Raw genomic sequence first — 55435 nt, forward strand, 5'->3', positions numbered from 1 at the left:
CCGATGAAGACCGGGATCTGAAGGATCATCGGAAGGCAGCTGCCGAGCGGGTTGACGCCGTGCTCGCGCTGGAGCTTCTGCATCTCCTGCGCCTGGCGCTGCCGGTCGTTCGCGTACTTCTTCTGAATCTTCTTCATTTCCGGCGCGAAGTCTTGCATCTTCTTCATCGACCGGACCTGGTTCACGAACGGCTTGAACATGATGCCGCGGACGGTGAACGTCAGGAAGATAATGCCGAGGATCCACGAGATCGCGGTCGCTTCGCCGAAGACGAACCCGAAGACCTTGTGCCAACACCACAAGATGAAGGACACGGGGTAGTAGATGAAATCGAGCACTGAGCTACTCCTCGATCGGTGTTTCAGGCGTGCGGTGCCGCCACGAGAACTTCTCGGGCACCGGGTCACGGCCGGGCGGGGTCCACGGGCCGCAGCGAAGCAGCCGGCGCAGCGCGAGGTAGGAGCCCTTGGCCGCGCCGTGGCGGGTCAGGGCTTCGACTGCGTACGCGCTGCAGCTCGGGTAGAACCGGCAGGCCGGAGGAAGAAAGGGCGAAATCGCCTTGCGGTAGAACCGCACGGGGAGGAGCAGCACCCACGCGACCGGTCCCGGCCGGGGCGGCGACTCGTCCTCGGGTACTTCGGTGGTGCTGTGCTCGGAGGTGGCGTCCATGGCCGTTTACACCGCTGATCCGTGGTCGGGTGCCGAGTCCTGCTGACGCGGCTGCCGGGGAGCATCGCCCCCGGCCGGGCGGCCGGACGGCGCGAGGCCGAGCCGGCGCAGTGCGGCGTCGAGATCGGCGCCAAGCTCCGCGCTCGACGCGGAAGCCGCCGGAGGCAATGCCCGTACCACCAACGAAGTGCCCGCGGGCAGTGTTCCGAGACGCGCGGAAACGAGGTGCCGCAACCGCCGGGTCACCCGGTGGCGCACCACCGAGTTGCCGACGGCCTTGCTCACCACAAAACCCGCCCTGGCCGCGAACGAGGCGGCCACGGACGGGTCCGTGGTCAACGCATGGACGACGAGGCGGCGCCTGCCGGCTCGGGATCCCCGGCGGAGGACGACCCGGAAGTCCTCGCTCCGCCGCAGACGTGCGCCAGCGGGCAGCACGACGCGGCCTCGCGGAGCCGGATCAGGCGGACAGCTCGGCGCGGCCCTTGCGACGGCGTGCCGCGAGGATCGCGCGACCCGCACGGGTCCGCATGCGGAGGCGGAAACCGTGGGTCTTCGCGCGACGACGGTTGTTCGGCTGGAAGGTGCGCTTGCCCTTGCTCACTGCTTCTCCTGTGTCTCGGCCGTCGGGCGACGGCGGATTCCCCGGCGCCCGGCGTGTCGTGCGGGTCGCACGGAAGTTCGTGCTGTCTCCTACCACCGGGTGGCCTCGTCACGACGAGCGACGACATACGTAGGCACGCGAAACGCACCCGTCGCATACGGGAGACCTTACGAGGGTACGCACCCCGGTCGTGAACGCCGCAGGCGCCCCTCCGCCACCCTCGGCGACCGACCGGCGAGACTGCCTCCCGGCACCGCGCGGCACCGAATGGCAACACGCCGTACACCGTGAAATGCTTGCGCAGCACCACGCCTTGTGGCATCGAGCAGGGCTTGTTAGCGTGCCTCTCTCGGCCTCCGGCCAGGAACGATGCGGCCTCGCCGGCGCCGGGGGGTGTGGAGGCGCCCGGGGAGTACGCCGAGCCCGCAGGGGGCGTGGCTGCGGACGGCCGTACATTAGTGCACAGCTGTGGACAACTTTGTGGATATCGCTGTGCCGTCGCGCGGGTGAGTCCGGACCGCGTGCTCGAGGCGAGCTTTCCAGGACGTGCTCGGGGTGGTCCGAGGCGTGCGCGCCGACGAGGGAGGGGAGTCAGACCGGTGTCGGAGCACCAGCACAATCTGGGCGTCATCTGGGAGCAGGTGGTGCGGGAGCTGTCCGACGGCACCCTCTCCCCGCAGCAACGAGCCTGGATGCGGGTGACCCGGCCGATCGGCCTCCTCGACGGCACCGCGCTGCTCGCCGCGCCGAGCGACTTCGCGAAGGAAGCCATCGAACGCGCGCTGCGCACCTCGATCACCGAAGCGCTGTCCCGGCGGCTCGGCCGTCCGGTGTCGCTCGCGGTGAAGGTCGACAGCACGGAGCCGGTCGCGCCCGCCCCCCGCTATGCGGCGTCACCCGCCCGGGTGGAAAACGATGTCCCGCGCCCGGAGCCGGTGGCTCCCGCGGCCCCGCACACGGAGAACGGCCAGGCCGACCACGCGCGGCCGAAGCCGAAACCCAAGCCGATGCCGCCGCCGCGACGGCCCCAGGTCGAAGCGGCCGGTCTGCCTCCGGCGCGCGTCGACCCGCCGCCGCCCCCGCCGCAGCAGCAGCCGTTGCCACCGGTCCACCCCGGCTTGGACGACGTCGAGGACCCGGACGAAGAAGTCGACGAAGAGGGCGAAGCGTTGGCCACTGCCAATGAGATCTGGCCCCGGTTCGCCGGACAGCCGATCGCGGGGCAGCCGTACACCGCGCCCGCGCAGCCGCAGACGTCCAAGACGAAGCTGAACGAGAAGTACAACTTCGACACCTTCGTCATCGGCGCGTCCAACCGCTTCGCGCACGCAGCCGCGGTCGCCGTGGCCGAGGCCCCCGCCCGCGCGTACAACCCGCTGTTCATCTGGGGTGAGTCCGGGCTCGGCAAGACGCACCTGCTGCACGCGGTCGGGCACTACGCGCAACGGCTGTTCCCCGGCATGCGCGTGCGGTACGTCTCCACCGAAGAGTTCACGAACGACTTCATCAACTCGCTGCGCGACGACCGCAAGGTCGCCTTCCAGCGGCGCTACCGCGACGTCGACATCCTGCTGGTGGACGACATCCAGTTCCTGGAGGGCAAGGAAGGCACCCAGGAGGAGTTCTTCCACACCTTCAACACGCTGCACAACCAGAACAAGCAGATCGTGGTCAGCTCCGACCGGCCGCCCAAACGGCTGGAAACCCTGGAGGACCGGCTGCGGACGCGGTTCGAATGGGGCCTGATCACCGACATCCAGCCGCCTGAGCTGGAGACCCGGATCGCGATCCTCCGGAAGAAGGCGGCGCAGGACCGGCTCGCGGTGCCCGGCGACGTGCTGGAGTTCATCGCGTCGCGGGTCGAGGCGAACATCCGCGAACTGGAGGGCGCGCTGATCCGCGTCACCGCGTTCGCGTCGCTCAACCAGCAGCCGGTGGAAGTCGGGCTCGCCGAGATCGTGCTGCGCGATTTGATCCCGGATTCGCACACGCCGGAGATCACCGCGCCGACCATCATGGGCGTCACGGCCGAGTTCTTCGACGTGACGCTCGACGAGCTGTGCGGCCCCGGCAAGACGAAGGCGCTCGCCACGGCCCGCCAGATCGCCATGTACCTCTGCCGCGAGCTGACCGAGATGTCGCTGCCGAAGATCGGGCAGACGTTCGGCGGCCGCGACCACACGACCGTCATGCACGCGGACAAGAAGATCCGCAAGGAGATGGCCGAGCGCCGGCGGATTTACGACCAGGTGCAAGAGCTGACCTCGCGAATCAAGCAGCGCGCGCGTCAGTAGCCGACTGCTGCTTTTGGACACTCGCTTGTAGACAGTCCAGTTTCGACGCTTAAGGGCACCACGGACTCCCGTGGTGCCCTTTTGTTGCCCTGACTGGCTTCTCGCGCGTACGCAGCTGAAGCGTGCGTACGGATCACCGTGCAGGCGAAGCATGCGTACGCATCCACAGACGTCCACAGCCTGTGTACAGAGAATTTCTCAAACTCATTGATACACAAGGGGTTTTCCCCAGGGTGTGGGCAGTTTGCCCACAGTGCCAACAGATCTCAGAGCTGCGGCGACCCCGATTTGATCCACATCCCGCCCACACCGAATCCACAGGTTGTCCCCAGGGTTGTCCACGCGGATTCCCCAGGTTGCCCACAGGTCATCCACAGCTGTGGTTCGTCACTCACCAGGGCGATCCCGGCCGCTTCGGCTGCCCCCAGAGCCTGGGTACAACTCGGCCCCAACCTGGGGACAACCCTGGGGACAACTGGGCCCGACTGTGGATGAATCGTGGACGGCCCGAAACCATCCACGGATCGGCCGAACCATCCACCGATCCGCCACCAGGGCTGCCCACAGGCCGCCGCACGCTACGACCAGCGGCAACGAGCGCTGTCCACACAATCCACAGCCCCTATTACTGCTACTGGTTTTTCATCTCTTCTAAGAAAGAACAGAACAAAAACAGGCGGAGGACGAAACTGGGGACAACCCGAGATTCGTGTCGTCTTGTCGACAAAGTGAAGGGGAGGCCGAGGTGACGGCACCCCCGGCGACGGCCTAACGTGGATGTCTGCAGCTGGTCCGTTCCCAGGCGGGGCGGACCGGACCGGCGGGGACCCGGTCGCGCGCGGTGCTCACGACTGGTGCCCGGCGACCCCTTCACGAGCCGAGGGGCTCGGCTGTCGAAAGGAAGCGCGCATGAAGATCCGCGTCGAGCGCGACGGGCTCGCCGACGCCGTCGCGTGGGTGGCCAGAAGCCTCCCTCCCGGCCTCCGGTGCCGGTACTGGGCGGGGTCCTCCTCGACGCGGGCGCGGACGGAGAGTCCGACGCGCTCACGGTCTCCGGCTTCGACTACGAGGTCTCGGCCACGGTCGGCGTGCCCGCGACCATCGCCGACGGCGGGCGGCTGCTGGTCTCCGGCAGGCTCCTGGCCGACATCACCAAGGCGCTGCCCGCGCAGCCGGTGGAGATCTCCGTCGACGGCGCCCGCGCCACCATCACGTGCGGCAGTGCCCGGTTCAGCCTCCCGACGATGCCGGTCGAGGACTATCCGCAGCTGCCGTCCCAGCCCGCGCACGCGGGCGAACTCACCGGCGACGTCTTCGGCCAGGCGGTCACCCAGGTCGCCACCGCGGCCGGCAAGGACGACACGCTCCCCATGCTCACCGGCATGCGGCTGGAGATCTCCGGCGAGACGCTCACCCTCGTCGCCACCGACCGGTTCCGGCTCGCCATGCGCGAGTTCACCTGGAAGCCGGCCGAGGGCCTGTCCGACGCCGCGGTGCTCGTCCCGGCGCGCACGCTCGCCGAGGCCGCCAAGACGCTCGGCGGCGCGGGCACCACCGTGCAGCTCGCGCTCGCTTCCGGCGACGGCCTGCTCGGTCTGTCCGGGGCCGGTCGCTACACGACCACCCGGCTGCTCGACGCCGAGTTCCCGCCGTACCGCCAGCTGCTGCCCGCGAACCACACCTCGCGCGCGGTCATCGAGGTCAGCGCGCTCACCGAGTCGATCAAGCGCGTGTCGCTGGTCGCCGAGCGCGGCACCCAGGTGCGGCTCGAGTTCGGCGACGGCTCCCTGCGGCTGTCCGCCGGCGGCGACGACGAGGGCAGCGCCGAAGAGGAACTGCAGGTCGACTACGAGGGCGAACCGGTCACCATCGCGTTCAACCCCGGCTACCTCGTCGACGGGCTCGGCGCGCTGCACAGCGACCGGGCCGAGCTGACCTTCACCACGCCCAACCGGCCGGCGCTGATCAAGCCCGCCGACGCCGAGGGCAACGTCGTCCCCGGATATCTCTACCTGCTCATGCCGGTCCGGCTGCCGGGCTGAGCTCCGCGCGTCCAACCGAGGAAAACCGATCCAATCCAAAGGGGATCTCATGGTTCAGCTGGGTCTCGTCGGCCTGGGCAAGATGGGCTTCAACATGCGCGAGCGGCTGCGTGCCGCCGGGCACGAGGTGGTCGGCTACGACCGCAACCAGGACGTCAGCGACTCGGCCTCGCTCGAGGACCTGGTGAGCAAGCTGACCGGTCCGCGGATCGTGTGGATCATGGTCCCGGCCGGCGAGCCGACCCGGCAGACCGTCACCGAACTCGGGCAGCTGCTGTCCGAGGGCGACCTGGTGATCGACGGCGGGAACTCGAAGTTCACCGACGACAAGCTGAACGCTGAACTGCTCGCCTCGCACGGCGTCGGCTACCTCGACTGCGGCGTCTCCGGCGGCGTGTGGGGCAAGGACAACGGCTACGGCCTGATGGTCGGCGGTGCGGCGTCGGACGTCCAGCGCGCGATGCCGATCTTCGACGCGCTGCGTCCGGAGGGCCCGCGCGAGGAAGGCTTCTCGCACGCGGGCTCGGTCGGCGCCGGGCACTACGCGAAGATGATCCACAACGGCATCGAGTACGGCATCATGCAGGCCTACGCCGAGGGCTTCGAGCTGCTCGAAGCGGCGAAGACGGTCGACGACGTGCCCGCCGTGATCAAGGGCTGGCAGCGCGGCACCGTCGTGCGCTCCTGGCTGCTCGACCTGCTGGTGCGCGCGCTGGACGAGGACCCGGAGCTGGACGACCTCGAGGGCTACGTCGAGGACTCCGGCGAGGGCCGCTGGACGCTGGAGGAAGCGGTCAACAACGCGGTCCCGGCTCCGGTGCTGTCGGCCGCGCTGTTCGCCCGGTTCTCCTCGCGGCAGAAGGATTCCGCCGCGATGCGTGCGGTCGCGGCGCTGCGCAACCAGTTCGGCGGCCACGCTGTGAAGAAGGCCGGGAGCTAGCCTCCCGCGCGGTCCCCGCTCGTGTATCTGCGACATCTCCAGGTCACCGACTTCCGGTCCTGGCCGCAAGCCGACCTCGCCCTCGAACCGGGGCCGGTCGTGCTGGTCGGCCAGAACGGCCGGGGGAAGACGAACCTGCTCGAAGCGATCGGCTACGTGGCGACCCTCAGCTCGCACCGGGTCGCCACGGACCTGCCGCTCATCCGGCACGGCTGCGAGCGCGCGCTCGTCCGGGTCGCGGTCGTCAACGACGATCGCGAGCTGACGGTCGAACTCGAAATCACGCCGGGCCGCGCCAACCGTGCCCGGGTAAACCGCGGCGCGGTCGGCAAGCCGCGGGACGTACTGGGCATTCTGCGTACGGTGCTGTTCTCTCCGGAGGACCTCGCGCTCGTGCGCGGAGACCCGAGTGAGCGCCGTCGGTTCATGGACGAGCTGCTAGTGCTTCGCGCTCCGCGGTTCGCTGGCGTGCGCTCGGATTACGAGAAAGTGCTGAAGCAGCGCAACGCACTTCTCAAGACCGCAGGCAAACGCCGTACTGGTCGCGAAGACCCGTACGCACTGTCGACGCTCGATGTGTGGGACGACCATCTCTCGGTGGCTGGCGCGCAGTTGCTGGCCGCACGGTTGAACCTCATCGCCGACCTCGCGCCGTACACGGCTGACGCTTATATGGGAGTCGCGCCTGACTCTCGTCCGGCGAAGATCGCGTACAAGTCTTCGCTCGGCGAAGCGCTTCCGCCGTCTTATGGCGTGCCTGGCGGCGAGCGTGCGGAGACAGAGGTACTACGCGACCTTTTGCTGAAGGCGTTGGCCGACACGCGGCGGCAAGAGCTGGAGCGAGGCATCAGTCTCGTCGGCCCGCATCGGGACGAGCTGGAGCTGATCCTCGGCGAAGCGCCGGCGAAGGGGTACGCGAGCCACGGCGAGTCGTGGTCGTTCGCGCTGGCTCTTCGGCTCGGAAGTTACGAACTTCTGCGTGCCGAAGCGGGCGAACCGGTGCTTTTGCTGGACGATGTGTTCGCCGAACTCGACCGTAAGCGCCGGGCCCGGCTGGCCGAGGTCTCCGCGAGCGCCGAGCAGGTGCTCATCACCGCGGCGGTGGCCGAGGACGTGCCCGCGGAGCTGGCCGGTGCCAGGTTCACGGTGGCCGACGGGGAGGTGAACCGTGCCTGAACAGCCACAACAACCACGCGGGGTGACCGGGGTCACGCAGTTTGCCCACCGATCTGGGGACAAACCTGTGGACAGTGTGGATAAACCCGGAGCCGCGTTATCGCCGCGCGTGACGAACCGGCCGGATGGCGGTCTTGACACCTCGAAAGCGGGAGACGCTTCCGGGAATCCCGCGCGTGGCGCGACGGAGCGTGACAGTTCCACTGGGCCGAACGAGACGGGCGCTGGGGATGCTCCGAGCGGCCGCGACCTCGCGCACGCCGCGCTCGAAGCGGCGAAGGCGAAGGCCCGCGAACGCGGTGCCCCGCCGAACCTCCGCCGCGGCCGGATCACCGGGGGCGGCGGGCAGAATCGGGCACGTCGCCGCTGGTCAGGGCCGGGTGCCGACCCGCGCGACCCGCAGCCGCTCGGCAGGCTCGTGTCGCGGCTGATCTCCGACAGCGGCTGGCAGGACACGATGACCAACGCGCGCGTGTTCGGGCAGTGGGCCCGGCTCGTGGGCGAGGACGTCGCCGAACACGCCCAGCCGGTGGCGCTGAAAGACGGCGAGCTGACCGTCCGCGCGAGTTCCACCGCGTGGGCTACACAGCTGCGGTTGCTGCAGGGGAAATTGCTCGCGAAGATCGCCGCGGGCGTCGGGAACGGCGTCGTGAAGCGGATGCGGATCCAGGGTCCGACCGCTCCGAGCTGGCGGAAAGGACCGCGGCACGTCCCCGGCCGCGGGCCGCGTGACACGTACGGCTGACGGGGGTTGCGGTCGGCCGGGTCATTGCCCCGAGAACCGGGTCGCGCCGGTTCGGATACGACCTGACTCGCCTGAGGGTGATTTCGTGCCTCTGCGACAGACTGAGAGGTGTCCTTGCCGCATGTGAGCGCGCGCGGGCAAGTACACTGTTGTAGTAGCGGGCGTCCGCTCGGGCGAGACGAGGAGAAACAACGCCGGTGACCGAGAACAAAAGCGAGTACAACGCGTCGTCCATCACCGTGCTCGAAGGCCTCGAAGCGGTTCGCAAGCGCCCCGGCATGTACATCGGTTCCACCGGTGAGCGCGGTCTCCACCACCTGGTCCAGGAGGTGGTGGACAACTCCGTGGACGAGGCGATGGCGGGGTACGCCACCAAGGTCGAGGTTACTCTCCTCGCCGACGGCGGGGTACGGGTAGTCGACGACGGCCGCGGCATCCCGGTCGACATGCACCCGAAGGAGAAGAAGCCGACCCTCGAGGTCGTGCTCACCATCCTGCACGCGGGCGGCAAGTTCGACAGCGACTCCTACGCGGTGTCCGGCGGTCTGCACGGCGTCGGCGTCTCGGTGGTGAACGCGCTGTCGACGAAGCTGCTCGCCGAGATCAAGGTGAACGGCCGCAGCTGGCGCCAGGAGTACACGAACCAGGTCCCCGGTCCGCTCGAGGACCTCGGCCCGGCCACCGACACCGGCACCACGATCACGTTCTGGGCCGACGGCAGCATCTTCGAGACCACCACCTACAACTTCGAGACCATCTCGCGCCGGCTGCAGGAGATGGCGTTCCTCAACAAGGGCCTCACCCTGTCGCTGCGCGACGAGCGCGTCGCCGACGAGGAGACCGAAGAGGACGCCGCGGGCAAGCAGGCGCGGGTCAAGGAAGTCGTCTACTGCTACCCGGGCGGGCTCGAGGACTTCGTCAAGCACATCAACGGCAGCAAGGACCCGATCCACGAGAGCGTCATCTCCTTCGACGCCAAGGGCTCCGGCCTCGAGGTCGAGGTCGCGATGCAGTGGAACACCGGGTTCACGCCGTCGGTGTACACCTTCGCCAACACGATCAACACGCACGAGGGCGGCACGCACGAAGAGGGCTTCCGCGCCGCGCTCACCCGCGTGGTCAACGCGTACGCGCGCGACAAGAAGCTGCTCAAGGAGAAGGACGCGAACCTGACCGGCGACGACGTGCGCGAGGGGCTCGCCGCGATCGTGTCGATCAAGCTGTCCGAACCGCAGTTCGAGGGCCAGACGAAGACCAAGCTGGGCAACAGCGAGGCCAAGACGTTCGTGCAGCAGCAGTCGAACGAATGGCTCGGCGACTGGTTCGAGCGCAACCCGAGCGAAGCCAAGACGATCATCAACAAGTCGATCTCGTCGGCGCAGGCCCGGCTCGCCGCCCGCAAGGCGCGCGATCTGGTGCGGCGCAAGGGCGCGCTGGAGATCGGCGGGCTTCCCGGCAAGCTCAAGGACTGCCGTTCGAACGACCCCGGCGAGTGCGAGCTGTACATCGTGGAGGGCGATTCGGCGGGCGGTTCGGCCAAGGAAGGCCGCGACTCGATGTACCAGGCGATCCTGCCGATCCGCGGCAAGATCATCAACGTCGAGAAGGCCCGCATCGACCGAGTCCTCAAGAACACCGAGGTCCAGTCGCTGATCACCGCGCTCGGCACCGGGATCCACGACGATTTCGACATCTCGAAGCTGCGGTATCACAAGATCGTGCTGATGGCCGACGCCGACGTCGACGGCCAGCACATCACCACGCTGCTGCTCACCCTGCTGTTCCGGTTCATGACGCCGCTGATCGAGCACGGCCACGTGTTCCTGTCGCGGCCGCCGCTGTACAAGATCAAGTGGCCGCGGTCGGAGCCGGAGTACGCGTACTCGGACAAGGAACGCGACGCGGTCATCCAGGCCGGCGTCGAGGCGGGCCGCCGTCTTCCGAAGGACGACGCGATCCAGCGGTACAAGGGTCTCGGCGAGATGAACGCCGAGGAGCTGTGGGAGACCACGATGGACCCGGCGAACCGGCTGCTCGGGCAGGTCACCCTCGACGACGCGGCACAGGCCGACGAGCTGTTCTCCGTGCTGATGGGCGAGGACGTGGAAGCCCGCCGTTCGTTCATCACGCGCAACGCCAAGGACGTGCGCTTCCTGGACGTGTAGGCGTCCCCTGCTAATCCGCTTCCCCAGGACTGCTCACTGAGAAGGACCTCATGACGGAAACCTTGCCGCCGGAACACGACCGGATCGAACCGGTCGACATCCAGCACGAGATGCAGCGCTCCTACATCGACTACGCGATGAGCGTCATCGTGTCGCGCGCGCTGCCGGACGTGCGCGACGGCCTCAAGCCGGTCGCCCGCCGGATCCTGTACTCGATGTTCGACTCCGGGTTCCGCCCGGACCGCGGGTACAACAAGTGCTCCCGCGTCGTCGGCGACGTCATGGGCAACTACCACCCGCACGGCGACTCGGCGATCTACGACGCGCTCGTCCGGCTCGCCCAGCCGTGGTCGCTGCGGTACCCGCTGATCGACGGACAGGGCAACTTCGGTTCGGCGGGCAACGACCCGGCCGCCGCCATGCGGTACACCGAGTCGCGCCTCGCGCCGCTGGCGATGCAGATGCTGGCGGACATCGAAGAAGAGACCGTCGACTTTTCCGACAACTACGACGGTCGCACGCAGGAACCGGACGTGCTGCCGTCGCGGTTCCCGAACCTGCTGGTCAACGGCGGTTCCGGGATCGCGGTCGGGATGGCGACGAACATCCCGCCGCACAACCTGCGCGAGGTGTCCGACGGCGTCGTGTGGGCGCTGGAGAACCCCGACGCGACCGACGACGAGCTGCTCGCCGCGCTGCTGGTGCGGATCAAGGGGCCGGACTTCCCGACCAAGGCGATGATCCTGGGCACCTCCGGCATCGAGGACGCCTACCGCACCGGTCGCGGGTCGATCCGGATGCGCGCGGTCGTCGAGGTCGAGGAGGACGCGAAGGGCCGCACCATCCTGGTCGTGTCCGAGCTGCCGTACCAGGTCAACCCGGACAACCTGGTCGAGAACATCGCGCACCTGGTCCGCGACGGGAAGATCACCGGGATCTCCGACATCGCCGACGAGTCCAACAGCCGCTCGGGCATGCGGATCGTCGTCACGATCAAGCGCGACGCGGTGGCGAAGGTGGTGCTGAACAACCTGTTCAAGCACACCCAGCTGCAGCAGAACTTCGGCGTCAACATGCTGGCGCTGGTCGACGGCGTGCCGCGCACGCTGCGGATCGACCAGATCATCCGGCACTACGTGAAGCACCAGGTCGACGTCATCGTGCGGCGCACCCGGTTCCGGCTGCGCAAGGCCGAGGAACGGGCCCACATCCTGCGCGGCCTGGTCAAGGCGCTCGACATGCTGGACGAGGTCATCGCCTTGATCCGGCGGTCGCCCTCGGCGGACGAGGCCCGGCCGGGCCTGATGGAACTGCTCGAGATCGACGAGATCCAGGCGACCGCGATCCTGGACATGCAGCTGCGCCGGCTGGCCGCCCTGGAGCGGCAGCGGATCATCGACACCCTGGCCGAGATCGAGCTGGAGATCGCCGACCTCAAGGACATCCTCGCGAAGCCCGAGCGGCAGCGCGCGATCATCCGCGACGAGCTGATGGAGATCGTCGACAAGTACGGCGACGACCGGCGCACCCAGATCATCCCGTTCGACGGCGACGTGTCGGTCGAGGATCTGATCGCGCAGGAAGACGTCGTCGTCACCATCACCCGCACGGGCTACGCCAAGCGGACGAAAACCGATCTGTACCGGTCGCAGAAACGCGGCGGCAAGGGCGTGCAGGGCGCGACGCTGAAACAGGACGACATCGTCCAGCACTTCTTCGTGTGCTCCACGCACGACTGGATCCTGTTCTTCACGAACAAGGGCCGGGTATACCGGGCGAAGGCCTACGACCTGCCCGAGGCCAACCGCAACGCGCGCGGCCAGCACGTGGCGAACCTGCTCGCGTTCCAGCCGGACGAGCAGATCGCCCAGGTCATCGAGATCCCGAACTACGAGGTCGCGCCGTATCTGGTGCTCGCCACGCAGCGCGGTCTGGTGAAGAAGACGAAGCTCACCGACTTCGATTCCAACCGCGCGGGCGGGCTCATCGCGATCAACCTGCGCGAGGGCGACGAGCTGATGGGCGCGGTGCTGGCCGCGGCCGAGGACGACCTGCTGCTGGTGTCCGCGGGCGGCCAGTCGATCCGCTTCCACGCCACCGACGAGGCGCTGCGCCCGATGGGCCGCCCGACCTCGGGCGTGCTGGGCATGCGGTTCAACGAGGGTGACGAACTGCTCGGCATCAGCGTGGTCAAACCGGACAAGTTCCTGCTGGTCGCCACGGACGGCGCGTATGCGAAGCGGACGCCGATCGAGGACTATCCGGTACAGGGCCGCGGCGGCAAGGGCGTGCTCACCATTCAGCACGACAGCAAACGTGGCAGGCTGGTGGGGGCACTCATCGTCGACGAGGACGACGAGCTGTTCGCCATCACGTCCAGCGGCGGGGTCATCCGCACGCCGGCGCGGGACGTGCGCAAGGCGGGCAGGCAGACCAAGGGCGTTCGGCTGATGAACCTGGGTGACGGAACCACTCTTCTCGCGGTCGCACGCAACGCGGACGAGGGTTCGGACGTCGCCAATGGTGGCGAGGACTCCGCCGACTCCGTCGACGAGGTTTCGGAGGTCGCGGAGACGGTTACCGAGGAAGAGACCGGTGCTTCGCCAGAGGAGCCCACAGCAGAAGACGGCACGGCGCCGGAGCAGTGATCGGCGCCCCACGCACGGGTAAGGACTGACTCAACGTGGCACCATCCGACAAGGCCGACGACGCGTCGGCCAACCCGCCCTGGCAGCGCACCGCCAAGGACGGCGGCGGCGACTCCGATGCCATGGCCACGGCGCGGATCGCGACCGAGGACGTGCCCACCGCGGCTCCGGAACAGGCGCCTGCCGAGAACGACTACCCGGTGACCGGCACGGCGGCGCCCCGTCTCTTCGGAGGCGAGGCACCGCCCGCGGCCGAGGTGCCGCCCGCCGGTCGCACCCGGCCGACGCCGAGCGCGCTGCGCCGTCCCGGCCGGGGCCCTCGCCGGGCCAGCCTGCAGATCAAGCGGTTCGACCCGTGGTCGGTGCTGAAGCTGGCACTGGTGCTCGGGGTCGCGATGTTCTTCGTGTGGCTGGTCGCGGTCGGCGTGCTGTACACCGTGCTCGACGGCATGGGCGTGTGGGACAAGCTGAACGGCACGTACTCGTCCCTGGTCGGCGGCGAGGGCGCGAACGCGTCCGCGGAACCGCTGATCAGCGCCGGTCGCGTGTTCGGCATCGCGGCCATTCTCGGGGCGATCAACATCGTGCTGGTGTCCGCGCTGGCCACGGTGAGCGCGTTCATTTACAACGTGTCGGCGGACCTCGCGGGCGGGCTGGAAGTCACGCTGTCCGAACGGGAGTAACCCGGTTGCGGGGGCGGATGAGGGGTCCGGTAGAGTACTCCTCGTTCGACGGGCCCATAGCTCAGGCGGTTAGAGCGCTTCGCTGATAACGAAGAGGTCCCAGGTTCAAGTCCTGGTGGGCCCACATTTCCGGAAGGCCGGTTCGCAGATACTGCGGACCGGCCTTCCGGTATTTCGGATGACTGACCGGTGGTGCGGTCGCCAGAATCAACCGCATGCAAACCCCGGGGGAGATCCGGCACCACCTGAACCGCGGCGCGGTCGCCGCGCGGCGGGATGACGAGGCTGGCCTGGCCGAGACGGCGGACTGGCTTGCCTCAGCGACTGCGCGCGAGATGCTGCGGATCGACTACTACTCCCGTCAGTTCCGCTTCGAGGAACCGGCGTTGGGTCAGGCGAAGGACTGGTGGCTGACGGACGCCGTGCCGGTTGTCGCGGCGTTGGCTTCGATGCACCAGGACGGGCACCTGCGGGAGCGGGCGGTTCGTGAGTTGTGCGGCATGGCGGGCGCGGTGAGCGATCGGGCGTTGGCGGTTCGGGTCAGCGACCACGTCCCGGTCATCCGCGAGCTGGCTGAGCGAGAGGTGTTGCGGCGTACGGCGTTGGAGCAGGCTCAGCAGATTGTGCCGTTGCTGCAGCGGATCGTCGGGCGCGGCTGGGGCTCCGAGGTTTTCGCGCGTTATCTGCGGGTGCTGGTCGAGGCGCACGACGAGGCGTCGGTGTGGGCGTGCTTGCGTGATTCCGAAGATCTGGAAGTGCGGCGGAGTGCGTTCCGGCGCGGCTTCGAGTCTGGGTTGCTTGGCGTGGCGGATGCGGTCCGGTTGCTGCCTCGGGAACGGGACCAGGTTGTTCGGCGGCAGTTGATCCGGGTGATCGCCGAGGGGGCGACGCCGGAGGTGATTGTCGAGGCGTTGCTACGCGGGCGGTCCGCGGAGAGTCGGGTGCTGGGGTTGGTGAAGCTGACCGCGGCGCAGCTCGATCCGGTTGACGTGGAACGGCTTTTGGTCGACCGGTCGGTGCTGGTGCGCGCGTGGGCTCGGCGGCGCTGGCAGGAAATGGGGCGGGATCCGGTCGTGGTTTATGCCGCGGTCGCGCGTTCCGCCGCCGGGTCGGTGGTGCGGGCTCGCGCGTACGTCGGGCTCGCGGAGACCGGGGCTCAGCTTGACCGGGCGGAGATCGTTGAGCTTGCGCAGGGTGCGGACTTGCCGTTGAAGAAGATCGGGTTGTCGTTGCTTCGCGGCAAGGCTCTCGCTTCGGAGACTTCGTTTTTGTTGAGGGAAATGACGTGCGATGACTCGCGGGTGGCTCGCTTGGCGGGGGAAGTGCTCAGCAGCAGTCCGCAGCTGTGGTCGGTGGCGGATTTGGCTGTGCTGAAGGATTCCGCGGATCCGGTACTGCAGCGCCGGGGATGGTGGCTGCACCGCAGTCTCGGCGGATGGGAGCAGGTGATTGCCGATCTGGAGTTGCCGGAGGCTTGGGACCGACTGGTGCTGCCGATGTATGTCCTGCCGACGGACGCGCAGTGGCACCGGATCTCGGACTTGCTCGGCACACTTTCCCTTGGCAGCCACCAGGTTTCGGAGATCGAGTTCGCTGCTGGGCGTTCGGTATGAGTGTCGTCGAGCTGGGCGAGGGTTGGGACAGCGTCGCAACGCTGGTCGACGGGCGATGGGTCGAGCGGCGGCCTAAACGGGACGAGGTGCGCGCGTGGTTGCTGCGGGAGACGCGGGTGTTGCCGTGGCTGGCCCCGCAGCTGCCGTTAACGGTGCCGATTCCGTTGGTGTGGCGGGAAAATCCGTTGGTGGTGCGGCATGAAGTGGTGCCGGGCGAGCCGGGCGAACTGACCTCTGTGGACGGTCGGGTGCTCGGTCGGTTCCTCCGCGCGTTGCACGGCGTGGACGCGGCTAAGGCGCGTGAACTCGGTGCCGAGCCAGAGGTCCTGGAGCTGGATGCCGTCCCGCCGTTGCTCGGCCCGCTCGCGGATCGTGGCCGGGCGTTGCTGGCGGAAGTCCGGGATTATCCAGCGGACACCGTGATCCATGCCGATCTCGGGCCGGAGCACCTGCTCAAGGAGGACGGCCGGCTGAGCGGGGTGATCGACTGGACCGACGTGTCGATCGGCGATCCGGCGCGGGACCTGGCGTGGCTGCTGTTCTGGACCTCGGCGGAGTGTGTCGCGGCGTTCTCGGCGGAGTACGAGGTCACGCCGGAACTGCGTCGCCGGGCGTGGGCGTGGAACCAGCTGGGCCCGTGGTACGAGGTGACGTACGGACTGGAGAACGACCGGCCTGACCTGGTCGAATCCGGTCTCGCGGGCACCCGCGCCCGGCTGGCGGAGACGAGTCAGCCCTGCCGGGAAGAGAAGGACCGGCAGGGCTGAGTGTTACGTGGCCGCGGTGGCCATGCGGTTCAACGGACCGAGCACTCCGGATATTCCCCCGGTGTTCCACGTGGAACGGAACCGGCGGACCGGCCGTGCGGCGGGTCCGGTAGCATCGTGGGGTAGCGCAAGCACTCAGAAGGGGGCTTCAGGTGAAGAAGCTGTTGGCACTCGCGGTCGTCGCGGGCGGCGTCCTGTTCGTCGTCAAGCGGAACAAGGCGGCCAAGGCCGAGGCCGACCTGTGGCGGGAAGCCACCACGCCTGCCGCCCCGTCGGCGAACGGCAGCGCGCCGGCCAAGGCCGCGGACGCGTCGCGCAACTGACGCACACTTAGCGGACCTCGGTCCGCACCGGGCCTGTAGCTCAATTGGTAGAGCACCGCCTTTGCAAGGCGGGGGTCAGGGGTTCGATTCCCCTCAGGTCCACCCAGCAAGAGACGTGACAAAAGGCCAGGTCAGCGGCTTACCGCTGGGCCTGGCCTTCGTCGTCTCAGGCGGCTGTTTTCCCGCCCGTGCCCCCTTCGTGTCCCCTCCGCTTGGAACGGCCCGTTTGACACGCCTGGAACGGCGTACCAAGCTGGTTGGTACGCCGTTCCAGATCGCGTATCGAGTCGGGGGCAATCATCATGACGACACCAGCGACGATCGTTGGGGCAAGACCGGGCGGCTTGACCCGCTCCATCGACGGGCACAGGCTGGGCTGGGTCCCGGCGTGGGGCCAGGCCGTTTCGGACCACCGCGGCGAGGATGACGAGCCTGGCTTCGACGACGTCACCGTGCGGATGACCGTGCCCGCCAGCATCGGCGGCAGTCACATCCGCGTGGAACTCAGCAACCGCTACGCAGACGGCCCCGTCCGCATCGGACGTGCCGCGATCGGCGTCGGCGACCGCTTCGTCGAGGCCGCCTTCAACGGGCAGTCCACGATCGAGATTCCGGCCGGCGGGTCCCGGTGGACCGACCCGGTCGAGCTGACCGTCGGACACGCCGACGATGTCCTCGTCGACCTCTATCTGCCCGAGCCCACGCCCTACGCGACGGCCGGCGGGTTTCGCTTCGACCGTTCCCTGCCCGGAGACTTCGCCGGAGCGCATCCGTCGGCGCCGAAGCCCGTCGAGGCCTCCCGCGAGACGGATTGGTCGCTGCCTGCCGGCGGCCCGTTCCTGCGCACCGTCGAGGTCGCCGGAGCCGAGCCGCGCGCTGTCATCGTGGCCTTCGGCGCGTCCAGCACCGCGATGGGTTGGCCGCAATACGCCGCCGGGCTCCTGCCCGCCAGCTCCCGCATCGCGATCGTCAATCGCGGCATCCCCGGCAACCGCGTTCGCCTCGACGCCCCAGCCAAGACCCCGTCCTGGGGCCTGGCCGGATTGACTCGGTTCGACGACGACGTGCTCGGCACCGCGGGTGCCACGCATCTCGTTATCGCCTACAACAGCAACGACTGGGGCTTGCCCGGGCACGTCACCTCGATCGAGGAGATGCCCACCCTCGACCAGCTCATCGACGGCTACCAGCAACTCATCCGCCGCGCCGAAGCGGCCGGGATCACCGTGGCACTCGCCACGGTCACCCCGCTCGGCCCGGAGCTGCGTGGCGACGCGGCTCGCGAGGAACTCCGGCAAGAACTGAACGAGTGGATTCGGTCCTCGGAGCACACCTGTTTGGACTTCGACGCGGCGATCAGCTCGCCGACCGATCCGAGCCGTCTTCAGCCCGAATACGCTGCCCCCGACGACACCCACCCCAGCATCAACGGCTCCAAGCGCCTGGCCCAGGCCATGATCGACGCCCTTGCCCAACTGCTCTCCTGACGCGCGACGGGAGGACACGATCGTGCCGCTGAGCCAGCTGCCTTGACTTCATCTTCCCTTGAAGTTTCACCCTTCGAGAGTCAGCACTGATCTCGAAGGGACACCGAATGACTGTCAACCAGGTGGTGCGGCCTGATTTCGCACGCACGGACGTCGGCGCGGTACTGGTCGCCGAGACGACCGACGGAGCGGCGGAGGTGCTTGCTCGGCTGGAAAAAGAGCCGTGGCCCGCGGGGCTGATCTCGTTCAACGCGTTGGCCAGTACCGACGCGTCGCTGGTCTACACCCAGTGGGCGGAGGGTGCGGCCGACCCTGAGCTGGTGCGTCGGGTTTCTGGCGGCGAGCCGGTTGAGTATCGGTTGTACCGCAGCGGAATGCGGGAGAATTCGGCGATTCCGGGGTGCGTTGTGGTGGTGAGTGTCGAGTTCGACGGTGCCGACGCGCAGCGGCAGCGGCGGTGGGTGGACACCGTGTTCGGGGCGTTGGCCAGCGAGGACAAGCCGGTTCCGGGCGGGATATCCGGGCACTTCCATGTCAGCACCGACGGGACGCGGGTGCTCAACTACGCGGAGTGGGTCGACGAGCAATCGCATCGCGACGCGTTGGCGCGGTCTGGCCAAGGGACGGTCGGGGTGTCTGCCGAGTGGCGGAAGGTGCAGGAATTTCCGGGCGTGCGGGGCAGCGGGTTCCGGCGGTACCGGATGGTGCGCAGTCTTTCGCCGGAACCGGCCTGACAGTTTAGATTCCTTGCGGGGCGAAGGCGGCGGGGTCGGGCGCTGCGAGGGTGCCGAGTTGGATGCGGGCGGCGAGTTCGTCTCGGACGCCCCAGTGTTCGGCGAGCAAAGGGCCTTCGGTGCGGTAAATGTGCGTGGTGATCATCCGGTAGGGCTTGCCTTCGGCGCCCTCGCCGTGAATCGCGTCGACTCCGATTCCGGTTGCTGTTGCGCGGATAACGACGCGGTCGTCGGTGTCGAAGATGTCTTCGATGGTGTATCTGACGTGCAGCACGTGGTGCACGAAGGTGAGGATCTGCCGGTAGCCGGCGGGACCGGGCGGCAGCGGGAACGGCGATCCGTGGTCGACGAAATCCTCGGTGACCAGGGTGTCCAGGACGGCCAGCTCTCCGGTGTTGATCGCGTCGAAGACGGCCAGGGCGGCGGTGCGTGCGGGGTTGTTCACGGCTAGGCTCCTCTCGGGAGTTCACTGGAAGCCAAATCCAGTGGAATGAGAATCTAACGGATTGGGAGGGCTGTGGCAAGGCAGTACAGCGCCCCGCAGCGGGAGGAGAAGGCGCAGGCCACGCGCGCGCACATCGTGCGGACGGCGCGTGGCCTGCTGCTCGGCGGCGGAGGCTATGCCGGAATGACGATCACCGGGCTGGCTAAAGCGGCCGGGGTCAGCCCGCAGACGGTGTACAACTCCGTCGGCGGGAAGGCCGAGGTCATCAAGGCGGTGTACGACGTCATGCTCGCCGGCGACGAGGAACAGACGCCGATGAGCGAGCGTCCCGAGTTCCGGCGGGTGGCCGACGCGGCGGACGTGCCGTCTTACGCGGCCGCGTATGCCGCCTGGAGCAGGACGATCTATGACCGGGTCGGGCCGTTGCTCGGGGTGCTGGTCGCGCACGGTCCCGGCGGCGACCCGGTGCTGGAGGCGTTCGTGGCGACCATCGACACCGAACGCCGGAACGGGAACACGCACAGCCTGCGCGGTATCGCCGAACGCGGGCACCTGGCGTCGCGGGATTTCGACGAAGCGGTCGATGCGGTCTGGACCCTGACCGCGCCCGAGGCGTACGACCGGCTTGTCCAGCGTTGCGGTTGGACGCCAGCGGCTTATGAACGGTGGCTGGCCAGCCAGTTAGCCGCGGCGTTGTCGGGCTAGCGGTCGTATTCGGGCGGAGCCAACGGAATGGGGTTCGGGTTGAGCCGGACCCACGTGACGGCGAGTTCGGACAGCCGATCCAGTTCGTCGTCACCGTTGCCGGAGCGGATGCGCTTGGCGAGGAGTTGCGCTTCCGGAAGCTCGGGCAGCGGGGTGCCGGACGCGAAGTAGCCGGGGAGCGCGTCGGTCATCGTGCGGAAGGTGCGATCCCAGTTGACGCTGCCGTTGTCGAGGATCTCGCGAGCGATCTTTCCGGACAGGCGGATCACTTCTCCCTGCACGGTTTCCGCCGCGCCCGAGGACGGTACGAGCAGTTCCCACAGCTGTCCGTGCTGCTTCTGCCAGGGGCCGTCGGGAACCGCGATCGGGGAGGTGCCGTCGTGCATCAGCCGCCGCGGGACCGGTTCGGCGTCGAACAATTGATACAGCTTGCGCAGTCCGGCGTCGGCCTCGTCGAGGTAGTCGGGGTTGAAGTTCGTGCGGTGGAACTCGAAGCTGGCGCCGATCCGGCGTACCTGTTCTCGCGCCTCGTCGGGCACGGCCGCGCCGGCGTCGAGGAGAAGGGCGGCAGTTTCGGCCATCCCGGCGATTCCGATGTTCGTGGTCTCCCGGAGTCCGCACAGCAACGGAGTTTCGCCGTCGCTCGTGGCGTGGACGTTCGCGCCGTTTTCGATCAGTACTCGCACAGTCGTCGGCTGCTGATTGCTGGCCGCGCCGTGCAGCGGGGTGCCGCCGTGGCGGCGCGGTCGTTCGAGGTCAGCGCCGAGGGAAAGCAGCAGCGGGATCTGTGCGGCGTCGCCTCTCGCAGCTCGTGTCCACAGTGGAGTCTCGCCGTACTCGTCGGCGGCGTCCACGTCTAGGCCTTGGCCGGCTAGCCAGACGATGAGGTCGTCCGGGCAGTCGAGGTAGCCGATTGCCGTGTGCTTGCTGTAGCCACCGCGCGCGTCCAGTTCCGTGCGTTGGAAGACGGCTTGGAGTTCGGCGAGCGAGGCGGACGTCAGCATCTCGTCGAAGTTCTTCGGCAGCGTCTTTCGCTTGCGCATCGCGGGTTTCTCCTCGGCCTGGCATCCGGCGAAGCCAGCTTAGGGCAGTTCGGAGCGCAGACGGTGCTGTAGTTCGATGAGCGTCTGCCGGGCCAGGTCGAGACGTTCCAGGTCCAGGCCGTCGGTCGTGCGCAGGGCCAGATCGTCGTATGCCGCTTGCATTCGGTGCAGGGCGGTGAGGCCGGTCGGGGTGGCTTCGAGCAGTTTGGCGCGTTGGTGCGCGGGGTTCGGGCGGTAGCGGGCCAGGTCGTCGTCGACGAGGAGGTCGGCGACGCGTTGGACGCTTTGCCTCGTGTGTCCCAGCTGGGAGGCGATGGCGGCGACCGGGGCGGGTTCCGCTTCGACCGCGGCCAGCACCTGGTACCGCGCGACGCTCAATCCGGTGGGGCGGGCGATGCCGTTGCCGACTGCCTCCAGGACGTCGGAGAGCCGGATGACCTCGTCCATGAGGTCGTTGTAGGCGTCGCAGGCCTTCTTGACAGCATGCTGTCGTATCGCTAGCTTGTCGGACATGACAGCATGCTGTCATTCACGGCCGGGTAGGGCAACAGCATCGAGAGGACAATCTGGCGCGAATTGGCATAGGACTTCCGAATCAAGTGCGCGACGTCGACCCCTCGGTCGTGCCGCGGTGGGCGGCTCGGGCGGAGGAAGCGGAGTTTTCCACGCTGGCGACGATCGGCCGGTACGCGTATCCGGGGGTGAGCGACACGGTTTCGCTGGCGGCCGCGGCTGGGGCGACGTCGCGGATCGGGCTGCTCAGTGGCGTTTTGCTCGCGCCGACCTGGCCGGCGGCGTTGCTGGCCAAGGAAATCGCGAGCATCGACGGGGTTTCCGGGCATCGCCTGACGTTCGGGGTTGGGGCGGGGCTCCGGGAGGAAGAGTTCACCGTGCCGGGGCTGGGGGCGCGTGGGCGTGGGGCGCGGTTTGACGCTGACCTGGAGGTTTACCGCGAAGTGTGGAGCGGTAAGCCGGTTGGGGAGAACGCGGCCGTACCGGCTGGGGCTCGGCAGGTGCCGATGTTGTTTGGCGGCTACACCGACCGGGCCTTGCAGCGGATGGTGCGTTGGGGGACGGGCTATATCGCCGGTTCGGGGTCGGTGGCGGCTACTGCGCCTCGGTTTGAAGCGGCGAAGCGTGCTTGGCGGGACGGTGGCCGGTCCGGGGAGCCGCGGCTGGTTTCGTTGGCTTACTTCGTGTTGGGCGATGTTGACGCTGGGCTGGCGAATGTGCGGGACTTCTATCGGCTGGCTCCGAAGGAGGTCGCGGACAATGTGGTGCCGTGCGTGTCTCCGGAGATGGTGCGGAGGTCGGTTGCGGAATTTGCTGAGCTGGGGGCGGATGAGCTGGTTTTCGTGCCGGTTACTGATGATGTGGATGAGGTTGCCCGGCTGGCCGAGGTCATCTGAGCTGGGGGATTATCGGGGACATCACCGATGCCGCTCAGGGTCGAGCGGCTCCATGCTGAGAGCATGAGACTGCGCGTAATAGCGATCATCGCGGCGATGCTGGTAGTGGTTGGGGCGGGGACAGCGCAGGCGGCACCGCGATTGGCGTTGCCGGAACCCGCTGGCGTCAGTCCGATCGGGACCGCCACCTTTCACTTCACCGACACCTCCCGTGCGGATCCGTGGGTTCCTTCGCAGCGGCGGGAAATGATGGTCACGCTGTGGTACCCGGCGCAGTTTCCCGGACGACGGGCAACGCAGTACCTCACGCAGCGGGAATCGGAACTGATGGTGGCGGAGCTGGGGGATCCGGCGATGCCTCGGGACCTGCTGACCAAGGTCCGGCTCCATTCCACTGTGGACGCCTGGCCGCAGTACCGGCGGATGCCGTTGGTCGTGCTCTCGCCCGGGTTCACGTTGCCGCGCGCGACGTTGTCGTCGCTGGCGGAGGAGCTGGCCAGCCGCGGGTACGTCGTGGCGGGGATCGGGCACAACTACGAGTCGACTGCGACGACCTTCCCGGACGGACATACGACGGAATGCGTGGCGTGTCAGATCCAGGACTGGGAAAAACTCGTCAAAGCCCGCGCGGCGGACGTGTCGTTCGTGCTTGATCGGCTCGTCGGGCGGCATCCGGTGTGGGGCGGTGGACGGCTGATCGACGAGCGGCGGATCGCGATGATCGGGCATTCGATCGGCGGGGCCGCCACGCCGCCGGCGATGCTGGCTGACCGGCGGATTCGCGCGGGGGCGGCGCTGGACGGCAAGTACTACCTGCCGGTGACTGGACTGGACCGGCCGTTTCTGCAGTTCGGGGTGGCCGAGCACGCGCCGGGCGGGACGCTGGACCCGTCATGGGACGAGGCGTGGCGCGGGATGACCGGGTGGAAGCGGTGGCTCACCGTCGAGGGCGGTGAGCACAGCATGTTCACCGATCAGCTGCTGCTGTGCCAGCAGGCCGGAATTCAGATTCCGGGGCTTCGGATCGATCCGTTGCGGGGGATCCGGGTCAGCGAGGCGTACCTGACCGCGTTCCTGGACCAGAACCTGCGCGAGATGCATCAGAAGCTGCTGGACGGGCCGTCTCCGCGGTACCCCGAAGTGCGGTTTTGGGGCTGAGACCTGCCCGTCGAGAAGTCGATGGGAATTTCTTCGCAACCCCCTCCGGCACCGTGCGTCTCTATAGGCAAAGGGAAAGCCAAGTGCGGGTCAGGGGAGAATTGAAATGCTCATGAAGACTGTCAAATTGGCCACCGTCGGAGCGGCGCTGGGTGCGGTCGCGCTGCTTTCCGCGTGCTCTGGACAGAATTCAGCCGCACCGGCGAGCAACCAGTCCGCTCCGGTGAACGTCGCGGCGAAGAGCCAGGTCCAGCAGCCGGAAGCGCCGGTGAAAAAGGGTGGCAGCGGTGGTGTCGGGGGCGGTTCGGAGGACGTTAATTGCAGTGAGCACGGCGGTACTGTCGGGCCGCGCAAGGTTTCTTTGATTGCCGATGCGACTAAGGCCGGTACGGTTGGCTGCACCGAAGCGTTCAACGTTATTACCGAATACTTCGACAATATCGACAAGGCCGTCGGGGTCAACTACATGATGACCGTCCAGGGCTGGCAGTGCCTGACCGACACCGGTGCGGAGGGCACGCACGAGGTCCGGTGCGAGAAGGACGGGCTCAAGATGCACACCACCCCGCCCAAGGACGAGAACACTCCGAGCCCGCAGGAGCAGGGCACGGGCTACAACGGCGCCCCGATCGACAACCCGGATCGGCAGGAGCAGGGCACCGGCTACCACGGTGTGCCGGTCGACCCGCCGGCCGCGCAGGACCAGGGCACTGGGTACCACGGCGCGCCGATCGACAACCCGGACCAGAACTAACTCAGCCCAGGCCACACCACGTGGCCGCGGTCGACGATGGGGGTGCCGTCGATCGCCAGGGTGCCGCCGCCACCGGGGGCGGTCGAGCGGAGATCCTTGACGATGTCCCAGTGCAGCGAGGATTGGTTCACCCCGCCGCATTCCGGATACGCCCGGCCCAGCGCGAGATGCACGGTGCCGAGGATCTTCTCGTCGATGAACAGGTCGCCGGTCCACTGCCGGACCGCGGAACTCACGCCGATGCCCAGTTCACCGACCCGGTGCGAACCTTCGTCGGTGTCGATGAGGGCGCGGGCGACGTCCGCGCCTCGGGTGGCCCGGACGTCCACGACCTGGCCCGCGGCGAATTCCAGTCGCAGATCTTCGAAGACCTGACCGGCGAAAATCGCGGTGCCGGCAAAAGTGATGTGGCCATCGACCTGGTTGTCTACCGGGGCGGTGGCCACTTCGCCGTCGGGGAGGTTCGCGTCTCCGGCGAAGAGGACGCCGCGGCGGCCGGCGATGCCCAGGGTCAGGTCGGTGTCGGCGGAGGTGATGGTGACTTCCGCACCGTCGGTGAGGGCGTCGGCGACGGGTTGCCAGAGTTTGCGGTTCGCGTCCCAGTCGTCCAGGGCACCGGCGAAGAACTCGTTGAGCAGGGTTTCCGCCGGGACGTTGATCCGGGCGGCCCAGTCCGGGGTCGGGATGCGTACCACTGCCCAGCGGGTGCCTTGCCAACGCAGGGTCGATACAACGCCTTTGGCGGTACGCAAGGCGGCCAGCCGTTGCGGCAAGTCCACAATGGACGAAGTGTCGGCTTCCGGCCACAGCATGGCGCGCAGCGAAACGTGCACAGTGGACCATTCCATCGCGGCGCGCTCGACCGGCGCGGGGGCGGCGAGCTGGTCCAGATCGTACGCGGCTAGTGCGTCGGCTTCGGCGAATTCGCTGGTGTAGACGGTTTGCACGGCCGCGCCGCGCTGGGTGACCGCCTGGATCAGCGCGTGCGCACCGGGCAATGCCGCGGCGTCGTTGACGAAAATGCTCACCCGCGAATCGGCCGTCACTTCCAGCCGGGTCGCGATGTGGTCGGCTAGCTGTGCCCAGCGCTGGTCGGTCATGACTCCCTCAGTTCGATCAGGCCGGCCAGGATCGGCCGGGTGGCCCGGTAGAACTCGTCGAACAGTTCGCGTTGCCGGGCGTACAGCGCGGTGTACTCGGTGCGGGGCACGAGCGTTGCGGTCGGGGTGACCCACTGGTCGAGGTCGCGCGGATTCAGCACCGCGCGGGCGGCGAGCATCGCGTCGCCGTAGGCCGCGCCGGGGCCGGACACGATTTCCTGTGGGTAGCCGCTGATGTCGGTGACCGCTTGGGCCCACACGCGGTTCTTCGTCCCGCCGCCGACCGCTCGGATGCGTTGTGGTGGAAGGCCTTCCGCGTCGAACGAACGCAGGGCAGCGGCGGCGCTGTGGGCGATCGATTCCACTACCGCCCTGGCCAGGTCGCCGCGGTTGTGGTCCAGGGACAGGCCGAGGAAAGCGCCGCGCGCGCCCGCGTCGTACAGCGGGGTTCGTTCGCCGCTCAGGTACGGCAGGGCCAGCAGGCCGCGTGCGCCAGGCGGGGATTTCGCGGCCAGGCCGGCGAGTTCGCCGAACACCTCGTCGCTGCCGCCCGCGTCGGGGGCCAGTAGGTCGGCGTACCAGCGGGTGAAGCTGCCGGCGGTCGCGGTTCCGGCGGCGAGCAGGTAGGTGTCGCGGAACAGGAACGGGGCGGGCCACAGGTCAGGCGAGTTGTGCGGTGCGTCGAGCACTTCGATGAGGAAATGCGACGAGCCGTACATCAGCATCATGTCGCGGTGCGAGGTCACGCCCGCGCTGAGTGCTTCGGCGGCCGCGTCGGGTGCGCCGACCAGCACCGGAGTGCCGGCGCGGAGACCGGTTTCGGCTGCTGCCGACGCGGTGATCTCCCCGGCGACGTCGGATGACCAGCCCAGTTCGGGCAGTTGCTCGATCCGCAGCGTGCCCGGGTTTCCGTCGAGGTTCCACGTGTGGGTGCGCTGGTCGTAGAACGGGTGGTAGTACGCGCCGGTGGCGTAGTCGATGATCCATCGGTCGGTGAGCCGTCCGGTGACGAACGTCTGGCAGGTCACGAATTTCGCGGCGCGGGCGAAGACGGCTGGCTCGTGCTGTTCGATCCAGTTGACCTTCGGACCCGCTGATTGCGACGTGAGCGCGGTACCGCTGCGCAGCACCTCGACCGGGCCCAGCGCGGCGTTGAGCTGGGCGATCTGCTCCTCGGCCCGCGCGTCGACGCCGTACAGGATCGCGCCGCGCAACGGGTTTCCGTCGGCGTCGATCGGCAGGACGCACGGGCCGATCCCGCTCACCGCGACCGCGGCAATGTCCATTGCGGACAGTCCGCTTTCGGTGAGCAGGGCAGCGGTGACCGCGACGAAGCCTTGCCACCACACGGTTTCCGGGTCGTGCTCCAGGAAGCCCGGCGCGGGTACGGTGACCCGGTGCGGCCGCCGGTGCTGCGCGACGATGTGCCCGTCCGCGCGTACCAGCACGCCTTTCGCCTCATAGGTGCCGATGTCCACCCCGAGCACGACAGTCATCGTTTTTCCTTACAGGGTCTTGCGGAAGTCGCGCACTGCACCGACGAGTTCGCGCACGCGGTCGACGCTCGCACGGTTCTCGAAGACGCCGTCCTCCTTGAAGTAGGTGCCCACGACCGCGCCGTCGGCGATGGCCAGCTGGTCCGCGGCGTTGTGCGCCTTCACGCCGGTGTTCACGAAAACCGGCACCGAACCGGCCGCGTCCTTGACGATTTTCAGCGACTGGGTGTCGGTCGGCGCGCCCGCGGTGAGGCCGGAAACGCAGATCCCGTCCGGCAGCGTCGCGAACACCGTGCTCGCGGTGATGGACGCGAGGCTCCGCTCGGCGAGGTACGCCGCCGATTCCGGCACGATGTTGAACAGCAGCTTCACGCCGTCCGCACCGATCCGGTGCCGGTGCCGGGCGACCTCGCCGATGTTGGTGTTCCACAGTCCGAAGTCGCTGGCGTAGACGCCGGTGAAAATTTCTCTCACCCACTGCGCGCCGGTGGCGACCGCGAGGTCGATCGAGGCGCGGCCGTCCCACAGCACGTTTACCCCGTAGGGCACGGAAATCTCGGGCAGCAGCTCGGTGATGACGCGGGCCATCGAGATCGCGGTGATCGGCTCGGTCTGGGTGAGGTACGGGAGGCTGAACTCGTTGGAGATCATCACGCCGTCGACGCCGCCGGTCTGCAGCGCGTCCAGTTCGGCCTTCGCGCGGTCCACGATCGCGGAGATGCCCGCTTTGCTGTCGTACCCGGGATCGCCCGGCAGCGCGGACAGGTGCAGCATCGCGATAATCGGTTTGGGCGCGGCGAAGACGTCGTCAAGCCAGGTGGTCATGCGAGAGTGCTCTTTCTTGTCGGTGCCGGAACGGCGATCCGCGCTGATCGCTGAGGTCAGGACTTGGCTTTCGGGCTGGCCACGGTGACCACCTCGATGCCGCTCTGCGCGGCGGCGGCGACCACCGGATGGTCCGGCTCCCCGTCGGTCACCAGGATTTCCGCCGCGTCGAGCGGGGCGATGTTGACCAGGTGGGAGCGGTCGAGCTTGGTGTGATCGGCTACCACGATCAGCCGGTCGGCGGCGGCGATCGCGGCGCGCTTCACGGCGCTTTCATCGCGGTGGTAATCGGTGAAACCGCGGGTGACGGCCACGCCGGCGACGCCCATGACGAACGTGTCGCAGTTGTACCGGGCGAACCATTCGACGGTGTCGGTGCCGATGAGGCTCAGCTCGCCGGGCCGGACCAGGCCGCCGGCGAGCAGCACCGTGGTGTCCGGTTCGCTGGCGAGTTCGACCGCGACCAGGACGCTCGGGGTCAGCACGGTGAGCCCGAGACCCGAGCCTTTGAGCGCCCTGGCGACCGCGAGCGCGGTGCTGCCGCTGTCGAGAATCACCGTTTCCCGTGCGCGCAGGCGGCCGACCACGGCTTCGGCGATGTGCTGTTTACCCGCGGCTTCGTGGTCCGCGCGGGACTCGAACGACGGTTCGGCGAACTTGCCGATCGCGATCGCGCCGCCGATCACCTTGCGCACCGAACCCGCGGCGGCGAGCACGTCGATGTCGCGGCGGATCGTCATCTCGGAGACGTCGAACTCGTCGGCGAGATCGGCGAACGTGATCTCGCCGTGAGCCACTACGCACTCGCGGATCAGTCGCTGCCGCTCGCTGACATCGCCCGCCATGGGACCTCTCTCCTCGCCGCTGTCGGGATGATGTTGTGACTTTATCACACAAATTCTCAAAAAGTTCAGGTCTTGTGTGATAGTTTCGCAAAAGCGTAGCCTCCACTGTGATCGCATCACAGACAGAGGAGTTGCTCATGAGGCTGGACGGCAAAGTCGCCGTGATCACCGGCGCCGCGAGCGGACAGGGCGCCGCGGCCGCGCGCCGGTTCGCCGAGGAGGGCGCGGCGGTCGCGCTGCTGGACTGGAACGCTGACCAGGGCAAAGCCGTGGCCGCCGAACTGACCGAGGCTGGCCGGCGCGCCGTCTTCCACCAGCTCGACATCTCCGACGAACCCGCGGTCGCGGAAACCATCGCCGCGGTGCGCACCGAGTTCGGCGCGATCGACGTGTTATTCAATAACGCCGGGATCGGCTACTCGTCCAACGACACCTACACCATGACGACGGTGCTGGACACGCCCCCGGCGCACTGGCGCAAGATCCTCGAGATCAACCTCGACGGCGCGGCCAACGTGACCAGGCACGTCCTGCCGATCATGATCGAGGGCGGCGGCGGTTCGGTCATCAACAACGCGTCGATCAACGGCATCGTCGGCATGCCCGGTGCGGACGCCTACACCGCGTCCAAGGGCGGGCTCGTCGCGCTGACCAGGGTGTGGGCGGTGGATTACGGCCGCAAAGGCGTGCGGGTCAACTGCATTTGCCCGGGTTCGATCCGCACTCCGATGATGGCCGACGCGATCAAGAGCGCCGAGGACGAGGAGCATTTCTCGAACAACCTGCTCGGCCGGATGGGCACCTCCGAGGAGATCGCCAACATCGCCCTGTTCTTCGCGTCCGACGAGTCGAGCTACCTGACCGGCGTCATCCTGCCGGCCGACGGTGGCTGGACCGCGCAGTAGACGCCCGCACAGAACGGCTATCTCCCATGGTCAACACCGTCCCCGAAGCGCCGCCGCGAGACCTGCTGTCCCGGATCGGGATCCCGAAGAAGATTTCCTGGGGTTTCGTCGGCATTTTCCTGTTCATGGTCGGCATCGGTCTCGAACTGAGCTGGCTGAGCCCGTACCTCGTGGATCGGGGCGTCGACGTCAGCGTTGTCGCCGCCGTGTTCTCCACTTACGGGGTCACGGTTTCGATCGCGTCCTGGCTGTCCGGGGTGTTCTTCGAGATCGTCGGCGCGAAACGCACCATGTTGATCGCGTTCCTGCTGTTCACTGCCGGTACCACGCTGTTCGTGCTGGTCGGCGTGCAGCAGCAAGCGGTGTGGGCGCTGTTCGCCGGTTACGCGATCAAGGGTTTCAGCTATCCGCTGTTCTCGTATTCGTTCCTGGTCTGGATCGCCTACCGCGCCGAACGCAACCGGATGAGCGCGGCGTACGGCTGGTTCTGGTTCGCCTTTTCCGGCGGAATGAGCGTGGTCGGCGCGTATGGTTCGGATCTGCTGATCAAAGCGATGGGCGAGATTCCGGTGCTGTGGTGCACCATCGTGTGGGCGGCGCTCGGCACGTTCGCGATCGTGGTGCTGAACCGGGATGACATCAAACCGGATCGAGCCGGGCATCGGTGGCGGGAACTGGCGTCGCTGTTCACCATCGTGCGCACGGAACCGCGGCTGTTGCTGGTGCTCGGGATTCGCATCGTGAACACGTTGCCGCAGTTCGGGTTGCCGGTTTTCGTCCCGCTTTACCTGCAGCAGTTTGGGTACAGCACGTCGGAATGGCTCAGCATCTGGGGGACGATCTGGCTGTCCAACATCGTGTTCAACCTGCTGTCCGGGCATCTCGGCGACCGGATGGGCTGGAAACGGACGATTGCCTACTTCGGCGGCTTCGGCGGTGCGGTGTCGGTGCTGGCGTTTTTCTATGCGCCGCAGGTGTTTGGGCATAATTACTGGGCGTTGCTGATCGTGGGATTGCTGCTCGGGATGTGCATCGCCGGGTACGTGCCGCTGGACGCGATCGTGGCGAACATCGTGAAGTCCAACAAGGGGGCGGCCTTGTCCATCCTCAACCTCGGGGCCGGACTGTCCACTTTGGCCGGTCCGTTGCTTGTGGCGTTGTTCGCGCATCTCATCGGGTATGTGGGGGTGGCGTGGATTATGGGGCTGCTCTATGTGGCGGTGGGGTGCACGGTTTGGTACGTGACGCCTCGGAAGGCGGTGGGATAGGCGGATCGGGCCAGGACAGCGCCGAGTCACAGCACCGAAGACAGCCCCTCCGTCAACACCCGATAAGCCGCCTCCGCCCGGGCAACCGCCTCCGGGTACGTCTCGTCAGCGCTTCGCCCAGACCGGATCTCCCGGGCGTTGTGAAACCCCAGGATCCGCTGCGCCCCGAAAATCTGCGCCGCCACCAGTCGCGCCGTGAACTCGTCCGCGACTCCGCACGATGACTGCAGCTCCTCGACCAGTTCCTGCTCCTTCTCCAACAGGTACGTCGCCAGCCGGGCCAGCAGCGCCGGTGTCGAGTACAGCAGGGTGTGGCTGGTGATCGCGTCTGGTGAGTCGTTCAGGCCGGTCAGCGGGTCGCGGTCGGCCAGCCGGGCCAGGAACGACCGTTCCAGCGCGGACAGCGGAGACTCTCCCTTCGCTCGGGCGCGGACGATTTCCGCTGGGCCGTTCTCGTCGGCGAACTGGTGGATGACCAGGTCTTCCTTGGTCGGGAAGTACGCGAACAGCGTCGGCTTCGAGACCTCTGCCTCGGCCGCGATGTCGGCTACCGAGACCCCGTCGAAGCCCGACTCCCGGAACAGGCGCAGCGCCGCCGAGGCGATCGCTTCCCTCGTGCGGCGGCGTTTGCGCTCGCGCAGTCCTGACACGGGCGTCAGCCTAGCCGGGAACCGAACCCGGATAAAAATTTGACTGAGTTGTATATTTAACCTAGTCAAGAAACAGGGGGCGGGAGTGGAACCAGAGATCCGGGCGGAGCGCGAGTATCTCCAGGCCTGTCACGCGGAACTGGAGCGCATGCGGGAGGAGATCAGCACCGCGATCGCGACGGGGATGGGCGAGGGCGACGCGTTCGACGACAAGTACTTCAATCACGTCCTCAGGCAGTTTCGCACCGAGATCGCCGAGGAGCTAGCGGATATCGACGACGCGCCGCTCTTCTTCGGCCGTCTCGACTATCCGCCGGGCGAGGTCTACGAAGCCGCGCGCGGGACGCATACCCGGCCGCCGGAGCATGACCTCGTTTACCTGGGGCGCCGAGGAATCCGGGACGACGACGGCGAACCTCTGGTGATCGATTGGCGGGCGCCGCTCGCGAGGGCGTTTTACGAGGCTGATCACGACCATCCGATGGGCGTGCGGGTCCGGCGCCGCTACGGCTTCGATCAGGCCGGGGTGCTCAGCGCGTACGAGGACGAACCGCTCGATCGGCCCGGTTCTTCGGCGAATCGGCTGCTCACGGCGGAGATCGAGCGGCCGCGGCAGGGGCCGATGCGGGACATCGTCGCCACCATTCAACCGGACCAGATGCGGCTGGTTCGCGCGCCGGTCGACCGGACGCTGTGCATTCAGGGGGCACCGGGCACCGGGAAGACCGCGGTCGGGCTGCATCGGCTGGCGTATCTGCTGTACACCGAGCGGGTCCGGCTGCAGAAGGCCGGCGGGGTCGCGGTGATCGGGCCGAACCGGTCGTTTCTCTCCTACATCGCGGGCGTGCTTCCGGCGCTCGGTGAGGTCGCGGTTTCCCAAGCCACGATTGACGAACTGACCGGCGCGGGGCTCCCGGCCGAGCGCGTCGACGATCCGCGAACCGCGCGGATCAAGGGCGACGTCCGGATGGCGGAGGTCGTCCGGCGGCATCTGTGGGCGCGGATCCGGCCGGTCGACCGGACGCTCGAGGTCAAGTACCAGCACCGGACCTGGCGGCTGTATCCGGAGGACATCGCCGAGGAACTCGCCGAAATCCTCAGCCGCGGCGCGGACTACAGCGCTGGTCGCGAACTGCTGGCCCAGCGGCTCGCACATCGGATTCTCCGGGAAATGGAACGGTCCGGCGGCACGAGCGCGACTCTGCACCAGCTCCGCCGCAACGCCGCGATCACCAAGGCGGTCCGCGACATGTGGCCGCCGGTCGAGCCAGCGCGGCTGATTTACGACCTGCTCACCGACAAGAACTGTCTCGCGGAGGCGGCGGACGGAATTCTGACTGCGGAGGAGCAGGAAGCTCTACTGCGTCCGCGGCCGCGCAGTCGTAAGGCGATGACCTGGTCAACGCTCGATCTGGCGTTGGTGGACGAGGTCGCGGCGCTGGTCGAGCGTCCGCCGAAGCTGGGGCACGTCGTGGTGGACGAGGCGCAGGATCTCAGTCCGATGCACTTGCGGGCGATCGCGCGCAGGCTGGCGGGGGCGTGCACGGTCCTCGGGGATGTCGCGCAGGCGACCAGTCCGTCCGCGGTCCGCGATTGGGGCGCGGTGCTGACTCATCTCGAACGATCCAACGGGCGGATCGAGGAACTCACGCACGGCTACCGCGTTCCGGCGGAGGTACTCGACTTCGCCGCTCGGCTGCTCCCGCACATCGCGCCTGACCTGCGTAGTCCCACGTCATTCCGGCATTCCGCGGATGCCTTGCACCGCACCGAAACCGCTCCGGGAGAGACGGTCGCCGCCGCGGTTACGGCCTGCGCGACCGCGCTCAAGGAGGAGGGGTCGATCGGGTTGCTGGCGGCGGACGACGACATCCCGGAGCTGCACCGAGCCCTCACCGAACACGGGCTCGACCACGTGGTGCTGGGCACCGACGGAACGGCCCGGATCACGCTGGCACCGGTGAGTTTGGCGAAGGGCCTGGAGTACGACACCGTCCTGGTGGTCGAGCCGGCGCGGATTGTGGCGGCGGAAGAGCGTGGGCTGCAACGGTTGTACGTCGCGCTCACCCGCGCGGTCAGCACGTTGCACGTCCTGCACGCGGATCCGCTGCCGGAGCCGTTGCTGCCTCAGACCGCGACGGTCTGACGCCGCGTCGCGTAGCACTGCCAGCCGAGGAAACCCAGCGCCAGCAGCAAATAACTGTTGCCGATCACGTGCTCGACGGGTCCCCAGGTCAGCTCCAGGTACCCGTTCTTCGGCAGCCACGAGTGCGGCGCGATTACGAAGATCGCGGCCACGGCGGCCAACCCGGCGACCGCGATCCGGGTGTGCGCCCGGGCGGCGAACAGCACGAGCGCGGGCACGATCCACACCCAGTGGTGCGACCAGGAAATCGGCGAACACACCAGCACCGCCGCGGTGTTGAGCAGAAACGCCATCGGCGGGTCGGCGCGCAACATCGCGGGCACAGTTAGCGCCAGCGCGGCCAAGGTCAGCACCGCGACCAGGATCAGCGTCGGCGTGTCCGGAATCCCGAATCGGTGCACCGCGCCCTGGATGGTCTGGTTCGTCGCGAAGATCGACCCGCTCATCCCGGACGCGCCGGTCAGCCCCCCGCCGAACCAGTACTTCATCGACGCTTCCGGTGCGATCACGAACCCGGCCGCACCGGCGAGCACGAAGGTGACCACCGTGGTCACCGCCGCGCGGAAGTCCTTTTTCAGTAGGAAGAACAGCAGGAATCCGGCCGGGGTGATCTTCATGGCGGCGGCGAGGCCGAGCAGGACCCCGCGCGGCAGGCGCGTCCGGGGGCCGAGGCAGTCGATCACCACGAGCGCCATCAGCAGCAGGTTGATCTGCCCGAACCACAACGTTTCCCGGACCGGTTCGAAGGCCAGCGAACCGGCGCCGACCAGCAGTGCGGCCAGCAAGGCGGTCCGTCGCTGAGCGCGCGGCCGGACCACGACGTAGACCGTTCCGCAGAGCGCGGTCAGCGAGATGGCGAGCATCAGCATCGCGCCCAGCGGCAACGGCAGCGCGGCGAAGATCAGGAACACGACGGCCGCGAACGGCGGGTAGATGAAGGGCAGGATCAGCCCGGCGCGAGTCGGCGGGAGCGGGCCGTAGACGTCCTCGCCCTGGGCCAGCGCCCGCGCGCCGGACCGGTAGATCTCCAGGTCGAGCGGCCACATCGTGCAGACGAGCCACAGAATGGTCGCTGCCACCGCCACCGCGGCGATGACCAGCGCGAACACCGTCCGCCGACGGGTGCCGGCGTCGTCTAGCCACCGGCGCAGCACGAGAGCGGGGGCCGGATGGAAGTCACTCCGCGATCATGCCGGGGGAGTCACCCGTTCGCGCAGTGGGGGCGGGACCAGGCGACTTCGTCGACCGCGAGCCACGGCGCGTTCGCGGCGGCCGCGGGCGTGATTCCGGCGAAGGCTTTGACCTCGTGGTGCAGGTGCGCCTGGTCGGCATACCCGCTCTCCGCGGCCACCGAAGCCGGGCTCTCACCAGCCGCGAGCCGATGCACCGCGTGGTCGAACCGGACCAGTTGCGCCGCGCGTTTCGGGCTGAGCCCGAGCTGGCCGCGGAACCGGGACCACAGCCGCTTCCGGCTCCAGCCGGTCTCGTCGGCCAGCTGGTCGATCCGCACCTGACCGCGGCGCGCGTCCATCCGTCGCCAAGCGAAGGCGACTTCCGGATCGACCGTGCGCCCGGCCTCGTACTGCTTGCCCAGCGTGGCTTCTACCAGCGCGAACCGGTCGTTCCATGAGCTGAGCGCGCGCAGCCGGTCAGACAGCCCGGTAGGCCAGACGTCCTCGAGCGGGACGATCTCGCCGGTCAGATCCGTCCCGAGCACCGCGTGCGCGACCTCGGGCGAGAGCCGGATCTGCACGCATTCGACGTCTTGTCCGCGCACGCGCATCCCCTGCGGCGCGAGCCCGGCGACGACGCTGCCGCGCGCCACGCCGTTGACGAGCAGCCGCTCGCGGAGATTGACGAACAGCGTGACCGCCGGGTACGGGACGACCGTCAGGTCGATCTGATCAATGGTGTCGCCAACGAATCCGGCCATCTGCACGCCCGGCAGCCGGATCGGCCGGGACGGCACGGCGATGCCCCACACCGCTGCCCCGTCGCGAGCCCACTCGGCTGGTCGCATGCCGCCAGCGTAGCCAAATCCGGCGGCGCGACATTTCTTCAATACCGGCGACCCCCGTCCCGACCAGGCTGAACGGGTACCGGAAAGGGGATCCGTGATGATCAATTCCGCAGGAGAACTCGCCGCCGCGATCCGCGCGAAGGAGGTGAGCCCGGTCGAGGTCGCCGACTGCTACCTCGACCGCATCGCCGCGCTGGACCCGAAGTTCAACGCCTTCTGCTTCCGCGCCGACGACGAGGTCCGCGCGGCCGCGAGAGCCGCCGAGGACGCCGTGGTGCGGTGTGCGCCGGAGGAGCTGCCGCCGTTCCACGGGGTTCCGCTGCCGATCAAGGACCTCGTCAACGTCGGAGGCTGGCCGACCACGTACGGCTCGCTGGCCACCGACCGCGCTCCGCAGCCGAAGTCGGACCCGATCGTGCGGCGGTTCACCGACGCGGGCTTCCTCCCGCTCGGCAAGACCACGACCTCGGAGTTCGGCGCGGTGCCTTTCACCGAAAGCGAGGCGCAGGGCATCTCGCGCAATCCGTGGGACCCGGATCGCACGCCCGGCGGTTCGTCGAGCGGCGCGGGGATCGCCGTCATCGCCGGAATGGCTCCGGTCGCGCACGCGGAGGACGGCGGCGGATCGATCCGGATCCCGGCGTCGTGCACCGGGCTCGTCGGGCTGAAGCCGACCCGCGGCCTGGTCACGAACGCCGTGGTGGAGGTCGAAGGCTTCGCGACCAGCGGCGTCGTCAGCCGGACTCTGGCCGACACCGCCGCGGTACTGGACGTTCTCACGAAGCACGACCCGGGCGCGTGGTGGTCGCAGCCGACGCCTACGCGGCCGCTCGCCGAAGCACTGGACACAAAACCACCGGCTGGCCTGCGGATCGGCGTGCTCACGACCTCGCTGATCGACGGGATCGAAGTCGACCCGGCTTGTCTGACCGCGGTCGACAAAACCCTTCGCGCGCTGGAAGAAGCCGGACACCAGATCGTCGACAAACCGCTGCCGATGCCGACGTCGGAGGAACTGATCTCGACGTTCATAAAGGTCTGGAACGTCGCCAGCGCCGGCGTCCCGGTGGTCGACCCGGACCGCATCGAACCGCACAACCGGGCACAGCGCGAAGCCGCGAGGAACGTCGATTCCTGGACTTACGCGCAGAGCGTGCACCAGACCCAGGTCCTGTCCCGCCGCATTGTCGAAGCCTTCACCGACACCTTCGACCTGCTGGTCACGCCGACCATGGCGTGCCTCCCGCCGAAGGTCGGCGCGTGGCGGGCCAGCGGAAACCCGGTGACCGCCGCGTACCCGATGGGCGTCTTCACGTCGCTGTTCAACGTGACCGGCCAGCCGGCGATCTCCCTCCCGCTGCACCACGACCAGGCCAGCGGCTTGCCGGTCGGCGTCCAGCTGGTGGCCGCGCCGTGGCGGGAAGACCTGCTGCTGCAGATCTCCCGCACCCTGGAACAGGCACACCCCTGGACAGACCGGCGGCCGCCCCTGGACTAGCCGACGTAGGCGGCCAGGTGCTTCCCGGTGAGCGTCCGCTTCTTCTTCACCAGCTCGGCGGGCGTCCCCTCGAAGACCACCTGGCCGCCGTCGTGGCCGGCCCCTGGCCCGAGGTCGATGATCCAGTCGGCGTGCGCCATCACGGCCTGGTGGTGCTCGATGACGATCACCGACTTGCCCGATTCGACCAGGTGGTCCAGCAGCCCGAGCAGCTGTTCCACGTCGGCGAGGTGCAGGCCGGTGGTCGGCTCGTCGAGGATGTACACGCCGCCGCCTCCGCCCATGTGCGTCGCCAGCTTCAGCCGCTGCCGCTCGCCGCCGGACAGCGTGGTCAGCGGCTGGCCGAGGGTCAGGTAGCCGAGCCCGACCTGTTCCATCCGCTCGAGAATCCGGTGCGCGGCCGGGGTTTTCGCGTCGCCTTCGGCGAAGAAGGCGGTGGCCTGTGCGACCGACATCGCGAGCACCTCGCTGATGTCGCGTCCGCCGAAGCGGTACTCCAGCACCGAGGTGTCGAACCGCTTGCCCTCGCAGACCTCGCAGGTGGTGGCCACCCCGGCCATCATCCCGAGGTCGGTGTAGATGACGCCGTTGCCGTTGCAGTTCGGGCACGCGCCCTCGGAGTTGGCGCTGAACAGCGCGGGCTTCACGTTGTTGGCCTTGGCGAAGGCCTTGCGGATCGGTTCGAGCAGCCCGGTGTAGGTCGCCGGGTTGCTCCGCCGCGAACCGCGAATCGGGGTCTGGTCCACCGACACGACATCGTCGGACTCCCGGATCGACCCGTGGATCAGCGAGCTTTTGCCCGATCCGGCGACGCCGGTGATCACGCACAGCACGCCGAGCGGGATGTCGACGTCCACGTCCTGCAGGTTGTGCGTGTTCGCGCCGCGGATTTCCAGCACGCCCGTGCGCTCCCGCACCGACGGTTTGAGCGCGGTGCGGTCGTCCAGATGCTTGCCGGTCAACGTCTTGCTCGCGCGCAGACCGTCCACAGTGCCCTCGAAACACACCGTGCCGCCGTTCGTGCCCGCGCCCGGCCCGAGGTCGACCACGTGGTCGGCGATCGCGATCGCCTCCGGCTTGTGCTCCACCACGAGCACGGTGTTTCCCTTGTCCCGCAACCGGAGCAGCAGGTCGTTCATCCGCTGGATGTCGTGCGGGTGCAGGCCGATGGTCGGCTCGTCGAAGACATATGTGACGTCGGTGAGCGACGATCCGAGATGCCGGACCATCTTCACCCGCTGCGCCTCGCCGCCGGAAAGCGTGCCGGCGGGCCGGTCGAGCGACAGGTAGCCGAGCCCGATCTCCACGAACGATTCGAGCGTCTCGTGCAGCGACTTGAGCAACGGCGCGACCGACGGATCGGACAGCTTCCCGACCCATTCGGCGAGGTCGCTGATCTGCATCGCGCACACGTCGGCGATGCTCATCCCGTCGATCTTGGACGACCGGGCCAGCTCGCTCAGCCGCGTCCCGTCGCACTCCGGGCAGGTCGCGAAGGTGACCGCCCGGTCCACGAACGCGCGGATGTGCGGCTGCATCGCCTCGACGTCCTTGGACAGATACGACTTCTGGATCCTCGGCACCAGACCCTCGTAGGTCATGTTGATGCCTTCGACCTTCATCCGCGTGGGTTCCTTGTACAGGAAGTCCTGCAGTTCGCGCTTCGTGTACTTGCGGATCGGCTTGTCCGGGTCGATCAGGCCGGACCCGGTGTAGAGCCGGTAATTCCAGCCGCCCGGGGTGTAGCCGGGGATGGTCAGCGCGCCCTCGGCGAGCGACTTCGAATCGTCGTACAGCTGGGTAAGGTCGATGTCGTTGATCGAACCGCGGCCCTCGCAGCGCGGGCACATGCCGCCGGTGACGCTGAAACTGCGCCGTTCCTTCATCTCCTTCCCCGCGCGCCGCACGGTGACCGCGCCCGCGCCGCTGATCGAGGCGACGTTGAACGAGAACGCCTGCGACGACCCGATGTGCGGCGTCCCGAGCCTGCTGAACAGGATCCGCAGCATCGCGTTGGCGTCGGTGGCGGTGCCGACCGTCGAACGCGGATCGGCTCCCATCCGCTGCTGGTCGACGATGATCGCGGTGGTCAGCCCGTCGAGCACGTCGACCTCGGGCCGGGCCAGCGTCGGCATGAAGCCCTGTACGAAACTGCTGTAGGTCTCGTTGATCAGCCGCTGCGATTCGGCCGCGATCGTGCTGAACACCAGCGAGCTTTTGCCTGAACCGGACACCCCGGTGAACACCGTCAGCCGGCGCTTCGGGAGTTCGACGCTCACGTCCTTGAGGTTGTTCACCCGAGCGCCTTGGACGCGGATCAGGTCGTGGCTGTCCGCGGCGTGCTCCGGCGCGGGTTTCCCCTTGGCCTTGGTCATCGTCTCTCCCTGTTTCTTTCCCCGGGGGTCCGGTCTCTTCAGTTCGCTTGCTGGATGCGGATCAGGTTGCCCGCCGGGTCGCGGAACGAGCAGTCCCGGACGCCGTAGGGCTGGTCGGTCGGTTCCTGCACGACCTCGGCGTCGCTCGCCTGCAACCGGTTGAAGGTCGCGTCGACGTCCTTGGTGGCCAGGTTCAGCGCGGCGTAGGTGCCCTTGGCCATCATTTCGGTGATCATCCGGCGTTCGTCGTCGGTGAGGCCGGGGAACGCGGCGACCGGCTGCAGCACGACGGAAGTGTCCGGCTGTCCGGGCGGTCCGACGGTAATCCAGGCCATGTCCCCGTACTTGACGTTGTTGCGCACCTCGAAGCCGAGGACGTCGCGGTAGAAGGTCAGCGTCGCTTCCGGATCGGTGTGCGGGAGGAAGCTCGCGTGAATCGTCATGTCCATGCCGGTCACACTATGTGCGCGCCGAGCGGGGTGCTTCTCGATTCCTGATCGGTCGGGTGACCTGTTTCGCGACGCACGGCGCCATGCCCTCGGTCGCTCCGGTCTCCTCCTGGCGGTAAACGCTTGGCGGCTTCCCGACCAGCTCAGTGAAGCGTGTGCTGAAGGTGCCCAGCGACGAGAACCCGACCTCGAAACACACCTCGGTGACGCTCAGATCGCCCCTGCGCAGCAACGCCATCGCGCGTTCGATGCGACGGGTCATCAAGTACGAGTACGGCGACTCTCCGTAAGCGGCGCGGAACTGCCGGCTGAGGTGCCCGGCGGAGATGTTGACGCTTCGCGCGAGCGCCTCGACGTCCAGGGGCCGGGCGTACTCGCGGTCGATCCGGTCGCGCACCCGGCGCAACCGTGCGAGATCGGCCAATCGCTGCGCGTCGTCCGGTTTGCTGGTCACTCCCGAATCGTGCCACGGCGATCGCTTTCGCCCCAGTAATCCGCTCTTTCGGGCCGGTGGCCGATTCGTTCAAGACCGCCGCGCCGCGTCCGTGCGACGGTGTCGAGGTGACTGTGAAACTGGAGGCCGTCGCCCCGTTCCTCGCCGGGCACGGCAGGTTGCTGGACCAGCGGCGGTTCGAGCTGCTGGAAGGAAACGGGCGGGCCGAGGAGGTGCTCGCGGCGGTCGCGGCCTACCGGAATCCGGACGGCGGTTACGGCTGGGGCCTGGAACCGGACCTGCGCGCGCCGGAAAGCCAGCCGGGCGGCGCGCTGCACGCGTTCGAGATGTTCGCCGACGTCGCGCCGGTGACCACGCCGCACGCGGCGCAGCTGTGCGACTGGCTGGAGTCGGTGTCGTTCCCGGACGGCGGGCTGCCGTTCGCGTTCCCGGTCGCCGACCCGACGGCGTGCGCTCCCTTTTGGACCGGCGCGGACCCGACGGTGTTCTCCTTGCAGAGCACCGCGTTCACCACGTCGGCGGCGTGGCGGGTCGCCGAACACGACCCGGCGGTCGCGGCGCATCCGTGGCTCGCGCGGGCGACCGAGACGTGCCTGCGGGCGATCCGGGACCTCGAGGAGATGCCGCACGCGATCGAGTTGAGCTTCGCGATCCACCTGCTCGACGCCGTCCACGACCGGTATCCGGAAGCCGGCGAACTGCTGACGAAACTGGGGAAGTTCCTGCCGGACAGCGGGATCGTCCCGGTCCAGGGTGGTTCCGAGGGCGAGGTGCTGCGTCCGCTGACCTTCAGCCCGCTGCCCGGTCCGTCGCGGCGGCTGTTCACCGCGGAAGCGATCGAAGCGGATCTGGCCCGGCTGGAGGAGGGGCAGCAGCCCGACGGCGGCTGGACGGTCGACTTCGCCAGCTTCTCCCCGGCGGCCGCCCTGGAATGGCGCGGCTACGCCACCGTCGGCGCGATCTCCGTGCTGCGCGCCAACTCCCGGCTCTAGGGCCAGAGGCGCTCGCGGACCCAGCCCGCGGGCTCGCGGCGATAGCGGACCCGGATGTGCTGCCGGTCGTGCGAAGCCTGCCAGAACTCCACCGACTCCGGCTGGATCAGGTAGCGCGTCCACGTTTCCGGTGCCACGTCCGGGTTTTCCGCCACCCAGTCCGCGGCCGCCGCCGCGGCTTCGGTCAGCTTCGCCGGATCGGGCAGCACCTCCGACTGATGCCCGACGTACGCCTCGGCGCGCGACGCGGGCGGCCGGGCGAGAAAGTCGGCGGCGGACACCTCGGGCGCGGCCGGGACCACCAGACCGCGCACGCGCACCTGCCGTCCGCGACCGGGCCAGAAGAACGTCAACGCCGCTCGCGGGTTCGCCGTCAGCTGCTGGCCCTTCGGGCTTTCCGAACTGGTCGCGACCGCCCAGCCGTCGTCGTCGACGTTCTTCAGGATCACCACGCGGGCATCCGGCGCGCCGTCAGCGTCCACTGTGGACAAGGTGACCGCGTGCGGGGCCAGCACGTGCTCGCCGGCCTCGGTCAGCCAGGCGAGGAACAGCTCCTCGGGCGTTTCCGGGGTGTGGTCCGGATCGAAGTCCGGGAGCTGTTCGGGAAACGACTGCCAGCCGCGCAACGAAACCATGTCACCGACCGTACGGCGGCTGCCCCGGCGGCGGGTAGTGCGGCGGCTGCGGTCCGGCCGGACCCGCGGCGGGCGGAGGGCCGGTCTGCGGCATCGGCCCGGACGGGACCTGCCCGGGGAATCCGCCGGGACCCGGTTGCGGGGGCTGCTGGTAGGCCTGTTGCTGCGCCTGCCACTGCACCTGCTGGAAAGCCTCGCCCGGCTGCGGGAAACAGAACAGCAGCTTCGCGTTGATCGCGCCGTGCATGGCCGCGCCCCAGAGCTTCCCGCCGGTGAACGCGTAGGTCATGCCCGCGTGCGGATCCACCGCGACCATCCGGGTTTCGCCGCCGAACTGGTTGCTCGTCTTCGCGCTCGCCAGCTGCGCGGCGTCCGGATGCACGCGGCCGACCAGCCCGCAGATCACCACCGACGCGGCGGTCCAGCCGATCGTGCCCTGCACGTTGGCGCGCGCGTGCTGGGTGGCCATGCCGGTGAACTGCTGCAGCGTCGCCGCGTTGATGTCCGGATAGGCACCGGCGACGATGCAGTAGTTCATCGTCGACAACATGATCGACTCGGTGAACAGGCCGACCGCGGCGGTCACCGGTCCGATCTGGACGGTGTTGAGCCTGCCGCCGCTTCGCGACACGCGTTCGGCGACCACCTGCAGGTACTGCTCGGGCGTGAGCACGTCCGCGACCTCCCCGGGGCTGAGCGGAATCCGGTGCCATCGTCGCACGCGCCGCCTTCGCGCGGACTTCACCTGGCATGGTTGACTGTGCCCGCCATGCGCCGACTTCTCGTTCTCGCCCCAGCCCTGGTCCTGCTCGCCGGCTGCAATCCGTCGAGCCCGGCGAAGGAGACTCCGTCTTCGGCGCCGGCGAGTTCCGCGTCGGCCGCGGAGGGGCTGCCGCCCGATCCGCAGCCCGCGCGCACCGCGGAGTGCCCGTACCTGTCGAACGAGACGGTGCAGGACGCGAACGGGCAGCACGTCACGAAGGTGAGCATCTCCGCCGACGAGCCGCATCCGACGTGCTTTTTCTACCGCCCGGACGGCAGTGTCCAGCTGACCGTGCGGGTGTACGTGGGCAAGAGCGATGTCGCGACCGCGCTGGTCAACAAGGCCGCACCGGTCGACACGTCGAACCCGGCGTCGGAGCCGGCGGGGTGGAAGGGCGGCTACCAGCCCGCGGGCGACGGGGTGGTTTACGCCGTCGCCAAGGGCGAGGCCGCCGTCATCGTGACGAGCAACCAGAAGCAGAGCATCAAAGCACGCACAGTGGCGAAAAAGGCTATCGCTGCCCTGAAGCTCTGAGTAACGGGCTCCGCACGGGTGAGTGAAGTTGATCTTGTATTACTCTAAGCAGCACGCGCAGTCCCCCCAACACTCGCGCGGCGGGTGCCGGTCCGGCACCACATACTTGGTTACCCCTTTTCGACGACAAGGACAGATTCGTGGCTGACACCCTCAAGGAAATCCTGCTTGACTCGAGCCGCCGCCCCACCGTGGTCTCCGACTTCGCGGAGCTCGTGGACGCCGAGGTCGCCGACAAGGGCGGGGTCTCCGGCGCGGTCGTGAAGACCGGCTTCGCCGCCGTCAAGAAGATCAAGCCGGGCATCATCCCGTCCGCGATCGACAGCCTGCTTGACGACTTCTCCAACGCCCTCGAGCCGTTCTACGGCGACTTCCGCGCCCAGGGCGGCAACGACTTCGGCGCCTACCTGACCAGCCGCTCGGACGAGGCTTCGGACGCGCTGCTCGGGGTCACCGACGCCCGCGCCGAGCGCAGCAGCCGCGACAGCATCAAGAAGGTCTACTCGAAGCTGCGCCCGAACGGCAAGAAGAACGTCGAGGAGGCGCTGCCGCGTCTCGGCCAGCTGATCGACAAGCACGCCGCCGCGGCCTGAACCGGCTGAGCGACATACGAAAAAGGGCCCCGGGACGCACTTCCCGGGGCCCTTTTCGCGCGTTCAGTTCTTCTTCTCCGCGGCCGACGTGCTCGGCGCCTTGCCGTTCGTCTTCTGCTCGCCCGGCTTGGCGTCCTTCGCCTCGGCAGCCGGCTTGGCGGGCGGCGCGGGCGGGGTGGCCTTCGGCGGGGCCGGGGCGACCGGCGGCTCCTGCTGCCGCGACTTCAGCGCGACGGCGGTGCCGACCGCGACCGCGCCGAGACCGAGGATCCACGGCCAGCGGCGACGCTTGCGGGTGCCCTTGGCGGCGGTCTTCGCCTCCTCCAGAGCGGCGCGGAACTCCTTCTTCGCCGCCTTGAAGTCCTTCTTGCCGCGGCGCTTGGACTCGCCGGCCGACGCGGCGGCCTTGATCGCGGCCTTCTTGGCCTTGCGGCCCGGCTTCTTCAGCTCGGCGACGCGGGCGAGCGCCTCCTTGCGTGCCGCGGCGGAACTCTTCTTCAGCTCCTTGCGGGTCAGCTCCGTCTTCTTCGCCAGCTTGCGCCGGGCCCGGCGGCTCTGCTTGCCCAGCTCCTCCGCGCCGGCCTCGGCGGCCTTCGCGCCCGCCTTGCCCGCCTCGACGACCAGCTTCCGCAGGTCCGTCGAGCCGGACTTGACCGACTCGCCGACCGATTCCACGGCCCGGGTCATGGTCTTCACCTCATCAATCGTTGTGAAACAGATCTGTTGCTTGACATCTATCCTGCCCTTTTTCGGCCCGCACCGCTGCGGCTTCCCGCTCCGGGCGTCCCGGAAACCTGGAGAAAGTGCCTTCTTCCTGGGCCGATGTCCAGCGCGACGGGCCGGGAACGCCCCCTGAACCCCCCATTTGTGCGAAGGGGTGGCACGATGTCGGCGTGACTGAAAGCGCCCGCAAGGCCACCCTGCACACCAACCAGGGTGACATCCACGTGAACCTGCTGCCCGACCACGCGCCGAAGACCGTGGCGAACTTCGTGGGGCTGGCCACCGGCTCCAAGGAGTACACCCAGCCGAACGCGAAGGGCGGCAACTCCGGTCCGTTCTACGACGGCTCGATCTTCCACCGGGTCATCGACGGCTTCATGATCCAGGGCGGTGACCCGACGGGCACCGGCCGCGGCGGCCCCGGCTACAAGTTCGGCGACGAGTTCCACCCCGAGCTGCAGTTCTCCAAGCCGTACCTGCTGGCCATGGCGAACGCCGGCCCGGGCACCAACGGCTCGCAGTTCTTCATCACCGTCGCGCCGACCTCGCACCTGAACTTCCGGCACACCATCTTCGGCGAGGTCGCGGACCAGGAGTCCCGCAACGTCGTCGACGCCATCGCGACCACCGCGACCGGCCCGGCGGACCGTCCGCTGTCCGACGTGGTCATCGAGAAGATCACCGTCGAAGACTGACGCACCGCAGGCAGGGATGGGGTTTCGGTAGGTTGGAGTCATCGTGAGCCAACCGCCGAACCCGTCCGCGCCGTCCCTTCCCGGTTGCTGGTGGCATCCGAACCGCCCGACCGGCCTCAGCTGCGCCCGCTGCGGGCGTCCGGCCTGCCCGGACTGCCTGCGCGAGGCCCCGGTGGGCTTCCAGTGCACCGACTGCGTCCAGACCGGTGCGCAACAGCAGAAACAGCAGCAACGGCAGTACCGCAACGCCGGAATGGGCTCCCGCACGATCGCCGGGGCCCGGCTTTCGAATTCCTACGTCGTCACCGCCACGTTGATCGCGGTGAACGTGGTGCTCTTCCTGATCACCGTCATCCAGGCGAAAAGCCTGTTCAACAACAATCTGGCGCTCATCCAGATACGGCTCTATCTGCAGCCGTTGCTTACCCTCGGCGGCGGCGAGTGGTGGCGGATCTTCACGTCGGGCTTCCTGCACTACGGGCCCATCCACATCGCGGCGAACGCGTTCTCGCTCTGGATGATCGGCCGTGCGCTGGAGCAGGTTTTCGGCAAGATCCGGTACCTGGCGCTCTACTTCGTGTCGATGCTCGGCGCTTCCACCGCGGTGCTGCTTTTCGGGGACGGCACGCCGACGGTGGGCGCGTCCGGCGCGATCTTCGGCCTGCTCGGCGCCTACGCGGTGATCACGCTCAAGCTTCGGCTGAACCCGACCGCGCTGCTCATCAACCTGGTGATCAACGCCTACATCACCTTCACCATCCCCGGCATTTCGATCTGGGCGCACGCTGGCGGCCTGGTCACCGGGGCGCTGGTGACGGCCGCGATGCTCTACGCCCCGGCCCGCAACCTGGTCCGGTGGCAGGCGATCGGCACAGCCGTCGTCGCGATCGCGCTCGTCGGGCTGATCGGCTGGCGGGCCACCGAGATTCCCTCGCTGGATTGCGCTCCCCGGCAGGTCGAGGGGGAGTACAAGTACTACTGCAAGCCCTCAGGCTCCAGCTGAGCGGGCCCGAAGCTCGGTAAGCACGTCCAGCACGTCGCGCGGATCCTCGCCGAGATCGGTCTGCCCGAAGATGAACAGCTGGTCGTCGTATTCCAGCTCGAGCGTCACGCCGTCGCGGCCGAGGCGGCGCGTGCTGCGAAGCCGGACCGTCGTGCCGATCCAGGGGAGCCGGTGCGTGCCGTTGAGCGTGCGGGCGCGGAGGCCGTCCGCGTCCGCCGCCAGCCGCGGGCGGATGAGCGTCCAGTGGACCGCGAACGCGCCGACGGCCAGCGTCGCGAGGCCGGTCAGCACCGCGCCCTTGCCGTCGCCGAAGAGCGCGTCCAGGACGGTTCCGACCAGCAGCAACGTGGTCAGGCCCCACGCCACTACCACGAGGTTTCGGCGCGGAGCCCACGAGGCCGGGTGGTTATCCACAGGGGTTATCCACACTGGGGATGAGTCACACCGATGTGATTCGGTGTCAATCGGCCGTCCGGAGCAAAGCTGATCCGGCGGATGGTCAGCGCCACCGCATCGTCATGAGCAGGCCGGCGATCATCGCGGCGAAACCGATCGCGAAGTTCCAGTTTCCGAGTTCGCTGAGGAACGAAACCTTGTCGCCGGCGATGTAGTTCACGACCAGCCACGCCAGCCCGAGGAGCATGAGGCCGAACATGACGATCTTGTAGAACAGGTTCGACGGTCCCGCGGCCTGGACCTTCACCGGGGTGCGGCGGTCGACAGGAGGGGTGTACGCGGTCTTCTTGCGGACCTTCGACTTCGGCATCGTTTCCTCGCGTGCTCTCGGGCATTCCTGGTGGCGGCATCCTGGACGAGGTCCCGCTGTCGGGGTGCGCAACCAGCGCCACGTGCACACGTTAACGTAAACGACGGCTCCGCAGCACCGGGCGGGAGCGGTCGGGGTTTCTCAGACTGTGACAATAGCGCCACCTGGAGTGCCGAGGAGGACTCCGGCCGGGCGCGGGAGGAGCTTGCGTGACGCCGCAGGATTGGCCGGGCGAGGACGACCGCCGCCCCGGCACGGGACCTGACCGCCCGGTCCGCCGCCAGCCCCCGCCGCCGAGGCGGCAGCAAGGGGAGAACCCGCCGCGGCGAAGAGTGGCCGGCGACCCTGGCCGGAGATCACCCGAACAGCGCACGCCGATCGACCGGGGCGGAGCGCGCCGGGACCCCGGTGAAAACCGGCCTGGACAAGGGCGGGCAGGCGAAGGCGGGCCTCGCGAGGGTGACCCCCGCGGCGGGGATTTCGGCGGCCGCGCCGGACCTTCCCGGCGCACCGGCGAGTTCCGCGCCGAGCGACGGCCCGGCGACCCTGGTCGTACCGGGGAATTCCGCGCCGGGCCGCCGGGAGATCCGGCCCGCCGTGGAGATCCGCGCCGGCAGCCGGAAGAGGGCAGGCAGATGCCCCGGCGAGTGGGAGCCGCGGATCCGTCCCGGCGGCGGATGACCGGTCCGGAGTTCGCCGAGCAGCCGACCGAGGTGTTCGCCGCGGTGGCGGTCGCCGACGAGGACGAGAAGAAGGCCAAGAAAACCCCGCCGCCGCTGGGCAAAGGCGGAATCGCGATCCGCACCGCGGGCGAAATCTTCATTACGCTCGGCGTGATCGTGCTGTTGTTCATGGTGTACGAGGTGTGGGTCACCGACCTGTTCTCCGCCGAGAAACAGCACACCGCGAGCGATCAGCTGGACGGCGACTGGTCGAAGGACCGCACGCTGCACCCCGAGCTGATCGACGGAAAGGCGTTCGCGCGCATCCACATCCCGTCGTTCGGCGCGGACTTCAACTTCACCATCCAGGAAGGCACCGGCGAGGACTCGCTCGCCGTCGGCCCCGGGCACTACAAGGGCACCGCGCTGCCGGGCGAACCGGGCAACTTCGGCATCGCCGGGCACCGGGTCGGCAAGGGCGCGCCGTTCAACGACCTGGACAACCTGAGTTCCTGCGACCAGATCGTCATCGAAACGCACACCGATTTCTTCATCTACCAGGTGCTGCCGTACGACGACGAGGTCAAGGGCTGGAGCAGCGGCAAGGGCGCGCAGCCGGAGTGCAAGGGCGTGTCGACCCTGCGCAACGCGAGCATCCCGGGCGGCGGACCGTACGACGAGACGTTCGGCCGCAAGGTCGTCCAGCCGAGCCAGGGCGACGCGGTGAACCCGGTGCCGTACAAGCCGGCCGGCGCGTTGCCGAAGGCGCAGCAGGCTTCGCTGCTCACGCTCACCACGTGTCACCCGCAGTTCTCCGCGAAGGAGCGGCTGATCATCACCTCCGTGCTGACCCGCCAGGTGCCGAAGACGCAGGTGCCGGATTACACGACGCTGCTGAAGAAGATCGGAGTCGCTTCCTGATGTACGGCTGGCTCTGGCGGCATCTGCCCGGTCCGTTCGCGGTAAAGCTCGCGATCGCGCTCGTGCTGGTGCTCGGCATCGTGGCGTTGCTGATGTTCGTGGTGTTCCCGTGGCTGGACCCGTTGCTGTGGTTCAACAACGTGTCGGTGAACAACTGAGGTTCGGGGTCTTCCTGGTCTCGGGCCGCTTCCCGGGCCAGGACGACGCCGCCGTACTCCAGCGCACGGTCCAGGCCGCGGTCGCGGCCGAGGCGGCCGGTTTCGACGACGTATGGCTGGCCGAGCACCACTTCATGCCGTATGGCGTGTGCCCGTCCGCCATCACGCTCGCCGCACACGTACTGGGCCGAACGTCGCGAATCGAGGTCTGCACGGCGGTGAGCGTGCTGTCCACGACGCACCCGGTCGCGTTGGCGGAGCAGTGGTCCATGCTCGACGCAATCTCCGACGGCCGCCTGCGGTTGGGCGTCGGGCGTGGTGGGCCATGGCAGGATCTGGAAGTCTTCGGGACTGGATTACCGCGGTATGAAACGGGTTTCGCCGAGTCGCTGGACCTGTTGCTGACTGCCTCCGCGGGCCGGGTGTCGGCTGAGGGCTCTCATTTTGCTTTCCGGGAAGTCCCGCTTCGCCCGGTTCCGCAACGACCTTTGGACGTTGTCGTGGCCTGCGGCGGACCGTCTTCCTCCGCGGTCCGGTTGGCGGCGGATCGTTCGCTGCCGTTGTTGCTTGGCCTGCACGCGGACGACTTCGAGAAGGCGGAGACGGTCGCTGCTTATGGTGCGCCTGCTGAGCACGTGTCGACTGTCCTGTGCCAGGTCGGCGATGATGCTTCTGCGGTGGTGCGCGGCGCGTTGCCGGGTTGGCTGGCGGATGGTCTCGCTGCGCATGTACCGGTGGACGATCGGCCCGGGCCTGGCCGGGATCCTCGGGAGTACACGGAAATGCTGTGCGCGATCCATCCGGTTGGGTCGGCTGAGCATTGCGTCGAGACGTTGCGGACAAGCCTCCGGCGTACCGGGGTGTCCCACGTGATCATGTTCGTGGAAGCGTCCGGCACGCCGGAGGGCACGATGGCGAATATCGCGCGGATTGGCGCTGAGGTTTTGCCCGCGTTGCGGGAGGGCTAGCAGTCCCGCAGTTCAGGGCTCTGGTTCAGCAACTGCCCCCGAGGCGAAACGAACGCCCGGTACCGATCCCCGTCCGCTTCGCGGAACACCGCCACCCGGTGGCAGTTCTGGAACGCCAGCTTCACCCCGAAGTGCCGCTCCAGTCCACCCCGGATCGCGTCTGAGGCCAATGCTCGCAGCAGCTGGCCGCGTTCGGTCTCGGACGGCGGCGGGGTTTCGTTGTCCGCGAATCCGTCCGGGGCGGTGTCCGCTTCCGCGATCACTCCGGTGATGACCTCCCACGCGTACGGCAGCGATTCGCGCACGCAGGCCACGAACTCCGCGTCGGAGACCTCCCCGCGTTCGGCCTTTTCCAGCAGCGCGGGCGATACGTCCAGAGACAAGACAACCTCCATGGTCGGCGGTACCCCTCAGAGCTACCGGCCCGCTGGACCCGGCCACAAGAGAAAACGAGTTTCATCACCACTTTGGTGGATCACTCCCACCGGAACAGCCGCACCGCGAGCGCCGTTCCGCCCAGTGCGAAGGCGGCCAGTGCGGCGAACTGCAGTGGTTGCCCGCCGTTGCCGATCCAGGCGTCTTGCAGTGGCTGGGTTCCTGGGGGTACGTAGGCGCCGATCGTCTGGATCACCGCGGGCAGCAGCGGTCGCGGCAGGTAGACGCCGCCGAGGAACATGATCGGGAAGAACGCGATCATCGCCAGTCCGCCCGCGGATTTGCTGGTGCGGGCGATGGCGGCGGCGATCAGGCCCAGCGCGAACACCGAGACCAGGCCGAGCAGCAGGGTCAGCAGGAAGAGTCCGGGATGGCGCGGGAATGGCACGTCGAAGGCAAGTCTGGCGGTGATGAGCAGCAACGCGACCCCGGTCAGGGCGACGGCGGCGTGGATCAGCACTTGGGCGAGCAGGAGGTACGCGGGTGGCACGGGGGTGGTGGCGAGGCGGCGGAGGATGCCCTGTTCCCGGTAGGTCGCGACGGCGGACGGGATCGCCTGCAGGCCCAGCATCGCCAGTGCGATCACGACTAGCGACGGCACCCACAAGTCGATAAATCGATAGCCGTCGGTGATGGAACTGGGTTCCCGCATGCCGGGGATCGAGCCGACGCCCAGCAGGATCGCGGTCGGCAGCAAGACGCCCAGGATTGCCCACAGCGGCGTGCGCAGGAACAGTTTCGCTTCGGTGGCGAGCAAGGTGCGCATCAGAAAGCTCCGGAGCTGGTCAGTGCGACGAACGCGTCGTGCAGGGTGGGTTGGCCGGTGTCGGCGAGCAGGTCGGCGGGGGTGCCGGTGGCGATGACGCGGCCCTGGTCGAGCAGGACCAGGCGGTCGCACAGCCGTTGCGCCTCGTCCATGAAGTGGGTGACCAGCACGACCGTCACGCCGGAAGCGCGTACGTTCTCGACCAGCCGCCACGTTTCTTGCCGAGCGTGCGGGTCGAGGCCGGTGGTCAGTTCGTCGAGGATGGCCAGTTCGGGGTTGCCGACCAGGGCCAGCGCGATGGACAGCCGTTGCCGGAGACCGCCGGAGAGTTTGCCGAAGGCGGTGTCGCGGTGGGCGGTGAGGCCGAGTTGGGTCAGCAGCACGTCGATGTCGGCCGGGTTGGGGTAGAAGGACGCGAACAGTGCGAGCGCTTCGCGGACCCGCAGTTTTTCCGGCAGCCGCGCGTCCTGCAGTTGGGTGCCGACGCGGAGGCGCAGGTCGGCGGCGTCGCGTGCCGGATCGAGGCCCAGTACGGAAATCGTGCCGGAATCCGGGGAACGCAGGCCCAGGAGGCATTCGACCGTGGTGGTCTTCCCCGCCCCGTTCGTGCCGAGAACGCCGAAGATCTCGCCGCGTTCGACGGAGAACGAGACGCCGTCGACCACGACCCGGCCCGCGTAGGCCTTGCGGAGTTCGGAAACTTCGATGAGTCGCATGCGAACGACGCTAGAAGCGCCCGCGGTCCGGCAGAATGAGCCGGAAACCCCAGTTGAGGTGGGGTTTTGCGGGTGCGGGGGTGGGGCTAGGGCCACCCCGATCGGGGAGCTGCGGTCAGGGGCATGGGGAGCCGGAGCGGCGAGACTGGGGAGCGAAAGGGGGTGCCATGACGTCGGTGCGGCGCATGGGGGCACTCGCCGGTCTCGCGGTGGTGAGCTGGGTCGACCTCCTGCTCGAACTGATCGCGTTCGCGTTGCTGTGCGTCGGCCTCGTGCTCTTCTTCTCGCCGGCGATCGAACTCGCGCGGGTCCGGTCGCGGCGCACCCGGGAGCTGGTCGGCCGGTGGACCGGGCGGGAGATCCCGAGTCCGTACCGGCCGCAGCCGCCGGAGCCCGAACGCGAGCGGGACGGTTGGTATCGCGACGGCACCCAGCTGTATCGGCGTGCGTGGTGGATCCGCTGGAACCGACGTTTCACGTGGATCATGGAGGATCCGGCGACCGGCCGGGAGTTCGGCTGGCAGCTGCTGAACCCGCTGGTCGCGCTGGGTTTCGCGGTGTTTTCGCTGGTCGCCGGGCCGGTCGCGCTGCGCGGGTACGCCCGGTGGACCGGGTACTGGCTCGGTCCGCACGCGCCGAGGGGGAAGAGCTGGCTTAGCCGCCGGTGCGAGTCACTCGGGCATCAGCTCGGGCTGTGGGCGATCTCGGTGGCGCAGTTGGGGATGGCGGTCGCCCAGCTCATCGTGCTGTCCGGCGCGGTGCCGGTGTTCCCGACCGTCACGCTGGCCAGCCGCGCGGTCGCCGACACCTTCCGCCGCGAAGCCGAGCGCTGGACTGGGGTGCGGATTGCCCAGCCGTACGTGCCGCCGCCCGCGTTGCCGGTGCCGCGCGGCGACGGGCTGTACCAGTTCGGCAAGCAGCTGTACGAGGAACCGTGGTGGCCGATGCTGCGCGCCCGGATCGACTGGGTGCTCCACGACCGCGCTACCTGGCGAGACATGGCGGCCGCGCTGGTGCTGACGGTGGTGTCGCCGGTGCTGTGGGTGCCGTCGGCGGCGCTGATCTTCTGGGGGCTGTACGGACTGGTCGCGCTGTGGATCACTGGCCCGCACGCCTGGTTCGAGATGGTCGGGCTGTCGGGAAGCGCGGTCGCGATGACGCCAGTGGCGCTGGCGGCGGTGGTCGTGGGGCTGCTGCCGACACCGTGGCTCGTCAGGTGGCAGGCGAAACTCGGACGCTGGCTGCTCGGTCCGACCGAGGCGTCCCGGCTGGCGCAGCGCGTGCACCGGCTGGACCAGACGCGGGTCGAGGTCACCGTCGCGCAGGCCGCTGAGCTGCGGCGGATCGAGCGCGACCTGCATGACGGGATCCAGTCGCGGCTGGTTGCGATGGGGATGAAGCTCGGCGCGGTGGAGGCGTTGATCGACCACGATCCGGACAAGGCGAAGCAGCTGGCCGCCGAACTGCGGTCGCTGGTGCGCGGCATCCACCCGCCGGTGCTGTCCGAACGCGGACTGGTCGACGCGGTGCGTGCGGCGGCGTTGGACAGTCCGTTGAAAGTCGAGGTCACGGCGTCGGTGCCGGGTCGGCTCGAACAGCCGGCGGAGGCCTGCGCGTACTTCGCGGTGTGCGAATTGCTTGGCAACGCGGCAAAACACGGCGAGGCCCGGCGGGCGACCGTGACTCTGGAGTACCTCGACGGATTGCTGCGCGCCACCGTCACCGACGACGGCAAGGGCGGTGCGGACGCCGCGCGCGGCACGGGCTTGCGCGGGATCGAGCGGAGACTGTCGGGATTCGCCGGTAGGTTGGCGCTGACCAGCCCGCCGGGCGGACCGACGGAGGCGATTGTGGAGGTGCCGTGCCAGCTCGACCCCGGACCGTCGTCGGCGAAGACCAGTACCTCCTCCGAGACGGCCTGACCCACCTGCTCGCCGCGCACGGCTTCGACGTCGTCGCGGCGGTCGGCTCCGGTCCCGAACTCGCCGCCGCACTGCGCGAGCACCGACCCGATGTGTCCATTGTGGACGTACGGATGCCGCCGACCAATACCGACGAGGGTCTGCAGGTCGCCCTCGCCGCTCGCCGGGAGACGCCCGGGTTGCCGATTCTCGTGCTGTCGCAACATGTTGAGCAGCTGTACGCGCGGGAACTGCTGGCGGACGGCACAGGCGCGGTCGGTTATCTGTTGAAGGACCGGGTGTTCAACGCGGCGCAGTTCATCGACGCGGTCCGTCGCGTCGCTGAGGGCGGGACCGCGATGGATCCGGAAGTGATCGCGAAACTGGTGGCGGGCAACGCTTCCGATCCATTGGCAGCATTGACGCCTAGGGAACGCGAGGTGCTCGGATTGATGGCGGAGGGCTGTTCGAACGCCGCGATCGCTGGCCGGTTGCATTTTAGCGAAGGCGCGGTCGGCAAACACACCGCGAATATCTTTGCGAAGCTCGGTATTTCCGCCTCCGATGACACGAATCGCCGAGTGCTGGCGGTGCTGAAGTTCCTCGAGGCTAGTTGATCGGCACCCGCACGGCGGGCGGAAGCGGTCCGGCGGCCGGAGAGGTCCGGAACGACTGGATCAGCAGCGCCGTGAACCGCCGCACCGCCGCGACGCGCACGTCGGGTTCCGCCTGGATGCCTTCGCTGGCGACCAAGGCCAGCACCAGGTCTTCCAGTACGAAATCCGGTCGCAGGTCTCCGGATTCCTTGGCCCGGCGGATGAGTTCGAGCAGCATCCGCAGCGTCCGGGCGCGGTCGGCGGGGAAGTCGAGCCGTTCCGGCAGTTGCGCGACGAACGCACGAAACCCCTGCTCACGCGCGTGCGCCTCGGTGAGTTTCTCGAGCACCAGGACGAAACCCTGCCACGGGTCAGCCTCGGCGAGCCCTTCCTCGACGATCGCCGAGCACAACGCCAGTTCTTCGGCGACCAGCGCGTCCTTGGTCGGAAAATGCCGATAAACCGTCGCGACACTCACCTGGGCTCGCCGCGCGATCTCCCGCATCGGCGCGTCGGCACCGGCCATCCGAGCGGCCGCGAGAATGCGCACGCGGTTGTGTGTGGCGTCGGTCCGCCTCACTTCGGCCGTCACCCCTCTCACTTCCGGCCGAACCGAGGGCCTGCCGGAATACCGTCGGACGCATGAAAGCCGTCCAGTTTTCCCAGTATGGCCCGCCCAGCGTCGTGCACGTCGCCGATGTCGCCGAACCGCACGCCGGACCGGGTGAGATTCGCATTTCCGTGCGAGCGTCCGGCTTTTCCACCGGGGAAACCAGTATCCGCTCCGGGGCACGCAAAGAAATGCTGCCGGTGACATTCCCATTCCGGACCGGATACGACGCCGCCGGAGTGGTGGACGAGGTCGGCGAAGGGGTCGACGGGATCGAGATCGGCGCGCCGGTCTTCGGCATGACCGCCGCGAATCGCCGTGGAGCCAACGCGGAGTACGCCGTTCTCGTTCATTGGGCACCCAAACCGGACGCGTGGAGCTGGGCCGAGGCGGGCGGTGCCGCGGGCGCGATCGAAAGCGCCACGCGGGTGTTGGACCAGCTCACCGGCGACACGATCCTGGTGCACGGCGCGGCGGGCGGGGTCGGCACAGTCGCGGTCCAGCTGGCGGTAGCCCGCGGCAACACGGTTATCGGCACCGCGAGCCCGCACAACCACGATTTC

At 68.3% G+C, this 55435-nt stretch carries 58 protein-coding genes, 2 tRNA genes and 1 pseudogene (2 of these 61 only partly in view); 35 read left to right on the top strand and 26 right to left on the bottom strand.

Going from position 1 to position 55435, the window contains the following annotated elements:
- The 4 genes in view from yidC to rpmH are tightly spaced (at most 22 nt apart) and all read right to left on the bottom strand, a layout consistent with a single transcriptional unit that may run on beyond the window.
- Positions 1–338, bottom strand: partial view of a membrane protein insertase YidC gene (yidC, locus tag RPX00_RS13330; RefSeq protein WP_406639836.1) — the start only. 823 nt of this gene lie to the left of the window's left edge; the window shows 338 of its 1161 coding nt (coding positions 1–338); its start codon is at positions 336–338; its stop codon lies off the left edge, out of view.
- A 4-nt stretch (positions 339–342) separates the two neighbouring features.
- Complete coding sequence (gene yidD, locus RPX00_RS13335) at positions 343–669, bottom strand: membrane protein insertion efficiency factor YidD (protein ID WP_037809137.1); 327 nt, start codon at positions 667–669, stop codon at positions 343–345.
- Positions 670–675: 6 nt separating this feature from the next.
- Complete coding sequence (gene rnpA, locus RPX00_RS13340) at positions 676–1107, bottom strand: ribonuclease P protein component (RefSeq protein WP_406639837.1); 432 nt, start codon at positions 1105–1107, stop codon at positions 676–678.
- Between the two features lie 22 nt (positions 1108–1129).
- Positions 1130–1273 carry a 50S ribosomal protein L34 gene (gene rpmH / locus RPX00_RS13345; RefSeq protein ID WP_037363527.1) on the bottom strand — a complete coding sequence of 48 codons (144 nt, stop codon included), beginning with the start codon at positions 1271–1273 and terminating at the stop codon, positions 1130–1132.
- 599 nt (positions 1274–1872) lie between these two features.
- Here rpmH and dnaA point away from each other — a divergent pair.
- The 15 genes and pseudogenes from dnaA (at position 1873) to RPX00_RS13420 (ending at position 18890) form a co-directional block, all read left to right on the top strand.
- Positions 1873–3567, top strand: coding sequence for a chromosomal replication initiator protein DnaA (gene dnaA, locus RPX00_RS13350; protein WP_406639839.1), 1695 nt, complete (start codon positions 1873–1875; stop codon positions 3565–3567).
- Positions 3568–4476: 909 nt separating this feature from the next.
- A pseudogene (gene dnaN / locus RPX00_RS13355) lies at positions 4477–5609 on the top strand (DNA polymerase III subunit beta).
- A 49-nt stretch (positions 5610–5658) separates the two neighbouring features.
- Positions 5659–6549, top strand: coding sequence for a phosphogluconate dehydrogenase (NAD(+)-dependent, decarboxylating) (gene gnd, locus RPX00_RS13360; RefSeq protein WP_406639840.1), 891 nt, complete (start codon positions 5659–5661; stop codon positions 6547–6549).
- 21 nt (positions 6550–6570) lie between these two features.
- Complete coding sequence (gene recF, locus RPX00_RS13365) at positions 6571–7725, top strand: DNA replication/repair protein RecF (protein WP_406639841.1); 1155 nt, start codon at positions 6571–6573, stop codon at positions 7723–7725.
- A gap of 109 nt (positions 7726–7834) precedes the next feature.
- Complete coding sequence (locus RPX00_RS13370) at positions 7835–8470, top strand: DciA family protein (RefSeq protein ID WP_406642899.1); 636 nt, start codon at positions 7835–7837, stop codon at positions 8468–8470.
- A gap of 197 nt (positions 8471–8667) precedes the next feature.
- A complete protein-coding gene (gene gyrB, locus RPX00_RS13375) occupies positions 8668–10635 on the top strand; it encodes a DNA topoisomerase (ATP-hydrolyzing) subunit B (protein ID WP_406639842.1) in 1968 nt (655 codons plus the stop codon).
- A gap of 50 nt (positions 10636–10685) precedes the next feature.
- A complete protein-coding gene (gene gyrA / locus RPX00_RS13380) occupies positions 10686–13283 on the top strand; it encodes a DNA gyrase subunit A (RefSeq protein ID WP_406639843.1) in 2598 nt (865 codons plus the stop codon).
- A 35-nt stretch (positions 13284–13318) separates the two neighbouring features.
- Positions 13319–13966 carry a DUF3566 domain-containing protein gene (locus RPX00_RS13385; protein ID WP_406639844.1) on the top strand — a complete coding sequence of 216 codons (648 nt, stop codon included), beginning with the start codon at positions 13319–13321 and terminating at the stop codon, positions 13964–13966.
- Between the two features lie 50 nt (positions 13967–14016).
- Positions 14017–14090: transfer RNA gene (locus RPX00_RS13390), tRNA-Ile, on the top strand.
- Positions 14091–14181: 91 nt separating this feature from the next.
- Positions 14182–15579, top strand: coding sequence for a hypothetical protein (locus tag RPX00_RS13395; protein WP_406639846.1), 1398 nt, complete (start codon positions 14182–14184; stop codon positions 15577–15579).
- On the top strand, positions 15576–16346 hold the full coding sequence (locus tag RPX00_RS13400; protein ID WP_406639847.1) for a phosphotransferase: 771 nt from the start codon (positions 15576–15578) through the stop codon (positions 16344–16346). The genes RPX00_RS13395 and RPX00_RS13400 overlap by 4 nt, the downstream gene beginning before the upstream one ends.
- A gap of 152 nt (positions 16347–16498) precedes the next feature.
- Positions 16499–16669 (top strand): DLW-39 family protein, encoded by a 171-nt coding sequence (locus RPX00_RS13405; protein WP_020663676.1) that lies wholly within the window; start codon positions 16499–16501, stop codon positions 16667–16669.
- Between the two features lie 29 nt (positions 16670–16698).
- Positions 16699–16771, top strand: a tRNA-Ala gene (locus tag RPX00_RS13410).
- A gap of 242 nt (positions 16772–17013) precedes the next feature.
- On the top strand, positions 17014–18156 hold the full coding sequence (locus RPX00_RS13415) for a GDSL-type esterase/lipase family protein (RefSeq protein ID WP_406639848.1): 1143 nt from the start codon (positions 17014–17016) through the stop codon (positions 18154–18156).
- 107 nt (positions 18157–18263) lie between these two features.
- Complete coding sequence (locus RPX00_RS13420; RefSeq protein ID WP_406639849.1) at positions 18264–18890, top strand: hypothetical protein; 627 nt, start codon at positions 18264–18266, stop codon at positions 18888–18890.
- A gap of 4 nt (positions 18891–18894) precedes the next feature.
- On the opposite strand, the gene RPX00_RS13425 is transcribed toward RPX00_RS13420, so the two are convergent.
- The gene (locus RPX00_RS13425; RefSeq protein WP_406639850.1) at positions 18895–19335 is read right to left on the bottom strand and encodes an ester cyclase; all 441 of its coding nucleotides are present in this window, start codon (positions 19333–19335) and stop codon (positions 18895–18897) included.
- A gap of 72 nt (positions 19336–19407) precedes the next feature.
- Between RPX00_RS13425 and RPX00_RS13430 the strand changes: the two genes are divergently transcribed.
- Positions 19408–20040, top strand: coding sequence for a hypothetical protein (locus RPX00_RS13430; protein ID WP_406639851.1), 633 nt, complete (start codon positions 19408–19410; stop codon positions 20038–20040).
- On the opposite strand, the gene RPX00_RS13435 is transcribed toward RPX00_RS13430, so the two are convergent.
- Both RPX00_RS13435 and RPX00_RS13440 read right to left on the bottom strand, forming a co-directional pair.
- On the bottom strand, positions 20037–21083 hold the full coding sequence (locus RPX00_RS13435) for an ankyrin repeat domain-containing protein (RefSeq protein WP_406639852.1): 1047 nt from the start codon (positions 21081–21083) through the stop codon (positions 20037–20039). The two genes, RPX00_RS13430 and RPX00_RS13435, sit on opposite strands and share 4 nt — an antisense overlap.
- A gap of 39 nt (positions 21084–21122) precedes the next feature.
- Positions 21123–21596: a MarR family winged helix-turn-helix transcriptional regulator gene (locus RPX00_RS13440; protein WP_406639853.1), complete on the bottom strand. Its 474-nt coding sequence runs from the start codon at positions 21594–21596 to the stop codon at positions 21123–21125.
- A gap of 86 nt (positions 21597–21682) precedes the next feature.
- Here RPX00_RS13440 and RPX00_RS13445 point away from each other — a divergent pair, with 86 nt between their 5' ends.
- From RPX00_RS13445 to RPX00_RS13455, 3 genes are all read left to right on the top strand, one after another.
- Positions 21683–22492, top strand: a complete 810-nt coding sequence (locus tag RPX00_RS13445; protein ID WP_406639854.1) for an LLM class flavin-dependent oxidoreductase — start codon at positions 21683–21685, stop codon at positions 22490–22492.
- A 63-nt stretch (positions 22493–22555) separates the two neighbouring features.
- Positions 22556–23650 (top strand): alpha/beta hydrolase family protein, encoded by a 1095-nt coding sequence (locus RPX00_RS13450; RefSeq protein ID WP_406639855.1) that lies wholly within the window; start codon positions 22556–22558, stop codon positions 23648–23650.
- A 106-nt stretch (positions 23651–23756) separates the two neighbouring features.
- On the top strand, positions 23757–24404 hold the full coding sequence (locus RPX00_RS13455; protein ID WP_406639856.1) for a hypothetical protein: 648 nt from the start codon (positions 23757–23759) through the stop codon (positions 24402–24404).
- Here RPX00_RS13455 and RPX00_RS13460 read toward each other — a convergent pair.
- The 4 genes from RPX00_RS13460 to RPX00_RS13475 are packed head-to-tail and all read right to left on the bottom strand — an operon-like array spanning position 24401 to position 28670.
- Positions 24401–25504, bottom strand: a complete 1104-nt coding sequence (locus tag RPX00_RS13460; RefSeq protein ID WP_406639857.1) for an aminopeptidase — start codon at positions 25502–25504, stop codon at positions 24401–24403. The two genes, RPX00_RS13455 and RPX00_RS13460, sit on opposite strands and share 4 nt — an antisense overlap.
- Positions 25501–27000, bottom strand: a complete 1500-nt coding sequence (locus tag RPX00_RS13465; protein ID WP_406639858.1) for an FGGY-family carbohydrate kinase — start codon at positions 26998–27000, stop codon at positions 25501–25503. Before RPX00_RS13465 ends, RPX00_RS13460 begins: the two co-directional genes overlap by 4 nt.
- Before the next feature lie 9 nt (positions 27001–27009).
- The gene (locus tag RPX00_RS13470) at positions 27010–27825 is read right to left on the bottom strand and encodes a BtpA/SgcQ family protein (protein ID WP_406639859.1); all 816 of its coding nucleotides are present in this window, start codon (positions 27823–27825) and stop codon (positions 27010–27012) included.
- Positions 27826–27881: 56 nt separating this feature from the next.
- Positions 27882–28670: a DeoR/GlpR family DNA-binding transcription regulator gene (locus tag RPX00_RS13475; protein WP_406639860.1), complete on the bottom strand. Its 789-nt coding sequence runs from the start codon at positions 28668–28670 to the stop codon at positions 27882–27884.
- A 137-nt stretch (positions 28671–28807) separates the two neighbouring features.
- Here RPX00_RS13475 and RPX00_RS13480 point away from each other — a divergent pair, with 137 nt between their 5' ends.
- Both RPX00_RS13480 and RPX00_RS13485 read left to right on the top strand, forming a co-directional pair.
- On the top strand, positions 28808–29575 hold the full coding sequence (locus tag RPX00_RS13480; RefSeq protein ID WP_406639861.1) for an SDR family NAD(P)-dependent oxidoreductase: 768 nt from the start codon (positions 28808–28810) through the stop codon (positions 29573–29575).
- A gap of 26 nt (positions 29576–29601) precedes the next feature.
- The gene (locus tag RPX00_RS13485) at positions 29602–30843 is read left to right on the top strand and encodes an MFS transporter (RefSeq protein WP_406639862.1); all 1242 of its coding nucleotides are present in this window, start codon (positions 29602–29604) and stop codon (positions 30841–30843) included.
- A 26-nt stretch (positions 30844–30869) separates the two neighbouring features.
- Here the strand turns inward: RPX00_RS13485 and RPX00_RS13490 are convergent, their stop codons facing one another.
- Positions 30870–31493: a TetR/AcrR family transcriptional regulator gene (locus RPX00_RS13490; protein ID WP_406639863.1), complete on the bottom strand. Its 624-nt coding sequence runs from the start codon at positions 31491–31493 to the stop codon at positions 30870–30872.
- Between the two features lie 85 nt (positions 31494–31578).
- Here RPX00_RS13490 and RPX00_RS13495 point away from each other — a divergent pair, with 85 nt between their 5' ends.
- Complete coding sequence (locus RPX00_RS13495; RefSeq protein ID WP_406639864.1) at positions 31579–33639, top strand: HelD family protein; 2061 nt, start codon at positions 31579–31581, stop codon at positions 33637–33639.
- Here the strand turns inward: RPX00_RS13495 and RPX00_RS13500 are convergent.
- Positions 33621–34793 (bottom strand): glycosyltransferase 87 family protein, encoded by a 1173-nt coding sequence (locus tag RPX00_RS13500; protein ID WP_406639865.1) that lies wholly within the window; start codon positions 34791–34793, stop codon positions 33621–33623. The two genes, RPX00_RS13495 and RPX00_RS13500, sit on opposite strands and share 19 nt — an antisense overlap.
- Before the next feature lie 47 nt (positions 34794–34840).
- On the bottom strand, positions 34841–35659 hold the full coding sequence (locus RPX00_RS13505) for a helix-turn-helix domain-containing protein (protein WP_406639866.1): 819 nt from the start codon (positions 35657–35659) through the stop codon (positions 34841–34843).
- A 97-nt stretch (positions 35660–35756) separates the two neighbouring features.
- Here RPX00_RS13505 and RPX00_RS13510 point away from each other — a divergent pair, with 97 nt between their 5' ends.
- On the top strand, positions 35757–37157 hold the full coding sequence (locus RPX00_RS13510) for an amidase (protein ID WP_406639867.1): 1401 nt from the start codon (positions 35757–35759) through the stop codon (positions 37155–37157).
- Here RPX00_RS13510 and RPX00_RS13515 read toward each other — a convergent pair.
- The 3 genes from RPX00_RS13515 to RPX00_RS13525 are packed head-to-tail and all read right to left on the bottom strand — an operon-like array spanning position 37154 to position 40435.
- Positions 37154–39532, bottom strand: a complete 2379-nt coding sequence (locus RPX00_RS13515; RefSeq protein ID WP_406639868.1) for an ATP-binding cassette domain-containing protein — start codon at positions 39530–39532, stop codon at positions 37154–37156. The two genes, RPX00_RS13510 and RPX00_RS13515, sit on opposite strands and share 4 nt — an antisense overlap.
- A gap of 38 nt (positions 39533–39570) precedes the next feature.
- Positions 39571–39981, bottom strand: a complete 411-nt coding sequence (locus tag RPX00_RS13520; protein ID WP_406639869.1) for a VOC family protein — start codon at positions 39979–39981, stop codon at positions 39571–39573.
- Between the two features lie 10 nt (positions 39982–39991).
- Positions 39992–40435 (bottom strand): helix-turn-helix transcriptional regulator, encoded by a 444-nt coding sequence (locus tag RPX00_RS13525; protein WP_406639870.1) that lies wholly within the window; start codon positions 40433–40435, stop codon positions 39992–39994.
- A 107-nt stretch (positions 40436–40542) separates the two neighbouring features.
- Between RPX00_RS13525 and RPX00_RS13530 the strand changes: the two genes are divergently transcribed.
- Entirely contained in the window at positions 40543–41427 is an 885-nt protein-coding gene (locus RPX00_RS13530) for a hypothetical protein (RefSeq protein ID WP_406639871.1), read from the top strand.
- Here RPX00_RS13530 and RPX00_RS13535 read toward each other — a convergent pair.
- Positions 41424–42062 (bottom strand): pyridoxal 5'-phosphate synthase, encoded by a 639-nt coding sequence (locus RPX00_RS13535; protein ID WP_406639872.1) that lies wholly within the window; start codon positions 42060–42062, stop codon positions 41424–41426. The genes RPX00_RS13530 and RPX00_RS13535 overlap by 4 nt on opposite strands.
- A gap of 1 nt (position 42063) precedes the next feature.
- Complete coding sequence (locus RPX00_RS13540; protein WP_406642900.1) at positions 42064–42735, bottom strand: hypothetical protein; 672 nt, start codon at positions 42733–42735, stop codon at positions 42064–42066.
- A 96-nt stretch (positions 42736–42831) separates the two neighbouring features.
- Here RPX00_RS13540 and RPX00_RS13545 point away from each other — a divergent pair, with 96 nt between their 5' ends.
- Positions 42832–43359, top strand: a complete 528-nt coding sequence (locus RPX00_RS13545; protein WP_406639873.1) for a DUF2020 domain-containing protein — start codon at positions 42832–42834, stop codon at positions 43357–43359.
- A 140-nt stretch (positions 43360–43499) separates the two neighbouring features.
- Positions 43500–43952 (top strand): DUF6918 family protein, encoded by a 453-nt coding sequence (locus RPX00_RS13550; RefSeq protein ID WP_182893527.1) that lies wholly within the window; start codon positions 43500–43502, stop codon positions 43950–43952.
- Positions 43953–44015: 63 nt separating this feature from the next.
- Here the strand turns inward: RPX00_RS13550 and RPX00_RS13555 are convergent, their stop codons facing one another.
- Positions 44016–44639 carry a hypothetical protein gene (locus RPX00_RS13555; protein WP_406639874.1) on the bottom strand — a complete coding sequence of 208 codons (624 nt, stop codon included), beginning with the start codon at positions 44637–44639 and terminating at the stop codon, positions 44016–44018.
- A 206-nt stretch (positions 44640–44845) separates the two neighbouring features.
- Here RPX00_RS13555 and RPX00_RS13560 point away from each other — a divergent pair, with 206 nt between their 5' ends.
- Together RPX00_RS13560 and RPX00_RS13565 are read left to right on the top strand one after the other, a co-directional pair.
- Positions 44846–45370, top strand: a complete 525-nt coding sequence (locus RPX00_RS13560) for a peptidylprolyl isomerase (RefSeq protein WP_009085526.1) — start codon at positions 44846–44848, stop codon at positions 45368–45370.
- Positions 45371–45413: 43 nt separating this feature from the next.
- Positions 45414–46373 (top strand): rhomboid family intramembrane serine protease, encoded by a 960-nt coding sequence (locus RPX00_RS13565; RefSeq protein WP_406639875.1) that lies wholly within the window; start codon positions 45414–45416, stop codon positions 46371–46373.
- Here the strand turns inward: RPX00_RS13565 and RPX00_RS13570 are convergent.
- Entirely contained in the window at positions 46359–46787 is a 429-nt protein-coding gene (locus tag RPX00_RS13570) for a PH domain-containing protein (RefSeq protein ID WP_406639876.1), read from the bottom strand. The two genes, RPX00_RS13565 and RPX00_RS13570, sit on opposite strands and share 15 nt — an antisense overlap.
- Before the next feature lie 85 nt (positions 46788–46872).
- Positions 46873–47139, bottom strand: a complete 267-nt coding sequence (gene crgA, locus RPX00_RS13575) for a cell division protein CrgA (protein WP_378308754.1) — start codon at positions 47137–47139, stop codon at positions 46873–46875.
- A gap of 408 nt (positions 47140–47547) precedes the next feature.
- Here crgA and RPX00_RS13580 point away from each other — a divergent pair, with 408 nt between their 5' ends.
- The 4 genes from RPX00_RS13580 to RPX00_RS13595 are packed head-to-tail and all read left to right on the top strand — an operon-like array spanning position 47548 to position 49848.
- A complete protein-coding gene (locus RPX00_RS13580; RefSeq protein WP_406639877.1) occupies positions 47548–47820 on the top strand; it encodes a hypothetical protein in 273 nt (90 codons plus the stop codon).
- A complete protein-coding gene (locus tag RPX00_RS13585; RefSeq protein ID WP_406639878.1) occupies positions 47775–48722 on the top strand; it encodes a class E sortase in 948 nt (315 codons plus the stop codon). Before RPX00_RS13580 ends, RPX00_RS13585 begins: the two co-directional genes overlap by 46 nt.
- Positions 48722–48880: a hypothetical protein gene (locus RPX00_RS13590; protein ID WP_406639879.1), complete on the top strand. Its 159-nt coding sequence runs from the start codon at positions 48722–48724 to the stop codon at positions 48878–48880. Before RPX00_RS13585 ends, RPX00_RS13590 begins: the two co-directional genes overlap by 1 nt.
- A complete protein-coding gene (locus RPX00_RS13595; protein WP_406639880.1) occupies positions 48850–49848 on the top strand; it encodes an LLM class flavin-dependent oxidoreductase in 999 nt (332 codons plus the stop codon). Before RPX00_RS13590 ends, RPX00_RS13595 begins: the two co-directional genes overlap by 31 nt.
- On the opposite strand, the gene RPX00_RS13600 is transcribed toward RPX00_RS13595, so the two are convergent.
- From RPX00_RS13600 to RPX00_RS13610, 3 genes are all read right to left on the bottom strand, one after another.
- Positions 49845–50231, bottom strand: a complete 387-nt coding sequence (locus tag RPX00_RS13600; protein ID WP_406639881.1) for an SCO5389 family protein — start codon at positions 50229–50231, stop codon at positions 49845–49847. The two genes, RPX00_RS13595 and RPX00_RS13600, sit on opposite strands and share 4 nt — an antisense overlap.
- Positions 50232–50323: 92 nt before the next feature.
- Positions 50324–51049 (bottom strand): ABC transporter permease, encoded by a 726-nt coding sequence (locus tag RPX00_RS13605; protein WP_406639882.1) that lies wholly within the window; start codon positions 51047–51049, stop codon positions 50324–50326.
- Entirely contained in the window at positions 51049–51765 is a 717-nt protein-coding gene (locus RPX00_RS13610) for an ABC transporter ATP-binding protein (protein ID WP_406639883.1), read from the bottom strand. The genes RPX00_RS13605 and RPX00_RS13610 overlap by 1 nt, the downstream gene beginning before the upstream one ends.
- A gap of 167 nt (positions 51766–51932) precedes the next feature.
- Between RPX00_RS13610 and RPX00_RS13615 the strand changes: the two genes are divergently transcribed.
- Both RPX00_RS13615 and RPX00_RS13620 read left to right on the top strand, forming a co-directional pair.
- Positions 51933–53687 carry a sensor domain-containing protein gene (locus tag RPX00_RS13615; protein ID WP_406639884.1) on the top strand — a complete coding sequence of 585 codons (1755 nt, stop codon included), beginning with the start codon at positions 51933–51935 and terminating at the stop codon, positions 53685–53687.
- Positions 53627–54283, top strand: a complete 657-nt coding sequence (locus RPX00_RS13620; RefSeq protein ID WP_406639885.1) for a response regulator — start codon at positions 53627–53629, stop codon at positions 54281–54283. The genes RPX00_RS13615 and RPX00_RS13620 overlap by 61 nt, the downstream gene beginning before the upstream one ends.
- Here RPX00_RS13620 and RPX00_RS13625 read toward each other — a convergent pair.
- Positions 54276–54812, bottom strand: coding sequence for a TetR/AcrR family transcriptional regulator (locus RPX00_RS13625; RefSeq protein ID WP_406639886.1), 537 nt, complete (start codon positions 54810–54812; stop codon positions 54276–54278). The two genes, RPX00_RS13620 and RPX00_RS13625, sit on opposite strands and share 8 nt — an antisense overlap.
- A 92-nt stretch (positions 54813–54904) precedes the next feature.
- On the opposite strand from RPX00_RS13625, the gene RPX00_RS13630 reads away from it, so the two are divergent.
- Positions 54905–55435 carry the 5' portion of an NADP-dependent oxidoreductase gene (locus RPX00_RS13630; protein WP_406639887.1) on the top strand. 372 nt of this gene lie beyond the right edge of the window, so only the first 531 of its 903 coding nucleotides appear in the window; the start codon lies at positions 54905–54907; its stop codon lies beyond the right edge, outside the window.

The sequence above is a fragment of the Amycolatopsis sp. WGS_07 genome, assembly GCF_045278895.1.
GTDB lineage: Bacteria > Actinomycetota > Actinomycetes > Mycobacteriales > Pseudonocardiaceae > Amycolatopsis.

Excerpts from the sequence above, each read along its gene's own strand:
- yidD (WP_037809137.1), bottom strand. The coding sequence starts at position 669 with ATGGACGCCACCTCCGAGCACAGCACCACCGAAGTACCCGAGGACGAG.
- gnd (WP_406639840.1), top strand. The coding sequence starts at position 5,659 with ATGGTTCAGCTGGGTCTCGTCGGCCTGGGCAAGATGGGCTTCAACATG.
- gyrA (WP_406639843.1), top strand. The coding sequence starts at position 10,686 with ATGACGGAAACCTTGCCGCCGGAACACGACCGGATCGAACCGGTCGAC.
- RPX00_RS13395 (WP_406639846.1), top strand. The coding sequence starts at position 14,182 with ATGCAAACCCCGGGGGAGATCCGGCACCACCTGAACCGCGGCGCGGTC.
- RPX00_RS13400 (WP_406639847.1), top strand. The coding sequence starts at position 15,576 with ATGAGTGTCGTCGAGCTGGGCGAGGGTTGGGACAGCGTCGCAACGCTG.
- RPX00_RS13420 (WP_406639849.1), top strand. The coding sequence starts at position 18,264 with ATGACTGTCAACCAGGTGGTGCGGCCTGATTTCGCACGCACGGACGTC.
- RPX00_RS13435 (WP_406639852.1), bottom strand. The coding sequence starts at position 21,083 with ATGCGCAAGCGAAAGACGCTGCCGAAGAACTTCGACGAGATGCTGACG.
- RPX00_RS13440 (WP_406639853.1), bottom strand. The coding sequence starts at position 21,596 with ATGTCCGACAAGCTAGCGATACGACAGCATGCTGTCAAGAAGGCCTGC.
- RPX00_RS13450 (WP_406639855.1), top strand. The coding sequence starts at position 22,556 with ATGAGACTGCGCGTAATAGCGATCATCGCGGCGATGCTGGTAGTGGTT.
- RPX00_RS13455 (WP_406639856.1), top strand. The coding sequence starts at position 23,757 with ATGCTCATGAAGACTGTCAAATTGGCCACCGTCGGAGCGGCGCTGGGT.
- RPX00_RS13460 (WP_406639857.1), bottom strand. The coding sequence starts at position 25,504 with ATGACCGACCAGCGCTGGGCACAGCTAGCCGACCACATCGCGACCCGG.
- RPX00_RS13465 (WP_406639858.1), bottom strand. The coding sequence starts at position 27,000 with ATGACTGTCGTGCTCGGGGTGGACATCGGCACCTATGAGGCGAAAGGC.
- RPX00_RS13470 (WP_406639859.1), bottom strand. The coding sequence starts at position 27,825 with ATGACCACCTGGCTTGACGACGTCTTCGCCGCGCCCAAACCGATTATC.
- RPX00_RS13475 (WP_406639860.1), bottom strand. The coding sequence starts at position 28,670 with ATGGCGGGCGATGTCAGCGAGCGGCAGCGACTGATCCGCGAGTGCGTA.
- RPX00_RS13480 (WP_406639861.1), top strand. The coding sequence starts at position 28,808 with ATGAGGCTGGACGGCAAAGTCGCCGTGATCACCGGCGCCGCGAGCGGA.
- RPX00_RS13485 (WP_406639862.1), top strand. The coding sequence starts at position 29,602 with ATGGTCAACACCGTCCCCGAAGCGCCGCCGCGAGACCTGCTGTCCCGG.
- RPX00_RS13505 (WP_406639866.1), bottom strand. The coding sequence starts at position 35,659 with ATGCGACCAGCCGAGTGGGCTCGCGACGGGGCAGCGGTGTGGGGCATC.
- RPX00_RS13510 (WP_406639867.1), top strand. The coding sequence starts at position 35,757 with ATGATCAATTCCGCAGGAGAACTCGCCGCCGCGATCCGCGCGAAGGAG.
- RPX00_RS13515 (WP_406639868.1), bottom strand. The coding sequence starts at position 39,532 with ATGACCAAGGCCAAGGGGAAACCCGCGCCGGAGCACGCCGCGGACAGC.
- RPX00_RS13520 (WP_406639869.1), bottom strand. The coding sequence starts at position 39,981 with ATGGACATGACGATTCACGCGAGCTTCCTCCCGCACACCGATCCGGAA.
- RPX00_RS13535 (WP_406639872.1), bottom strand. The coding sequence starts at position 42,062 with ATGGTTTCGTTGCGCGGCTGGCAGTCGTTTCCCGAACAGCTCCCGGAC.
- RPX00_RS13545 (WP_406639873.1), top strand. The coding sequence starts at position 42,832 with ATGCGCCGACTTCTCGTTCTCGCCCCAGCCCTGGTCCTGCTCGCCGGC.
- RPX00_RS13555 (WP_406639874.1), bottom strand. The coding sequence starts at position 44,639 with ATGACCCGGGCCGTGGAATCGGTCGGCGAGTCGGTCAAGTCCGGCTCG.
- crgA (WP_378308754.1), bottom strand. The coding sequence starts at position 47,139 with ATGCCGAAGTCGAAGGTCCGCAAGAAGACCGCGTACACCCCTCCTGTC.
- RPX00_RS13585 (WP_406639878.1), top strand. The coding sequence starts at position 47,775 with ATGCCCCGGCGAGTGGGAGCCGCGGATCCGTCCCGGCGGCGGATGACC.
- RPX00_RS13590 (WP_406639879.1), top strand. The coding sequence starts at position 48,722 with ATGTACGGCTGGCTCTGGCGGCATCTGCCCGGTCCGTTCGCGGTAAAG.
- RPX00_RS13605 (WP_406639882.1), bottom strand. The coding sequence starts at position 51,049 with ATGCGCACCTTGCTCGCCACCGAAGCGAAACTGTTCCTGCGCACGCCG.
- RPX00_RS13610 (WP_406639883.1), bottom strand. The coding sequence starts at position 51,765 with ATGCGACTCATCGAAGTTTCCGAACTCCGCAAGGCCTACGCGGGCCGG.
- RPX00_RS13615 (WP_406639884.1), top strand. The coding sequence starts at position 51,933 with ATGACGTCGGTGCGGCGCATGGGGGCACTCGCCGGTCTCGCGGTGGTG.